Genomic DNA, 55,475 nt, shown 5'->3' on the forward strand with positions numbered 1-55,475 from the left:
GGGTGGTGACACCGATGCCGTGACCGGTGCGGTGGATGAAACGGTCGCCGTACCCGGCCTCGGAGATGACCGCGCGGGCGGCCCGGTCGACGTCCTGGCAGGCGGCGCCCGCCCGTGCCGCGCGGACGCCCGCCTCCTGGGCGGCGCGCACGATGTCGTGCACCTCGCGCTCCTCTGCGGACGGTTCGCCGACGTGCACCGTGCGGGAGGTGTCGGAGCCGTAGCCGTCCTTGAGGCCGCCGAAGTCGAGGACGACCATGTCCCCGGACCGGATGACCCGGTCCCCCGCCTCGTGGTGCGGGTTGGCGCCGTTGGGGCCCGAGGCGACGATGGCGAAGTCGACCTGGGAGTGCCCGAACCGCCGTAGCAGCGCGGCGAGGTCGGCGGAGACCTCGGCCTCCCGGCGGCCGGCGAAGGGGACCTGGCGGATCTTCTCGTACGCCCGGTCCGCGGCCGCGCCCGCCGCCGCCATCCGCTCCAGCTCGGCCGCGTCCTTCACCGCGCGCAGCATCGGGAGTGCCTCGGTGAGCGCCACGTACGTCGTTTCCGGCAGCCGCCGCCGCAGACCGAGCAGGTGCAGTGCCCAGGTGTTGTCGCTGACCCCGAAGCTCCCGCGTGGGCCGAGGACGGAGACGGCCGCGTCGTAGGGGTCCTTGCCGTCGGTCCAGTCGTGGAGGGCGAGCGCGGGGCCGCCGGGTGCCTCGGCGGCGTCCGGGGACTCCAGCGCGGGCACCACCAGCACCGGTTCCTCGCCGTCCCGCAGCACCAGCATCGTCAGCCGCTCCGTCTCCGGCGGCCGGTGACCCGTCAGCCACACCAGGTCCGGGCCGGGCGCGATCAGCAGCCCGTCGAGCCCGGCGTCCGCCGCCGCCCGCGCCGCCCGCCGCATCCGGGCCCGGTAGTCCTCGACGGTGAAGGCCGCGGGCCCGGCGTCCGTCGTGGCGGTCGCGAGCGTGGCACCCGTCGGGACCGTGGCGGTCCCGTCGCTGGGTGTGCCGGTCATCCATGCCTCCGTCTGCTCGGAGTTCCCCCGGTGCGAGAAGCGCCCCGGGGCCACGGGGAGCATCCTGCCCCTCCGCCGCTGCGCACGCGAGCCGATCGCGCCGTGGCGTCGCCCGTCGTCACGGCTCCGACGTCAGCTCTCCAGGGCGAGCCGGGCCCCGAGGAGCAGCAGCACACCCCCGGAGACCTGCTCCAGGCGCCGCCGGACGCCCGCGCGGGAGAGCACGGCCTTCATCCGGCCGACGAACCACACATAGACACCGTAGTAACCGATCTCGTAGACCGCCCACAGCGCGGCCAGGCCCACCATGGTGGGCAGATGAGGCGCGCCCTCGGGCACGAACTGCGGCAGGAACGACATCGCGAAGATCGCCGCCTTGGGGTTGGCGAGGTTGAGCAGCAGTCCGCCCCGATACGAGGCCCAGCCGCTCTTCTCGGTCGACTTCCCCATGGTCTGCGGCCGCCCCTCGGACCGGCGGGCCTGCCACAGCGTCTGCACGCCGAAGGCGACGAGGACCACCGCGCCGACGATCCGCATGATGTCGTACGCCAGCTCCGACGCGGCGAGCAGCGCGGTCAGGCCGAAGGCGGCGACGACACCCCAGACGAAGACGCCTGTCTCGTTGCCGAGCACCGTCAGGAAGCCGGAACGCCTGCTGCGCAGGGACTCCTTGATGATCAGCACCGTGCTGGGGCCGGGCGAGGCGGCGATCAGGGTGCAGGCGCCCAGGAAGGCGAGAAGGGTGCTCGACATGCCGCCATCGTGCCCGGAGGAGGACCTGCCCGGCCAGTGCGTTTCCGGAGGGCCCGGCTAATGCTTGAGGGTTGCTCATCCGTTAGTGCTAATGCTTGTATTCGCTTGTTCCATTAAGTCACCGCCCCGAGGGAGGCGTACGACGATGCTCGTACTCGCACACATCAGTGATCTGCATCTGGACGGCGGCGACCGGGCGACCCGGCGGGCCGAGCGGGTACGGGATCTGCTGTGGGGGCTTCCCGGGCGGGTGGACGCGCTGCTGGTGACCGGGGACATCGCGGACCACGGCACGGAGGCCGAGTACGAGGAGGCGGCGCGCCTCCTGGGTCTTCGGGAGGGCGGGGCACCCTTCCCGGTGCTCACCTGCCCGGGAAACCACGACAGCCGGGCGCCCTACCGCAAGGCGCTGCTCGGGGAGGCGGCCGCCGACGGGCCGGTCAACAGCGCGCACGTCTTCACGGACGCGGCCGTACTGATGTGCGACTCCAGCATTCCGGGGCAGGACGAGGGTGAGCTGGACGCGCAGACGTACGCCTGGATCGAGGAGACACTCGACGGGCTCGACGGAGACCGGCCGGTGCTCCTCGCCTTCCACCACCCGCCGGTCGCCCTGCACCATCCGCTCCCGGACGCGTACCGGCTGGGCCGCCCCGCCGCCCTGGCCCGGCTGATGGCACGTCGGCCGGAGATCGCGGGGCTCGTCACCGGGCACGCCCACACGCCCGCGGCGACCACCTTCGCCGGGCGCCCGCTGGTCGTCGGGCCCGGGGTCACCTGGACGCTGCGGCTGCCCTGGGAGGGCGACCAGGTGGCGGACCGGGAGGCACCGCCCGGGCTCGCGTTCCACGTCCTGGACGACGAGGGCCGGCTGACCAGCCACTTCAGGGTGGCCGCGTGAACGGCTCCGCTTCGGCCCGGCGGACGCGGCTGCGGCCTTGGCTCCGGGGCCGTGTCCCGGTGCCGAGCGCCGGGAACGCGGCTCCGCGGGCCTTGCTCGTACCGATCGGTGGGACCGACGCCCGGGCGGCGGCCGGTCAGCCGGCGTGAACCGGTGACGGGAACGACAGGGCCGGCGGCCGGTCGGGGACGAAGCCGTGGGTTCGGCGGGCCAGGAACTCGGGCTTGTAACGGTCGACCTGGCGATGCCAGTTGAGGATGCCGGACAGCCAGTTCTGCAGGTCCGTCACATAGCCGTCCATGATGGTGCGCGCTTCCTTCGACAGCGCGAAGTCGTCGTACACGACCGGGAGTTCATGGGCGACGACATGCTCGAACTGCTGCATCCGCTGGGTCATCAGGTCGTGGATCACACCGAGCGCGGTCGGGTAGTCGCAGCCGAAGAAGTTCTGCACGACGAGGATCGCGTTGTGGACCTCGCCCTCGTACTCGATCTCCTTCTGGTAGGAGAAGACGTCGTTGATGAGGCACGCGTAGTCGATGGCCGCGTTCTCCAGTGAGCGGACGGGGCCGCTGCGGTAGACCTCGTCCGGGACGTGCGGGCCGTGACCCATCCGGCACATGCTCAGGGTGAGGTCGGAGCCGAAGGTGGCACGCCGCATCTCCAGGTAGTCGACGGGGTCGGGAACCCGGTTCTGGATCTGGTTGAAGACCTCCCACACCCAGCTCTCGGTCATCTTGTCGACCGTGGCCTTCAGGGTGCGCCGCTGGTCCGGGGTCATCGCCGCCGTCGTACACGCCCAGAGGTCGATGAGGCCTCGCTCCATGCCGTTGGCCGGGGCGGGGACCGGTTCCCCCTCGACGGGCATGCAGTCGGAGAGCCGGGCCGTGGTCAGGCGGGCGGCGGCGAGGTCGCGGCGGTGGCCGAAGACCAGCGGGTAGTAGTCGTCGCCGTAGGTGCCCCAGGCCAGCCACCGGGAACTGAGGTCGAGTTGTTCGGGGGTGGCGTCCGGGTCGAGGCCGGCCGAGCAGAGCGGGAGGTCGGCGGCGGCGAGCCGCTCCTCGTCCCAGACGCCCTCGCTCAGCATGCCCATCGCGTGCATCCAGGGGGTGAGGCGCTCACGGGCACCGTCCAGATGCGGGCACAGCTCCACCTGGAACGGCATGTGGAAGTCGGGCAGCCGGGACGGTCCGACCTTCTGGTACGGCACATGCGTGTGGGCACGCGACCGCTGCGCGACGGCGGTGGCGAACAGCGCCCCGGTGTCGGCGGCGGACCTGCCGAACCCGGACCCGGCGAGCAGCGCGGGTCCGGAGAGGACCGCGCCGCCGAGGTCGAGCGGGCCACGCGCGGAGGCGGCCCCCTCGTTCATGTAGCGGCTGGAGCGCATGTGCCACTCGTGACCGCCGGACTGCCAGTCCTGCAGCCCCTTCGTGTACGCCGCGACGGCCGCGACCTCGCCCGGGGGCAGGCCCTTCTCCAGGGCCAGCCCGGGTACTTCGGTGAGCGCGGTGTTCTCGAACTGGTGCAGCCGGGAGGTGAGGATGTCATTGACCGTCTCGGCGGCCTGCTGGGTGCCGCAGCCGAAGAAGGTCTCCAGTACGAGCACGCCGTTGCTGTTCTCGCCCTCCTCCTCGACCTCACGTTGGTAGGAGAACAGGTCGTTGCGCAGGTGGACGGCGTCGGAGAAGGTCTCCATCAGAACCCGCAGGGGCCTCGACTCCGCGACGGAGGCCGGTACTTCGGCGGTCGCGTACTCGACGAGTCCGGCGGACCAGGGGGCACCGCCGACCTTGCGGCGCATCTCGATGTACTCGACCGGGTTGGCGATCCGGCCCTCGTTGATGTTGGACAGCTCCCACATCGACTCGTTGAGCAGATGCTCCGTGGCCACGGCGAAGCGGCGGCGCCAGTCCATTGACATCGACGGCACCGTACGCGCCCAGAGGTCGGCGAGGCCCGCCTCGACCGGGTTCCGCGGCTCCGGCACGGGGGTGGAGAGGTCCAGCGGCATGAAGAGCGGGAGCCGGTCGAGGTGGGCCTTGCCGCCGGAGCGGTCCTGGGTGCGCTTGAAGAGCTCCAGGAAGTGGTCGTCGAAGAAGAACACCCACACGTACCAGTCGGTGATGAGCGAGAGTGCGGCACCGTCGCAGTCGGGATGCGTGTACGCGCACAGCAGACCGTAGTCGTGTGCGTCCAGGTCCTCCCGCTCCCATACGCCGGAGCCCTCCAGCATGCCCATCTGCCGTGCCCACTCGCCGGAGTGGGCACGGGCCTCTTCGAGGTGGGGGTTCAGCCGTGCGGGATACGGCATGTAGAAGTGCGGGAGTTCGAACGGCTGCGTCATGGGCGGGCCCTACCCGTCGCCTTCGGCCGGCATCCGGATGGGGGGACATGATCACACCATCGCGTGAATCCGGCCGGTTCGAGGAACGTTCCGCGTCAGGCCCTCACCTGGATCAGCGCCCTCGTCCCGCTGGTGCGCCAGCGCTGTCCCTCGGCGGCCACGAGGGCGGCCTCCGTCTCGGGCGTCAGGCCCGTGATCACGTCGGACTTGAGGGTGCGCAGGGCGGCGACGGGGCCGGGGAAGTAGGACGTGACCTCCCCGAAGGGGGTGGTCGCAGACCAGCGGCGGTCGCCCACCAGACGGCGGTAGTTGAGATCGCCCTTGAGCAGGGTCAGGTCGGCGGCGGCGAAGTCGGCGCGCAGGTCGGCCGGCATCTCGGCGTACGGGAAGGGGGCGCAGGAGAAGGGGTGGGCGCGGAGGGTCAGGCGGCCGTCCGAGAGGGCGGAGTACAGACGGTGCCCGGCCTCGGTCCCGGCGGTGACCAGGTGACGTACGGCGTCGAGGGTGTCGGCGGTGGTGGCGTCCGAGACGAAGTACGGGTACGGCTTCAGGTGCAGGACGGCGCGGTCGAAGTGGGCGTGGGCGAGGAGGTGGTCGACGAGGAGGAGGTCGGGGATCAGTTCCCGGCCCGCGTTGTCGGCCACCAGGCAGAGGGTCCGGCCGTCGGGAGAGCTTCCCGTGTCCGGGCGACCGTCGCCCCTCAGCAGGGAGAGCAGCGACTCGCTGTCGTCCGCGACCAGTGGGGAGGCGGCCGTGGATTCGCCCTCGGCGGTCTGGATGCGGAAGCCCAGGTCCGCGCGGTTGCCCCAGAGGGAACCGTGGAGGAGGGCCTTGAGCCGGTCGGGGAGGGGATGTGCGGACAGGGCGTCCAGGGCGGTGAGTTCGGCGGCCGCCTCGGGGGTGTCCAGTTCCGCGAGCTTGAAGGGGCGGAAGGGGTCGACGCCCTGCCAGGGCCCGGGCCCGAAGTAGCCGACCGCGCACAGGAGTTGGCGGTAGAAACAGCTCTCTGCGACGAGGAAGGGCAGATCGAACCAGGAGCGGCCGGCGTGGCGGCGTACGTTCCAGGTGTCCCACCAGTCGTCCTCGGCCGGCGGGGTGAGGGCTCCCTCGACCGTGTTCCGCAGCAACTCGCCGAGCGCACGGCGCTGTTGGGGACCGTACGGGGTGGCGTCCCGGACCTTGCGGATGAGGGCCGGGTGACGTTCGGCGAGGACGGCGTGCGCGAAGGAGGTGGCGTCGGCGCCGCGGATCACAGGGGCGTCAGGCATGGCCGGGGGCTCCTTCCGGGCCGGTGGGGGTACGGGGCGGGAGCTCCACCTTCCTCAGCCGCTCCTCGATGTGCTTGTGGTAACCGGCCTCGGTCCACACGTACTTCCTGAACTGGTCCGCGGTCAACGGGCCGGGCCACGGGCTGCCGGTCGGGTAGAACACCGACTCGCAGGACGCGCAGTGGTGGGCGGGGCGCCACAGACGGTCGGCGCGCTCCCTGCCCGCCGCGACGAGGGTGCGGTCGCGGGACTCGCCGCGGACCACGAGGACGGTGCCGACGAACAGCAGGACGGCGAGGACCGTGCCGCCGACCGTGTACAGGGGTTTGTCGTTCTGTACGCCGCTGTGGGCGAGGCCCGCGCCGATGCCGGCCAGGACCATGCCTTCGAGGAAGTGCATGACGCTGTCGGACTTCGACTGCGCGCCGGGGGCCTTGGCCAGCCGGTCGGACAGACCGGAGCGCGAGGACCGGGGATCGGCGCAGGCGTCGGGGACGGTACGCACCGAGGGACCCGAGGCCCCGCAGCCGGGGCAGACCGCCTCGACCGGAGCCGCGCCGGATCCCTCGCTCTTCTCAGTGGACATGGGCCTACGCTAACGGGCCGCCCCGGCGCACGAGAGCCGGCGGCCGACCGATGCCCGCTCGCATCGGTCGGCCGCCGGCAGTGGGGGGTGGCGGTCTGTGCGCCCGGCCTGTCGGCCGGGGTCTCACAAGGTCAGGCCCGGTCGCGCGGGGGCCTGGCCCGGTCGGGCAGGGGTCCGGCCCGGTCTCAGAAGGTCAGCTTCCAGCTGTTGAGGCGGCCGGTGTCCGCCGACGCCACGTCCTGGACGCGGAGCTTCCAGGTGCCGTTCGCGGTCTCGCTGGACGCGTTCACCGAGTAGGTGGTGTTCAGGTTGTCGGCGGAGTCCGAGGAGGAGGACTTCAGACGGTAGGTCGAGCCGTCGGGGGCCACCAGGTCGATGACCAGGTCACCGCGGTAGGTGTGGGTGATGTCCACGCCGACCTGGAGGGCCGAGGGCGCGTTGCCGGTACGGCCGGTCACGGAGATGGAGGACTCGATCGCCGAGCCGTTGTCCGGGATGGCGACGGCCGTGGCGTTGGTGAAGGTGGTGCCCCCCGTGGAGCCCCCGCCGGAGCCGCCGGTCACCGCCTGCACCGTCTTGGCCGCGTCGGCGAGGCCGGCGCCGCAGCCACCGGAGCACGTACCGGGCAGAGCACGCGCGTTGGTCTTGATGGCGGACTCGATCTGGGCCGGGGTCAGCGAGGAACTGGCCGACTTCAGCAGTGCGGCGAGGCCCGCGATGTGCGGGGCGGCCATGCTGGTGCCCTGGTAGTAGTCGTACGACTCGCTGCCGGGGGTCGAGGCGCCCGCGTTCAGCGTCGACAGGATGCCGTTGGACGTGACGGTCCGTGTCTCGCCGCCGGGGGCCGCGATGTCGACGGCCGAACCGAAGTTGGAGTAGTACGAGCGGGAGCCGGCCCGGTTGGTGGCCGCCACCGAGATCACGTTGTTGCAACTGGCCGGCGAGTAGTTGGCCGCGTTGGCGTTGCTGTTGCCCGCCGCGACGACGACCGTGGTGCCGCGGTTCACGGCGGCGTTGATCGCGCTCTGGGTCGCGGAGGTGCAGGCGCCGCCACCGCCGAGGCTCATGTTGATGACCTTGGCGACGTTGGTGTTGGCGGGCACACCCGAGACGGCGCCGCCGGACGCCCAGGTGATGGCGTCGATGATGTCGGAGTCGTAGCCGCCGCACTTGCCGAGGACGCGGACCGGGGAGACCTTGGCGCCGTAGGCGATACCGGCGACACCCTTGTTGTTGTTGGTGGTGGCGGCGATGGTGCCGGCGACGTGCGTGCCGTGCCAGGAGGACGTCTGTCCCTCCACCTGCCCGCACTCCCCGTCCGCGTACCAGTCGCCCGGGTCCGCCGGGTTGCTGTCGCGACCGTTGCCGTCGACGGAGACCTCGGTGTCGGCGATGAAGTCGTAGCCGCCGACGATGTTCGCGGCGAGGTCCGAGTGGGCGACGTAACCGGTGTCGATGACGGCGACCGTCACCCCGGAACCGGTGGTCTTGTCCCAGGCGCCCGGCACGTTCATGCCCGCCGTGGACTCGAAGAGGTCCCACTGCTTGTTGTACTCGGTGTCGTTCGGGGTGGCCAGCGGCTTGTTCAGCCGGTCCGGGACGACGTAGGCGACCTGCGGGTCGGCCTGGTACTCGGCGATGACGTCGGCGACGTCCGTCTTGGTGAGGTCCTCGCCCAGGTCGACCAGGGCCGCACCGCTGCCGAGGCGGCGCTGGAAGTCGAGTCTCTCGCCGGCTTCCTTGCCCTTGGCCGCGGCGTCGGCGTCGGCGGCCTTGTTCGACGTGGCCTCGGCCGCGCCGGACTTGTAGCCGACGATCAGGCGCTCGGCGGTGGTGCCCGGGGCTGCCTCGGTGGCACCGGCGAGGGCGGGGGCTGCGTCGGCCTTCGCGGGGGCGGCGACGGCGACCGAGGAGGTCATGCCCGCCACCAGGGCGACGGAGACAGCGGCGACGGATATGAGCTTCCGTCCGGTGGTACGAGAGGTGGAGGTACGCAAGGGCTTCGCCTTTCGTGGCCTGCTCATGTCAGGGGAGGAGCGGCAAGGAAGCGCTTCATCGTCGAAGCGGCGGGGGTCCAGAAAGGGATGGCGCTGAAGACCGGCCGAGCGCGAGCCGTCCACCAGGGGTTACCTATGGTTCGGCTGTGCGATGACATTAGGCAAAGCCGGATCATGGGGATACGGGGAAAACCCTCGACCCCTCGGGGAACTCCCCTATGCCGTACGGCAGTCGGAGCGCGGATGTGCCGCTTCGCCGCGTTTGCCGACGCTTTGCCAGGGCAGGGCGCCTGGCGCGGTCCGACCGGTCGAACGCGGCTCCGGCGCTGAACGCGACGCCTCCGGCTCCCGTACGACTCCGTGGACCGCCAGACCCGACCTCATGGATCGGACGTATCGGATGAACCGCTTGTCCGCCCGCGCCGGCACGACCGGCCGCGCCGCCGGCCGCCGCACGACCGGCCGCCGCGCCGTCGGCCGCCGGGCTCCGGTCACGACCGCCGTCACGACCGCCACCGTCGTGGTTCCCCTGCTCCTCACCGTGGCGGCCGGCACCCCGGCGTGGGCGCACGGCGCCCCCACGGATCCGGTGAGCCGGGTGTCGGCGTGCTCGCCCGGGGGCGACGGTCAGGGGTCGGCGGCGTGCAGGGCGGCGATCGCCGCCAACGGCGCGCCCTTCACCGCGTGGGACAACCTGCGGATCGCCGGGGTGAACGGAAGGGACCGGGAGGTCGTCCCGGACGGGGAGCTGTGCAGCGGAGGTCTCGCGGCCTACAAGGGGCTCGACTTGGCGCGCGCCGACTGGCCCTCGACCCGCCTCTCCCCCGGCAGCACGCTGAACCTGACCTACCGGTCGACCATCCCGCACACCGGGACCTTCAAGCTGTTCCTGACGAAGCCGGGCTACGACCCCACGGAACCGCTGACGTGGTCCGACCTGCCCGAGAGGCCGTTCGCCTCGGTCACCGACCCCCCGTTGCGCGACGGCTCGTACCGGTTCTCGGCGAAGCTGCCGGCGGACCGGTCCGGGCACCACGTCCTGTACACGATCTGGCAGAACACGAGCACGGTGGACACCTACTACTCGTGCTCGGACGTGGTGTTCCCGAAGGCGAAGCAGACCGACTCACGGGCATCCGCGGGGGGTTCGGACGAGACGCCCGCCGAGGCCGGGAAGCCTGCCGCGAGCAAGCCGACGGCCCAGGAGTCGACGGCCGAGGAGTCGACGCCCGCCGCGTCCGCGTCCACGGGGACGGAGTCACCCGAGGCGCCGCCCGCCGGCTCCGACACCGGCACTGAGGCGGGGGCGCGAGCGGCCGACCCCGGCAGCCCCGTCGCCTCCACGACCGACGAAAGCGGCGCCCTGGTGCCGCTGGTGGCGGGCGGAGCCACGGTGTCGGTGCTCGCCGTGGCCACCGCCCTCCTCCTGCGTGGACGTGGGCGCCGCTCCCGGGTCGGCGACAGGCCGAGCGGGTGACCGGGTCACCGGCCGACCGATCGGCCTGTCGTCGGATCAGTTGGTGAAGACCGACGCGCCGCCCTGGTTGGCGTCCGTGACGGGTGCGTACTTCGCCGTGAAGTAGCCGGTGGCGAAGCACAGGGAGGAGCCCGAGGTCTTCGTGAACGGCTGGCTGGTGAAGTTGATGCTGTTGTCGGTGTTGTCGGAGGTGCCGCTGATGCTGGGCGCCTGGTAGACGCAGTTGATCGTGCCCAGCAGGGTGCTCAGCACCACGGTGGTCTGGATGACGGAGCCGGAGGCCGGGCTGACCGTGACCACGCCGTCCGAGCTCACGGTGGTGGTGTAGGGCAGGTTGTTGACCGTGATGCTCCTGACGCCGGTGACACCGAAGACGTTGCTGGTGCAGTTACCGAACGTGTGGGCGTCGACCTGCTCGGTGGCGACGCCGGGCGCGGCCGGGTTGTCGGTGACCGTCGCGGTGAAGGTCGAGGAAGCGCAGGAGACGCCGCTCGTGCCCGTCGCGCTGGAGTAGAACTTGCCGGTCGTACCCGACGCCAGCGAGGCGTTGAGCACGTCGCCGACCGCGACCGCGTCGCCGGCGGGGCCGCCGGTGGTGAGCACGGTGTCGGCGGCGGAGGCGGGGCTGACGGCCGCGACCATCAGGGCGGCGGTGCCGGCGGCGAGGGCAAGGAGGGATCGCGTACGCATGGGGTGCCTCTTCTCAGGAAGTGGGGGCCGCGGGTGACGGCCCCCGGAAGGTGCGGGTGACAGCCCTCGGAAGAGCGCGGGCTGGGTGAGATGCGCGCGGGCCGGCACCGTTCGCGCGGGGTAACGCGGCGATGCCGCACGGCGGCCGTACGGTCGCCGCCGATCCGTGGCACGCCTTCTCCGTACGCGACGCGGATCGACAGCGACAGCCGGGGACCGGGCACGGCCCAGTGGAGGGGAAGGCGACCGTGCCCGGCACCGCGGCGAGAGGGGTGGTGCTGCGTCGGGCCGCGCGGCGCGTTCGGGTGGTGTCACCCACGCCCTGTCGGCGACGGGACGTTCGGGACGGTGACATGCGCTGCGCGTCGGATCCGGCGCCACGGATCCGTTGGGGGAAACCCGGGAGAGTTGTAGACCTGAGGATGAGTCAACGTCAAGACCTGCAAGGCAAGTTGGTGCCGTGCGATCGACCCCGTGAGGCATGGGACCGAAGGTCACCGGACATAAAACCAAAGGTGAGAGATGTTCATGTTTCACAGGTGTGGCACAACCAACATCCTTTTGTCACAAGCGCCTTGACCCTTGAATGTAACCACCGGTAACTTCGCGAGTGGCTACTGCGGCGTAGCAAGTAAGTCCTTGCACCCCACGGGAGGTGTGCTCAGGCGTGCGTCGCAACCGCTGTCCGCGCCAGGACAACGTGCTGTTGGCGGGGCGCTCAGCCCCATCTGCAATGACTTGGAAGTCCAGGGAGCACACATGGCCTCGTCCTCGGACGCCACGGCGTCCACCACTGAAAGACCCGAGGGTCCCGAAGCGTCCGGCAGACGCGGGCGGGTCCGCCTGAAGCGCGCAGCCGTGATGGCGGTGCCGGCCACGGCGGTCGCCGCCGGTCTGATGATCCTCACCGCACAGGGCGCTCTGGGCGTCCAGTTCGCGATCTCCGGCATGCCGTTCGTCGTCACCGCCGACAAGCTCGAGGGCCAGGGCTTCGCCCAGTTCGGGGCGTTGGACCACATGATCGAGAACAGCCCCAACGAGGGCGACACCGGCGGTCAGGTGCTGGTCGTGACCTCGGTCGTGAAGAGCGGCAAGCTCACCAACCTCTGCCAGAGCGTCGACCTCGGCGGCATCCAGCTCGTTCTCAGCGCCGGCAACAAGGGCACGCCGGTGAGTGTGAAGAACCTGGCGATCGACTCGGACGACATCAAGGGCGACGCCTCGTTCAACAACATCGAGATCGGCCGTGACTCCAGCACGTTCGACAAGGTCGACCAGCAGGGTCCCCGGGGTGTCTACGGCCAGCAGGCCGACTCGGTCACCATCACCGATCTGTACCAGCACAACTACGCCGCCACCGCGGCCGTCTTCAAGCTCCCCGACCTGCACATGAGGTTCCAGAGCGAGGGCTGCGACTAGTGAACGGCTTCCGGGAATGGAGGGGTCACCGGCCGTTCACCGGTGGCCTGCTGCTGGCACTGGGCGGCGCCGAGATCCTGATCACCATGAAGGCGCCGCTGCCGGTCATCCTGAAGATCGGAATGCAGGGGCTGGCCGGCTATCTCCTGCCCTCGCTGATGATCGTGTGCGGGTTGCTGATCGTCTTCAACCCCGCCCAGCGCCTGTTCTACTCCATCCTCGGGATCATGCTCTCGCTGGGCACCTGGCTCACGTCCAACATCGGCGGGTTCGTCGTCGGCCTGCTGTTGGGTGCGGTGGGCAGCACGCTCGCCTTCGGGTGGCTGCCTGATCAGGAGCCTCGACGGAAACGTTCCGCTGAGAAGTTGCAGAAGCCGGAGGAGCCGGAGAAGCAGGCGGCGGAGCTCGGGCAGTCGGGGTAGTCCGGCGCGTACGCGTAGTGCGTGGCAGTTCACGCGGTTCCCCGCGCCCGCCGGACGGCGGCGCGGGGTTCGGCGTTCACGGGGTGGATGCGGGTGCCGCCCGAGTCAGGGCCGAGCGGAGGCGTTCCGTGTTCGTCCAGTAGCGGTCGTGGGAGAGCGGGACGCGCCAGTAGAGGCCGGGGCCCGAGGTGCGGCGCAGGGGCGGGACGGCCACATGGCTGCCCCGGCCGAGGACCTGGACGTCGGTGAGCCGCCACTCGGTGGCGTCGCCCGGTAGGACCAGCCAGTACATGATCCCGCCGTAGCCGTCCTTGATCACGGCTCCCGTGTCGTCGCCGAGGGACTTCAGCGCGAGCGCGCCGAGGGCGACCGGCACGCGTACGGCGTTCCACCAGCGCCCGGCCGGCACGGTACGAACTTCGGGGCTGTAGAAGGACATCCAGCGCGGGGCCCTGCTGACCGTCATGGCACTCACCGGCTCTTCATGGGGGGTGAGGCCGATCCTAGGAGCCGGTCCCGAAGCCGACTTGCGAGTACGCGCAGGGAAGTTGCCGTCGTACGCAGCGCGTGGCACGTGATCTCGCCCGGCGACGCTACCAAGCCGTAGCGTGACCGGGCTTGCACGTTGTGCTGTTGGACCGTACCTCGACCGCAGGAGGACCCCCATGGGCGACGCCAGCCCCCTGGTGATTGACGCGACCGGCCGTGACATCCACGGTGAGGCCGCCCGTATCCGTGAGACGGGTCCGGCGACCCGGGTCGCGCTGCCAGGGCCGCACGATGTCGTGGCCTGGGCGGTCAGCAGCCCCGAGCTGCTCAAGCGACTGCTCACCGATCCCCGGGTGTCGAAGGACGCACGGCGGCACTGGCCGAGGTTCGCCGCCGGTGAGATCACGCCGGAGTGGCCGCTGTTCACCTGGGTGGCCGTGCAGAACATGTTCACCGCGTACGGCGGTGACCACAAACGGTTGCGGATCCTGGTCTCCAAGGCGTTCACGGCCCGTCGGACCGCCGCGCTGCAGCCGCGCATCGAGGAGATCACCAAGCAGTTGCTCGACCGCGTGGAGGAGGGCTTCCGGCGTGGGGAGACGGTCGATCTGCGGAAGGAGTTCTGCTACCCGCTGCCGATCCAGGTGATCAGTGAGCTGTTCGGGCTGCCCGAGGAACGGGGCCTGGTGCTCAAGGAGTTGGTGGACAAGCTGTTTGACACCTCCGCCGGACCGGGTGAGATGACCGCCGCCTACGAGCGGATGTACGGCGTGTTGGGCGAACTCGTCGCCGACAAGCGGGAGTCACCGGGCGACGACCTCACCAGCGGGCTGATCGCGGCCCGCGACGAGGACGACACCCGGCTCAGCGAGCAGGAGCTGCTCGACACCCTGGTGCTGGTGGTCAGCGCCGGGCACGAGACCACGGTCAACCTGCTCGACCAGGCCGTGCACTCCCTGCTGACCCACCCCGAGCAGCTCGCCCACGTCCGCGAGGGCCGGGCAACCTGGGACGACGTGATCGAGGAGACCCTGCGGGTGCAGGCGCCGGTGGCGAGCCTGCCGCTGCGCTACGCGGTGGAGGACCTCGACCTCGCCGAGTTCGGGGGCCCCGAAGGCGTGGTGATCGCCAAGGGCGAGCCGATCCTCGCCGCGTACGCGGCCGCCGGGCGCGACCCCGAGCGCCACGGGAAGGACGCCGACGTCTTCGACGTCACCCGTGCCGACAAGGAGCACCTCGCCTTCGGCCACGGCGTGCACTACTGCCTGGGCGCCCCGCTCGGCCGGATGGAGGCCCGCATCGCGCTCCCGGCGCTCTTCGAGCGCTTCCCGTCGCTGCGCCTGGGCGCCACGACGGAGGAGTTGGGCCATGTGGAGTCCTTCATCTCCAACGGCCACCGCCGCCTCCCCGTACGCGGCGCCTGAGGAACCGCGCCCTGGCGAGGCCCGGCGCCGCGCCTCCGCCAGGGCCCTGCCGGGCCCCCGGTGGACACCGGGGGCGGGACGGTCACTCGCCGCGCCACCAGGCCAGTAGTCGGGCCCAGCCGTTCTTCGGGCGGGTGGGCTGCTGGTGTGGCCGGGGGGCTCGGGTGTAGGGGCCGCCCGGTCGGCTCATGGGTGAGGCGGGTGGCTCGGCGGTGGCTCCGACCACGGGTGCCGGCGGGAACGTCACCGGCAGCGCGGCGAGCGCCCGGTGGAAGGGGCCCGGACGCCACTCCAACCGACCCACCGGTACGCCGAGTTCGACGTCCGGCAGCCGGTCGAGGAGCTTCTCCACCGCCACCGAGGCGATCAGCCGGGCCTCGCTGCGCGCCGGGCAGTGGTGCGGGCCCGCGCTCCAGGCGAGGTGGGCCCGGTTGCCCGCCCGCTGGTCGTTCGCCAGGGCCGGGTCGGTGTTGGCGGCGGCCAGCGAGACGACGACCGGGTCACCGGCCTTCAGCAGCGCGCCCTCGTACATCACATCCCGCTTGGGGTAGTGCACCGCGTAGTTGGCCATCGGCGGGTCGGTCCACAGCACCTCGTCCAGCGCGTCCTCGACGGGCAGGCTGCCGCCGGAGAGGTCGCCGGCGAAGCGGTCGTCGGAGAGCAGCAGCCGCAGCCCGTTGGCGATGAGGTTCTGCTGCGGTTCGGTGCCCGCGCCCATGAGGAGGACGAGGGTGTGGATCATCTCCTCGTCCGTGAGTCGCGCCGGGTGCAGGGTGAGCCAGGACGTCACGTCCGGCCCGGGTTGCTTCCGCTTCAGCGCGACCAGGTGGAAGAGCGTGGTGGTGAGCAGTTCGTTGGCCCGTTCGGCGTCCACCCCGTCGAAGATGCCGGACATGCCCTCGACCAGCTTCAGCCCCAGCTCGGCCGGGCAGCCGAAGAGGTGGTTGAAGACGAGCAGGGGCAGGACCTGGGCGTACTCGCCGAGGAGGTCCGCCCTGCCGGTGGGCGCGAACCGGTCGATCAGGGTGTCGGCGCTGCGCTCGACGTAGCCGCGCAGGGTGTTGGGTTCGACCCGGGCCAGGCTGTCGGTGATGGCGCCGCGCAGCCGCCGGTGCTCCTCGCCGTCGGAGAACAGGGCGTTGGGCCGGTACATCATCATCGGGACGACGGGGCTGTCCGGGGGCACCGTGCCGTCGTTCAGGTCGTTCCAGCGGCGCGGGTCCTTGGCGAAGGTCTCCGTGCTCCGCAGGACGTGCAGGGCGGCCCCGTACGAGGTGACGAGGGTGGCCCGGACCCCGGGGGCCAGCTCGACGGGTGTGGTCGGCCCGGTCGTGCGCGCCCTCCGGTAGAACTCGGCCGGGTCGGCGGCGAACTCCGGCCCGTACATGGGCTGGTGGGCCGGGCAGCCCGGGGGCGGGCCGGACGGCGACGCGGCGCTCACGCGTGCTCCAGTTCGGTCTCGGTCTCGCGGCTCAGCAGGTACTCGACCAGGGAGATCAGGGCTCGGGTGGAGGACTCGGGGTCGCGGGCGTCGCAGCGCACCAGTGGGGTCTCGTCCAGCAGGTCGAGGGCCTCGCGCACCTCGTCCAGGCCGTGCACGGGCGCGCCGTCGAAGTCGTTGACGGCGACGGCGTACGGCAGGTCCAGCTCCTCCAGGACGCCCATGACGTCGAAGGAGTGGGACAGGCGCCGGGTGTCGGCGAGGACCAGGGCGCCGAGGGCGCCGCGGGTCATGTCCTGCCAGAGCTTGGTGAAGCGCTGCTGACCGGGGGCGCCGAACAGGTACAGCACCAGGGAGTCGTTGAGGGTGAGCCGGCCGAAGTCCATGGCGACCGTGGTGGTGGTCTTGTCACCGGCGCCGGCGAGGTCGTCGACGAGGGCGCCGGCCTGGGTCATGACCTCCTCGGTGCGCAGCGGCCGGATCTCGGAGAGCGTGCCGACGAACGTGGTCTTGCCGACCGCGAAGTGACCGACGACGAGCAGCTTGACCGCTGTCTTCACCGTCGGCCGCAGGTAGACGTCGTCAGAGGCGGGCGCGGAGCCCATCGAGGACCTCCTGGAGGATTCTGGCGTCGGACGGCCGAGCGGCCGATGGGGGTCCCCCCGCGTGAGTCCATGCGAATGTGGGGGACGGTGCGCGGGTGACGATGTGGCCGCTGTCCATGAGGTCGGCGACCAGCACCTTGGTCACACTGACGGGCAGCCGCAGATGGCCGGCGACCTCGGCGAGGGAGAGCGAGCCGGGCCGGCACAGCTCCACCACCCGGCGCATCTCCGGGCTCAGGCCGGTCAGCGGCAGGTCGGTGGTGGCGATCAGCAGGGTGACCAGGTCAAGGGTGTTGCGGGTCGGGTGGGCACGGCCGCCGGTGACGACGTACGACCGCACCAGCCGCCCCTCGGGCCGGGGGCGGGGCGTCATGCCCTGCTGCCCGTGTTCAGCCGCGCGGGACTGGTCAGTTCCCTGCCGAGCCGGTCGACGAGCTTGTGCATGCGGTACGTCACCGCCTCCATGTCGACCTCGTCGCCGGTGGACACCGCGAGGTAGGCGCCCTCGCCGGCCGCGACCAGGAAGACGAAGCCGTGGCCGAACTCGATGAGCGTCTGCCGCCACGGGCTGTCCGCCGCACCGCAGAACTCGGCGGTGCTGCGGCTGATGGACTGCAGTCCGGAGAGTCCGGCCGCCAGCCGCTCGGCGTCGTCGCGGTCGATGTCGGCGGAGTGGGCGCGCAGCATTCCGTCGGCGGAGAGCAGGATGGCGTGCCGCGCCTCCGGGACCTTCAGGACGTCGTCGAGCATCCAGCCCAGCTCGTTGGTCGTGGGCTCGATCATGCGTGGGGGGTCCCTTCGTTCTCGTGGGGAGTGGGCCGTGCGGGGTCGGCGGTGCGGTCGGGGACGTACTCGTCCTCGTCGAGGATGCGGCCGGCCGCCCGGCCGAAGCGCGTGCCGCGGGCGAAGGCGCCCATGATGCGGGCGTTCTCCTCGGGCGATCGGCCAGGGACGGCCTCGGCGGGCGTGGGCTCCGGCTCGGGGGCGGCCGTCCGCTTCGGGGTGCGCCTGCGGCGCTTGGGCAGTCCGCCCTCGGTGGTGGCCTCGGGGGCGCTCTCGGCGGGGGCCGGGCGGGGGGCGGAGTCGGTGTCGGGCAGGGGTGTGAGGTCGATCGGTGGCTCCGGGGCGGCGGGCTCCAGGTGGGTGAGCAGCGCGGCGGGCAGGAAGGCGACCGCACGGACACCGCCGTAGGGCGAGCGGGTGTCCACGGAGACGGTGAATCCGTAGCGCCGGGCGAGGACCCCGATGACGGCGAAGCCGAACTGGGGCGGGTCGTCGAGGCGGGTGACGTCCACCTCGCTGCGTCCACTGAGCAGATGGGTGGCGCGGTCCACGGCCTGACCGTCCATCCCGACGCCGGCGTCGTCGATGACGACGCACGCGCCGTTGTGCACGTTCTGGACGTCGACCTCGACCGTGGTGTTGGGCTGGGAGTGCCGGGCGGCGTTGTCCAGCAGCTCGGCGAGGGCGAGGACGACCGGTTCCACGGCCCGGCTCTCCACCGCGATGTCGACCTGGCCGTGGACGCGGACGCGCCGGTAGTCGCGGATGCGCGAGGTGGCGCCCCGGACGACCTCCAGGAGCGGGGAGGTGGCGCGCTGCCGGCCCGGCCAGGAGCCGCACAGGACGGCGATGGCCTGGGCGCGGCGGCCGAACTGGGCGTTGGTGTGGTCGACTTCGAGGAGGTCGCGCAGCACGTCGGGGTCGTCGTGGCGGTCCTGCATCTCGGAGATGGAGACCTGCTGCTCGTTGGCGAGGGCTTGGATCGAACGCATGGACGCCTTGAGTGCGGCCTTGGCGGACTGGTCGGCGCGGGCCTGGGCGTGCTCGACGGCGCCGGAGAAGCGGACCAGCACCTCGTCGAGGCCCTTGCCGAACTCCGTCCGGGCGAGTTCGGCGTCGAGCGGTCCGACGCCCGGGAGATCCTGGCCGGGGTGGTCCGCGAGCGCCGGCAGCCGGACCGTGACCAGATGGCGCAGTTCCTCCTCCCGGGCCCGCACATCGTCGGCGAGGACGGCGTTCCGCCGGCGCTGCCGCCGGGTGATCCCGTGCTGGCGCAACAGGAGTACGGCGGTGACGAGGAGGGCCGCTGCCAGGGCCCAGGTCACCGCCTGCGGTATCGGTTCGGTCATGAAGTCCACAGATCCTTACGTCCTCAAGTCCCCAGGCCCCCGGGTCCCCAGGTCTCCGCGGCTCCAGGACACCGGGCGGGAGTTGACGGAGCGCCCGACGCTAGCTCGGCGACCGCGCAAACACTTTCCGTGACGCGCACGGAAGTTGCCACAGGGCGCATGAGTGGCGCAAGGGGCGCGCGTGAGCGTCCGACACTGACCCCGGCATATTCGGCCATGACGGTCGAGGGGTGCAGCAACCGCTTGCCGCGCTAGGGTGCCCTCCGGGTTCGACCGACCGGTAACTATGTTTGATCAAGCAAGAGTTGAAGTTTTTCCCGCCGGTGACCGTAAAAGACCACAAGGACGTCGTCGGGGCCCGTCACAGGGGAGGAGCAGCGTTGCCCGCGGGAAGCTACAGCGTCGAGGCGCTGACCACCGAGGAGTTGGCGCCGGGCGAGCGTGCCGACTTCTGGACCGAGCGGATCGGTTCGTACCAGTCCCGCATGGGCTTCAGGTACGCCGACTCGGACGACTTCCGCGGCAGGACCGTGCGCCAGCGCACGGACACGTACCAACTGGTGAAGTACCGGTCCGACGAGGTCGAGTACACCCGCACCGCGCGCCAGACGCGTCAGGACCCGGACGAGGACTACCGGCTGCTGCTGCCGGTGCGCGGCGAGATCGTCCTGTGGCAGGACGGCGAGGAGGCCCGCCTGACGCCGGGCACCGGGGCGCTGGTCACGTTCGCCTCCCCCTTCCAGTGCCTCCAGAGCGACGGCATCGACGCGTTCATCCTCACCATCCCGGCCCGCGAGGTGGACGGCCGGCTCAACAACAGGTCACCGGTCGCCAGCGGTCTGAACCTCGCGACCGGCCTCGGCCGTATCGTCGGCTCGATGCTGACCGGTCTGCACGAGGAGCGGGAGCACCTCACCGACCCCGAGTTCAACGCCGTCTCGGACCGGGTGGTGGAGCTGGTCTGCATGCTGGCCGCCGGCGACGACCGCCCCGACGCCCCCGGACAGCTCGGCGAGGTGGAGGCGATGGTCCGCCGTCATGTGCGCGAGCACGCGGCCGACCCCAACCTCACGGGTACGGCGGTGGCGCGGGCCCTCGGCTGGTCGCTGCGCCAGATCCAACTGGCGTTGCAGAAGGCGGGGACGACGCCCCGCGAGCTGATCCGCGAGGAGCGGCTGCGTCTCGTCCGGGACCGCTTACTGTGCCAGGAGTGCGAGCACATGACGATCACGGACCTCGCGTACTCCGCCGGCTTCTCCTCCGCGAGCGCCCTCAGCACGGCCTTCCGGCGCCGCTACGGGGTCAGCCCGCGAGAGATGCGCCAGAGCATACGCTGAGTTAAATCCCCGTGAAATTCGCGGTGTTCGGCAAGGACCGACTGCCACGCGGCACTACCCGGCGAGTAGGTTCCCACAAGGACTCCAGCCCAAAGGTTTATTGAGGCCTCAAGCTTACCCACGGCGTGACCCCTCGTCGACCTTGGGCGCTTTCCCGCCCTCCTGGTGTGAATGTTCCTGGCATTCGTGGTGCGCACCCCGTGCGATCGAACGCCCTCACACCCGATTCACCCCTCGCGCAAGCGGGTTGACACGAGACAGCGGCACGGCGAGTGGCGTGAAACTTTCGCCCCGCGTGACCGGGAACGAGCTCCGGCGCGGCAGAACCCGCAGGTGGCCCGCCGCCCGACCTCCGCTCTTTCACAGGCGGCACGGCGTGATGACCGAGGTGTGAACAACTGTTGGCGCACCGCCTCGTGAATAGGCGGTAGAAAGGCGTCGCAAGACCCTTGCCGCTATGACGGCACCTCAGGTGACAGACCTCCCCTGAGCGTCTAGGACCGCTGGTCAGATAGTTGACGTTCTTCGCTACTCTGTCGCGTACTGGCTGATCGAGAGGACTCCGATGCCTGAACCCCCACCCTTCGCGGCGACCCCGGATCACGGTCGGCCGGACCCGACGACGCCCCCGTCCCGTCACCGGCACGGCAAGTCCGGGACGTCGGATTCCGCGGACTCCTCTGCGCCCCAGTCCCGGCTGACGCGACTCGCCGTCCTTCCGGCCGCGTTCATGGCCGGAATATCCACCGCCGTCACGGGCACGGTCCTGCGTCTGCAGGAGGGCACCGCCGACGCCGCCACCTGGGGTGTGCTGTCGGGCGGCGCGGTCCTCGGCTGCGGTTGTCTGGTCGGCGCCGTGATGGCCGCCAAGTCCCGGGCCAGGGCCGAGGCACGGCACGTCGAGTCGCTGCGGCAGGCCGTCACGACCGGCGACTGGGCGCTGGAGGAGGACCTCTCCCGGCTCAAGCGGGGAGAGCCGCTGGTGTCCCGCGGCTTCACCTACCAGGCGCCGCGCGCCGAAGACCCGTACCAGCGACTGGAGTACGACGTCACGGCGGCCCAGCACCGGGCCAGGGAGGCCCTCGTCTGGGCGGCGAGCTACTTCCAGGCCGCGTCCGACGACAACAGCGACAAGGTCGAGGTCTTCGTCAACCTGGCCCGACGGCTGCAGTCGCTCGTCCACCGCACCATCCGTGAGCTGGACGATCTGGAGAACCAGGTCGAGGACCCGGACCTGCTCCGGCGCATCTTCGGCATCGACCACCTGGCCACCCGTATCCGCCGGCACGCGGAGAACCTCGCGGTGCTCGGTGGCGCCGTCTCCCGTCGCCAGTGGACCAACCCGGTGACGCTGACCGAGGTTCTGCGGTCCTCCATCGCCGAGGTCGAGCAGTACTCCCGCGTCAAACTGGTGCCGCCCATCGAGGGCACGCTGCGCGGCCACGCGGTCGCCGACGTCATCCACCTGCTCGCCGAGCTGGTCGAGAACGCCACCATGTTCTCCCACCCGGACACCCAGATCCTGCTGCGCTCCCGCCGGGTGACCGCCGGCATCGCCATCGAGGTCGAGGACCGCGGCCTGGGTATCCCCCAGGAGGACCAGGACCGGATCAACACGCTGCTCGCCGACCCGGCCCGCATCGACGTCGCCAAGCTCCTCGCCGACGGCCGAATAGGTCTGTTCGTGGTTTCCTCGCTGGCCCGTCGGCATGGCATCGCGGTCCAGCTCCAGGGCAACATCTACGGCGGTGTCCAGGCGATCCTGGTCCTCCCGCAGGGGTTGCTGGGCGACGAGGAGGGACAGGCACCGGCCCAGGCCCGGCCCGCCGCGCCCCAGGCACAGGCACCGGCCCAGGTCCGGCCCGCCGTGCCCCAGGCGCAGATTCCGGCACAGGCACCCGGGCCCGCCTGGGAAGCCCCGTCCCACTCGGCCCCGCCCCTCTCCGTCCCGCCGGCCGCCGTACCGTCCCACGCGCACGCGGCTCCCCCGGTCGCCGTACCGTCCCACACGCACGCGGCTCCCCCGGCCGCCGTCTCCTCCCAGGCCGGTCCCCCCGCCGGCATACCGCAGAGGTCGGCCGCTCCCACCCCTCCCCAGGTGGCGGCCCGGCACGAGCGGGCGCACCCGGTCTCCGACGTCCGGTCCGAGTACCGCCCCTCGGGCTACGAACGTCCGTCGGCCGCCCCACACGGATCCGGCCCCTCCTCCCGGCCGGTCCTGCCGAAGCGTCGTGCCATGGAGCACCTCGCCCCCGAGCTGCGCAACGGCCCGGCTCCGCGTGCCGAGACCACCGAGCAGGACCTGAACTTCAGCCCCGGCCTCCTGGCCGGAATCAATCGAGGCTTCGGTCTCGCCGGCGCGACCTCCGACGCGATCCCCGTCGACGACACGCGCTGGGCCCCGCCCCAACCGCAAGGAGAAGAACCCCACCATGGTGAGCGATAGCCACCCCACCGGACAGAACATCGACTGGCTGCTGGAGAACCTCAAGAAGACCGTCCCCGGTACCCGCCAGGTGCTGTTGCTCTCCTCCGACGGCTTGAGCAAGGCGCATGTGGATCTGGGCGCCGACGACGCCGACCGGTTGGCCGCGATAGCCTCCGGCCTCAACTCCCTGGGCCGCTCCTTCGGTCACGACAGGGTGCTGGGCAACGGCGGCACCGTCCGGCAGGTCATCGTGGAGCTGCACAACGGCATCCTCATCGTGGCCTCGGCGGGCCACGGCGCCGTGCTGGCGGTCACCGCGGACGCGTCGACGCACACCGAGACCCTCGGCTACGAGATGGGCATGCTGATCCGGGCCGTGCAGCCGTTCCTCGCCACGCCGGCTCGCCGCCCCACCGCGCCGTCCAGCGCGGGGATGTGACGCGATGACGGACGAGATGTTCCTGGACGAGGAGGCCGGACGGTTAGTCCGGCCGTTCACCGTCAGCAACGGGCGCACTCGGCCCTCGACGCCGTTCGACCTGCTCACCCTGGTGATGGCCACCGGCATCCAGCCGATCACCGACCTCGGCCCCGATCACGACATGGTGCTCGGTCTGTGCGTCAGGCCGGTGCCGGTGGTCGAGGTGGCCGCCCGGATGAACCTCCCGGTCGCCGTCACCAAAGTCCTGTTGTCCGACCTAGTGCAGCACGAGGCGCTCACCGCACGGGCGCCCCGTGCCGTCGAGGCGGCCTCCGCCGCCAACCGAGAAGTTTTGGAGGCGGTGCTTGATGGCCTACGCGCACGGCTCTGACCCTTTCCCGACCGCGCTGAAGATCCTCGTGGCGGGCGGATTCGGGGTGGGCAAGACGACCTTCGTGGGGGCGGTCAGCGAGATCGCGCCGCTGAGCACGGAGGAGGTCATCACCACGGCCAGCGTCCGCACCGACAGCCTCGACGGGGTGGAGGACAAGTCCACCACCACCGTGGCCATGGACTTCGGCCGGATCACGCTGGACTCGGACCATGTCCTGTACCTGTTCGGCACCCCCGGGCAGGAACGATTCTGGTTCATGTGGGACGAGTTGTCCGACGGGGCGCTGGGCGCGGTGGTGCTGGCCGACACCCGCAGACTCGACGCGTGCTTCCCGGCGGTGGACTTCTTCGAGGTGCGCGGTATCCCGTTCGTCGTGGGGGTCAACGAGTTCGACGGTGCGTACCAGTACTCCACCGAAGAGGTTCGCGACGCCATCGGCCTGAAGTCCAACGCACCGATCGTGTTCTGCGACGCCCGGCACTGCAGCTCCGGTACGGGCGTGCTCGTCGAACTCGTGCAGCATCTGCTCGGCATGACACCCGGCGTGGCGTCGCACCAGTCACCCGTGCTCCGTTGATGTCCACTCAACTCAGCCGACCCCGAACGGAGTTCTGATGAACAGCCCCTATTCCTCCTATGAGCCACCGCTCGACCGTCTGCTCCTCACTCCCGAGGATCCGGCCGGTCCGCAACGCGCCGCAAGGCTCGCCCAGTTGGGGCTGGCCAACGCCCCCCGGGCCGAGTTCGACGCGTTCGCGCGCCGACTGGCCCTGGAGCTGGACGCGCCGTACGCGATGGTCAACTTCGTCGACGACCGGCGTCAGTTCTTCGCCGGGCTCTACACACCGGACGCCGGGCCCGTGAACATCGCGCAGGGGCAGGCGGCCGAGACCTCGATGAGCCGGGAGATGCGGCTGGACCACGGCTTCTGCCCGCACACCGTCAAGCGGACCGCCGCGCTGGTGCTCGACGACGTCTGCGACTACCCGCGGTTCGCGGGCAACCCGGTCGTGGACGAGATCGGCATCCGCTCCTACATGGGCGCGCCGCTGGTCGACACACTGGCGGGCATCAACCTGGGCACGATCTGTGTCGTCGACACCGACTCCCGTACCTGGGGGCGGCAGCGGCTGGAGATCATCAAGCACATGGCGCAGGAGATGTCCGAACAGATCCAGACCATCGCCGGCGGCAACTGAGCCCGACCGGGCGCCGCTCGGTCCGGTGGGTCGAGGGGAAGCGGGCCGCCGGGCGCCCGGCACACGAAAGCCGCGGACACGTCGTCGTGTCCGCGGTTTCCCTGCTTCACAGGCCCCGCCGCGGCGGACAAGGCCGGAGGGGGTCCAGAAGGCTCATGAGTCCGAAACGGGGGCGTCCGACAAGGACGTGGCCGCGCGGCTCGGCTCGACGCCGCATGCGGTGGGCCGCCGGCGGGCTCGATCCGTCGAGCACCGGATCGCCGGCCTGGGCGACATGCCACGTTCATGCGGGCCCGGGACGGTCACCGACGAGCAGGGCGCCGCAGTGGTGACGAGGACGCTGGAGAGCACGCCGAGGAACGCCACGCACTGGTCGACCCGGTCGATGGCCGAGAGAGGGGCCTGTCGCAGTCCCCGGGCCGTTGCGCCCGCCCGGTCAGCAGACCGGTACTCCGGGCACCTGGTTCTCCGGCACGCTGAGATAGATGTTGGTCAGGTAGCCGCCGTACTGGGGCAGTCGGGCCCACCAGTCGTTGACGTAGGGCGGTTGGCTGACCTGCTGGCCGCGCTTCTGGCAGCCGACCAGGACCTCGACTCCGGCGGGCAGCGTGGTGATCGCCCCGGAGTCGGTCGTCGCCTGGGTACGGACGCGGACCCCGCTGCCCCAGGTGCCGATCCACGTACCGGCGGGGCGGGATGCGCCGGGGACGTTCAGCGAACGGGTCAGCCGGCCGATGTCCGTGTAGGCCTTGCCGTAGGACGTTCCGCTGGGGTGCAGGGTGAAGACCGCAACGATGGAACGGTCACCCGCGCCCACCACACCCGTGGTGTGCAGTGCCGGACGGGAGAGGTCCACGGCGTCGGCGCCCGCCGACGTCCGGGCGGCGGCCGTTCCCGCCGGTTCCCCAGCGGCCTCCGCGGCTTCAGCGGCCTTCGCGGCCGTCGTGGTCGGCGCCGTGCAGCCGCCCGAACTGAAGCCCGACCAGCCCTGCTTGACGGCCCAGGGGCGGTTGAAGGAGCCGGCGATGCCGAAGTGCTGGTCGTAGCCGTCGGTGGCGCAGCGGGTGGACTGCCGCAGGTTGCCGAGGAGGTAGTCGCGTGTCGCCGCCGGGGTGGAGTCCAGCAGATAGCGGTAGATCTTCACGGTGTCACGGGCCGAGAGAGCCGTGTAGCCCCAGTAGCCGGGGTGGGTCGACGGCGGGCGGGCGGTGTCCGTCAGGCCGAGCCGGGTGACCATCCGGTCGACGATCGCCCCCGACCCGTTGTTCGACCAGAACGTGCTCGCGGCCGTGTCGTCGCTGCCGCGCAGCATGGTGTCGATCCTGGCCCGGTCGGCGGCCGACAGGGCGTCGGGGCTGCGGTTCCAGAGCACGTCCAGGGCGATCAGCAGCTTCACCACGGACGCGGACCTGAACTGCGCGGCGGTGTTCAGCTGTTCGGTGAAGGTGCCGGTCTGGCGGTCGAAGACGGCGACGCCCGCCGTCACCCCGGCCGGCACGTCGGCTCGCACCGCCGCCGGGTGCGGCGAGGGGGAGTCGGCGGACGCGGCGGAGACGGTGGTCGCGGTGGTGCACAGGAGCGCGGCCAGGGCGGCGGTCAGCACGCCCGCCCGCACCGCGCCCCGTGCGCTGCTCAAGGTGATCATGGTTGTCCTCGGGATCGGTGGAGAGGGAAGTGGAAGTGAAAGTGGCGGTGGAGCCGGAGATGCGTCGCTCGCGCCACACGTAGGACGGGGGCACGTCCCGCGCCGTATGAGAGCCCGGACGGGAACCCGTAGGGGAACCCGTATGGGGGTCCGTGTGAGAGCCCGAACGCCGGATGCCCCCGGGACCTGTGGTGGTCCCGGGGGCATCCGGTCGGTGCGGGCCGCCGCTCAGCAGTTCGGCAGGCCCGAGTCCCGCTCGTCGTTGCCGCCTCCGACGAGGAAGATCTCGCTCATGTAGGCGGACCGGGCCATGCCCACCGCCGGGGTCTTGACCCACCAGGTGTGCCAGTAGTCGCCGTAGGTCGCACGGCCTCCCTTGACCTGGCACTCCACTCTGAGGAGGCCGCCGTCGGGCGATGTGGCGATGACCGGTGCCTGCGGATCGGGTTCGGAACGCAGATTGACGTTCGAGCCCCAGATCGGGCACAGGAACGTGCCCGGGTAGTTCCGGTCAGGCGTGCAGGGCGCCGAGTCGGCGGCCCGCGCGGACGAGGTGAGGCCGGGGGAGAGGAGCAGCCCGGCGGCCAGAGCGACCGCCGCGACACCCCTCGTGCCGAGGCGGAAACGGCTCAGGGTGTCGGTCAGCATTCGCCCACCCCCGGCAGCCAGGCGGCGGGGTGGTCGATGTAGATGTTGGTGATGAAGCCGCCGAGCGCCGGGATGTATGACCAGGCGTCGTTGGTGTAGCCCTCGGCGGTGACCGAGTCGCCGCGCTTCTGGCACTGCACGTGGACCGGCGTCGGCCCGGTCAGCGTGCGCACGACCGCCGCGTTCAGCCGGGCGTCGGCGCGCACCCGGACCGATGTGCCCCAGGTGGTGAAGTTGGTGCCGGGCGTTCCGTTGCCCGGGGTGCACGGCAGGCTCACACCGCGCTCGGCCAGGTAGGCGACGGGGTTCATGCCCCGGGTGCTGGACGTGGAGGCGTGCGCCTCGAAGTGCAGGTGCGGCCCGGTGGACTGGCCCTCGGAGCCCATGCGCGCGATCAGCTGACCGCTGCTCACCCGCTGGTTGACGGAGACGAGACGCTCGTACATGTGGCCGTACTCGGTGACGGTGCCGTCGTCGTGCTTGATGCGGATCCACTGGCCGTAGCCGTCGGCGGTGCCGGAGACGATGACGGTGCCGGGCCCGGCGGAGTAGATCGGCGTACCACGGTTGTTGGCGATGTCGACGCCGTCGTGGCCGGAGTGCCACCCCTGGGTCACCGTGCCGGCCGCCGGGCAGGAACCGGCGTAGGCGGCGGCCTTGGCGGGCGGGGCGGCGGCGGCCTGGCCGGCCGCGAGCGGGACCAGCCCGGCCGCGGCGACCGTGGCGACGAGCAGGCCGATGGACTTGGTGCGCTTGAGTGCGCGCATGGCGGAGTCTCCTCTGTGAGTGTGATGACGGGTCTGAGAGATACGAGGGAAGCGGTGCGTCAGCAGGTGGGAACCCCGGGCAGCCAGGCCGCCGGGTCGTTGATGTAGATGTTCGAGATCCACGCCTTGTACTTCGGCAGGTAGGACCAGGCGTCGTTGGTGTAGCCCTCGGCGGTGATCATTTCCCCGTGTGCCTGGCAGAGCACGTCCACGGCCGTGGGGCCGGGCAGTCGGCCCGCGGGGGGCTGCCGGGTGCTGGGATCATGACGGAGGCTCACATTGGTGCCCCAGGTCATGAACCGCTTGGTGCCCGCGGGCGGCTGCTGGGCGCCGGTGATGCGCACGGCCCCGGCGTACTGGGAGTTGAGACGTACGTCACTGACCATCACGAGCGTCCCGGACTCCCGGGCCTCGACCATCTTGCCGTTGCCGAGGTAGACGGCGATGTGGTGGACGCTGCCGAGGTTGGCCGGGTCCGTCCCCCACAGCAGCAGGTCGCCAGGCTGCAGCGGAGCGATCCCCTGGGCCCGGGTGAACCGGGCGGTGGCCTCGCTCCACTTGGCCTGGTTCCACGACCCCTCAGGCAGGGCGATGCCCGCGCCCTTCCACGCCGCGTACTGCACCAGGTGCGAGCAGTCGAAGCCCTTGACCTTGCTGTCGTGGGCACCGGGGCCGCCGCCGGGGTAGTCCTGACCGTACGTCGGCCCGTGGACGGAGCCGCCGCCCCACGAGTACGGCACCCCGATCTGTGAGCACGCGGCGTTGACGATCGCCTGTGCCTGGGCGGGCGCGTCCGCCAGGGGACGGCAGTCGTCGGCGGCCACGGTCGCCGAGGAGACCGGCGACGAGGCTGCCATCGCCGTACCGGTACATGTCAGCGCGGTGGCGAGCAGCAGCCCTCCCGCCGTCGCGAGGGCGCGGTTGGTGCGGCGCATGGGGTTCCCCCTGGTGTGGTCGGCGCGGTGTGCGCGGGTGCTGTACGGGTGGGCGACGTCCGGCAGTTGGTCGGGCTGCCTCGTGCTGTCGTCGGGCGTGCCGTGTGTGCCGCCGGTTGGGCGTCGGGTGGGCGTCGGTTGTCATCGTGGAGAAGGCGGGCCGGTGCGGCGGCCGGTTCCTACGTGTCGAGCGCGGCGCGGATCTTGGCGAGGCCGCGCATACGGTTGCGCTGCACCGTGCCGCGGTGTGCGCCGAGCCGTTCCCCCGCCATGTCGTGGGTCAGGCCCTCGATGTCGACCAGGATCACGGCCGCCGCCTCCTTGGGGGACAGCCCGCGCAGCAGCGCGGCCGTCACCGCCTCGGCCTCCCTGCTCGCGAAGCCGCCATCCCAACCGTGTTCCGGCAGCCGGTCGGTGCAGCGCTCCTGGCGCGAGGGGTGCCGCCACAGGTCGCGCAGCAGGTTCAGCGCCGCCGCGCAGGTGTAGGCGTACGGCTGCTGCTGGCGCGCCAGGGTGTGGGCACGCGCCCGGCGGGAGAGTCTCACATACGTCTCCTGCAGCAGGTCGTCGGCGTCGTGCGGATTGCCTGTCAGGGCCAGCAGCCTGCGCCGCAGCCTCGGCATCACGGCGGTGAACGCCTCGTCGAACTCGGCGGCGGTCATGCGGTCGCTGAAGGCCGCCGTGGTCGTGGTCGTGCTCGTGCTCGTGCTCGGCGTCGTGGTGTGGGAGGTCTTGGACGACGTGGTCATCGTCGTCGCGATGCAGGTGTTCTCCACGGTGTTCCCCCGGGGTCCGGCTTCTCAGACTGTGGTTGGGCTCAGGGAGGCGGGACCGTACTTGGCCGCCGGCACCTTGCTCAGAAGCGCCCAGTACCGGTCCCCGTACGACCAGTGCCACCACTCGGTCGGGTAGTTGACGAACCCCGCGGCCGTCATGGCCCGGCCCATCGCCGCCCGGTTGGCACGGGCGTCGGCGTCGATGTTGAGCGCGGCGGTGCGGCAGCCGCCCTCGCTCTCCTCGGGGGTGGCGTTGACCTCCGTACCGAGGGACAGTTCGGCACCGTCGTCGGTGCACAGCGTCAGATCCACCGCACCGCCGCTGACGTGCGGTGCGACCTCCGGGGGCGAGATGTACGCGCTGGCCAGCGCGCGAATCCGGTCCGGTCCGGCGTCCGGGTGCGCCGTGCGCAGCGTCGCCGCGTACTCGTCGAAGTAGCGGCGCTGCAGGGCGGGCGGCCGGAAGCCCTCCACCATCAGCAGGCGGATGCCCGGGGGCAGCGCGTCCTGTGCGAGCAGCAGCCGGCGCAGCACGTCGGCCCTGAGATGTGCGTACGAGCCGTCGTGGTCGCTCTGACGCGTGTCGACCCGTAGTGCGGTGACCTCCCGGGCGTCGACCAGGGGTTCACCGTTGTCGGTGACACGCGTGGCGGCGACCCGGGGGTCCGAGAGCAGGATGATGTCCGTCACGCTCACAGCGTGGAGGCGGGCGATGCAGGATCGATGCAGATCCTCTGCAGGACGCATGCAGCGCCGGGAACGGGCCACCCGCACCGGCAGACCCGATGGGTTCCAGCCACCCCGTACGCCACATCGGTCTGCCGTGAAACCGGAGGCTGGGTGTCGGGCGTAAACGTCAGTGGGGGCCGATACGTTGCCCCCGATGCGGAACGTGGAAGCGGGGGACGCGGTGGACGTTTGCCTTCTGGGTCCGGTCGAGGTGTTGAGCGGGGGACACCGGATCGCGCTGAACGGCGCGAAACCGACCGCGATCCTCGCGGCTCTCGTCGTGCATCTCGGTGAGGTGCTGTCCGTCGAGCGGCTGGTCGACCTGGTCTGGGAGGAGGAGCCACCCGCCACTGCGCGGGCGCTAGTCGCCTCGCACGTCTCGGGACTTCGCCGCTCCCTGGCCGGTACGGAGGGCGCGGAAGCCATCCGTACCCGCTCCCCGGGTTACGTCGCCGAGTTCCCGCCCTCCGCCGTGGACGCCCGGTGTTTCGAGGAGGCGTTCGCGGCCGGCCGGAAGGCGGCCGCCGACGGCCGGGCCGAGGAGGCTGTCGAGATCCTGCAGGCGGCGTCACGCCTGTGGCGTGGCCGGGACGCCCTGGAAGGGCTCGGCCAGTCCTTCGCCCGTGTCCAGGCCATGCGCCTGACGGAACTCCGGCTGGAGGCGACGGAGTTCCGCTTCTCCGCCGAACTGGACCTGGACCGGCGTACGGATCTCGTCTCCGAGCTCGTCGCCCACGTCGCCGCCCACCCCCTCCGGGAGCGCCCGCGCGGCCAGCTGATGACCGCCCTGTTCCGTGCCGGCCGGATGCCCGACGCGCTGCGCTGCTACGACGAGGGCCGCCGTCTGCTCCGTACCGAACTGGGTGTGGACCCCGGCCCGGAGCTTCGCGCGCTGCACCAGGCCCTGCTCCGGGCGGACACGACGGTGCTGGGAGCGCCGGCCGCCGGTAGAGCCGCGCCCGCCGGGAAGAGACCCGTGCCCGCACCGGCGGTGGCTCCCCCGCCATCGGACGAGGACACACCGGCCACGCGCCGTTCCGAACGGTCCCACGACGACACCGGTCATCCGGCGCCCACCCAACTCCCGCCCGACGTGGCCGACTTCATAGGCCGTACCGAACAGACGGCCTGGGCGACCGCCCTTCTGGAACAGGTGCGCGACCCTCTGCGCACCGCGCCGCCCATCGGGGTGATCTCCGGCCGGTCGGGCACCGGCAAGACCGCCCTGGCCGTCCACGTGGGCCATCGCACCGCCGCGCTCTTCCCCGACGGACAGCTCTTCGTGGACCTGCGTGCCTCGGACTCCGAGCCGGTACGGACCGCGGACGCCCTGGCCCGACTGCTGCGCGCCCTCGGGGTGGACCCGGAGAGCCCGGCGCGCGACGAGGGGGACCTGCTCGGGCTGTACCGCACGCACATCGCGCGCCGCCGGGTCCTGCTCATCCTCGACAACGCGGTCAGCGAGGCCCTGCTGCGCCCGCTGCTCCCGCCCGGCGGCGGCTCGGCCGTGCTGATCACCGCCCGCCGCCGGCTGATCGCGCTGGAAGGCGCCGCCCACCTCGATCTGGGGGTGCCGTCCGAGACGGAGGCACTGGACCTGCTGGCCCGCGTGGCCGGTCCGACCCGGCCCGCCCTGGAGCCCGACCGGGCCACCGAGATCGTCGCGCTGTGCGGTCGGCTCCCGCTCGCCGTCCGTATCGCCGGTGCCCGTCTCGCCGCCCGCCCCCACTGGACACCGGCGCGGCTCGCGTCGCGCCTGAGGGACGAGCGCCGCCGTCTGGACGAACTGCAGGCGGGCGACCTGGAAGTGCGCGCGAGCCTCGGACTGGGCTACGCGGACCTGGACAAGCAGGAGCAGCGCGCCCTGCGCCGCCTGGCCCTGATGGATCTGCCCGACTTCGCCGCGTGGGTCGCCGGGCCGCTCCTGGACGTGAGCGAGGACGACGCGGAGGACGCGGTCGAACGACTCGTGGACTGCCACTTCGTGGAGGTCGTGGCCACCGACGAGACGGGCAGAACGCGCTACCGCATCCACGATCTGGCGCGCGAGTACGCCCGGGAGCGCTGTGTGGCCGACGAATCCGGGGAGGAACGGGAGACGGCGGTTCGCCGACTGGTCGCCCGCTGGCTGGACATGGCCCGCGTCGCGGCGGCACACGGACCGGGCGGCGCGTCCCGGCTCCTCCCGGTCACCACGACGGCCGGGCCGGCGCGGGTCGTGAACGGGACCGCTCGGGTCTCGGACGGGGCCGCGCGGGTCTCGGACGGCTCGGCCCCACCGTCGGAGGCGTTGGCGCACCTGACGGACGAGCCGGCCGCGTGGTTCGCCGCCGAGCAGCCGTGTCTGCTGGCCGCCGTCATCCACTGCGCGGACCACGGAATGTTCGACGCCGCCCGCGAACTGGCCGCCACCCTCATGGCTGCCTCCGTGGCCCTCTACAACCGGTTCGACGCCTGGTCCCGTTCCCACGACGTGGCCCTGGCGGCGGTACGCCGTGGCGGGGACGTCGAGGGCGAGGCCTGGCTGCTGAACGGTTTCGGGCAACTCCGCCTGGAGCAGGACCGCTTCGACGAGGCGCACGCTTTCTTCGCCCTCGCGCTGCGGCTGTTCGAGGAGCGATCCGTACGCATCGGCTGCGCGGACGCGCGGGCCGGCATGGGCGCGGCCCGCCGCGAACAGGCCCGCTTCGACGAGGCGCTGCCCCTGTTGACCTCGGCGCTCGAACAGTACCGGGAGCCGGAGGACATCTCGTCCATGGCCCATGTGCTGTACGGCATCGGATACGTCCACCGGGAACAGGGCCGCGACGACGAGGCATGGGAGGCTCTCTCACGCGCCCACCGCCTGTACGTCACCGCGCGGGACCGGCACGGCGAGGCGCTCGCGCTGCGCTCACTGGGCCTGTGTCACCGGGCGCGGGGTGACCTGGCGGGTGCGGAGACCCTCCTGCGGCAGTCCCTCGCCATCTTCGAGGAGACGGACGACGCGTACGGGGTCATGTACGCGAGCCAGTCCCTGGCCAAGGTCGAGTTCCGGCAGGGCCGGGTGACCGAGGCCCGGGAGCGGCTCGACCGGTGTCTGGAGATCACCCGCGAGCGTCAGGACGTGTTCGGCGAGGCGCTCGTCCTGCGCACCATCGGCGAGTGGCACCTCGTCGCGTCCGACTGGCAGACGGCGACCGAGACCCTGCGACAGGCCCTCGGCCTGTGGGACGAGCTGCAACTGCCGTTGTGGCGTGCCCGCACCCTGCGGGACCTGGCCCGTGCCGAACTGGCCCAGGGCCGGACCGTGACGGGACGCGAGTTCGAGCAGGAGGCGCAGGAGATCTTCCGCCGCCTCGGCACCCGCGAGGCGCTTGAGCCCTTGGAGGCCAAGGAGTCGACCCAGGGGCACTGAGGCAGCCACCGGCACTCATACGAGAGGCGACCACCCCCCGTCGCCGGTGTGAACGGCGCGGCACCCGCCGCCCGCGACCGCCGCCGGAAGAGGAAGAGGCCCCTCCACCATGCCGAACGCATCACCCCGCACCTCATCCCGCACGCTCCGGGCGCTGACCACGGCCTTCCTCGTCGCCGCCGCGGCGCTGGCCGGCCCCGCGACCGCGACGGCCCAGCCGAAGGTGACCGCGCCACCCGCCGCGGCCGGGGCGGTGGCGGCGGGCTTCACGCAGGTCCATGTGTGGGCGACCGACGTCAACGTCCGCAACGGCGCCTCCGGAGCCCCCGCCGAGACGTGCAGGGCCTACCCCTCCCGGCAGAACTGCGGGGTCGTGGCGACGCTGTCCCAGATCACCGTGACCGCCTACTGCCAGAAGCAGGGGGAGCTCATCAGCGACGCGGGCTACAGCAGCCGGTGGTGGACGTACGTGGAGGCACCGAACCGGTACTGGGGCTGGGTGAACAACGTGTACATCACGGGGGACGAGCACCTCGCGCACGTCGACGACTGCCCCTTCTGAGCGCAGGAGATCCGCGAAGACGGTCCGCGGCACGGTCATACGGACGCACCGCGCCGCCCGTCATAAGACCGACCAGGAAGCATCCACCGCAAGGGGAAAACAATGGCGAAGCGATCCACCAGGCTGGCGGCGACGGGGCTGGCGCTCGGTGCGGCACTCTCCCTGCTCGGCACGGCCGGCAGCGCGCAGGCCGCCGCGCAGAGCGTGAGCACCACGATCCAGGGGGGCAGCAACCTCCGGGCGGATGCCACCACGAACAGCAGGCTCGTCGGCACCACCACGTCCACGAGCAAAGCGGTCATCAGGTGCTACGTGCACGGCCAGTACGTGAAGGTCGGCAACTACGGCACCGACGTCTGGTATGTCGGCTACGTCGACGACTACGCCGCGACACCGCCGCACTCCTACTACAACGTCTGGGTGTGGGGCGGCAACGTCAACGTCGGCGCCGACCCGTCCCCCGAACTCTCCCCCTGCTGACGCGCGGAACCACACCGAGGAGCACCCCATGACCAAGCGAAGCAGGACCACCGTGGCCACCGGGCTGGCGCTCGGCGCAACCCTCTCCCTGCTCGGCGCCGCAGGGTCCGCCGGGGCCGCGCCGTCCGGCACCGACGACGTCCGTGCGGCGACCGTGCAGGCGAACAGCAATCTGCGCGACGCCCCCAGGACCAGCGGCCGGCTCTTGCACACGACGACCGAGGAGAGCGAGGCCGGCATCCTGTGCTACACCCGCGGTGAGCGGGTCACCGTGGGCGGCTACACCACGAATGTCTGGTATCACGGCCAGGTCGTCGACTACGGCGCGGGCCAGATCTTCAACAGCGTGTTCGTGTGGGGCGGCAACGTGAACGTGGGTGCCGACCCGGCCCCCGGCATCGAACCCTGCTGATCCCGAACCCGACCGAGGAGCACACCATGACCAGGCGAACTGTGTCGACCACGGCTGCCGGCCTGGCGCTCGGCGCGGCCCTCTCCCTGCTCGGCACCGCGGGGACCGCCGAGGCCGCGCCCACCGGCACCGACGGCTACGCGACGACCGTGCAGGCGAACAGCAACCTGCGCGGCGGCCCCTCCACCCGAGCCACTCTCGCCGGCACCACGACGAAGGTGACCCGGGCCAGCATCGACTGCTGGCAGGGTGGCGACGAAGTCACCGCGGGCGGGTACACCACCAACGTCTGGTACCGCGGCGTCGTCGGCGGCTACGAGCTCATGAACGTGTGGATATGGGGCGGCAACGTGAACGTGGGCGCCGACCCGGCCCCCGGCATCCCCGGCTGCTGACCGACCCACCCCGCCCGGTTCCCCGCGCTCCACGCTCCCGAGGCCTCCGTCCTGTACGGATGCCCGGGAGCGCGGTCGTGTCCGGGACGAGGAGCGGACTGCGCCGGCGTTCAGGAGACTGGCTTGACCCTGTCGGGGATCTTGAGGATCCCCGACGCAGTCAAACTAGACCAGCTCGCCCACGGGGCTGAGTTCCGGCTCCGGTGACTCGAACTGCGGGGTGCGGACCAGTTCCGAGAGACGCTCGGACCACTGGCCCTTGTTCTCTCCGAGCGCGAACTCGCCCAGCCGCAGGCCCTGGATCTCGGAGGTGCCGGCGGGCGCGTAGATGTGGAAGGCGTCGCGCAGATAGCGCTCCACCGGTCGGTCGGTGAACAGGCCACAGGCGGCGTGCATCTTCACGGACGCCTGGGCCGACTCGATGGACGACTCGACGTTGAAGAGTTTGGCCGACATGAGCTCGACGTCGCAGGGCCGCCCCTGGTCCAGCAGATGGGCGGCGAGATAGGCGCTCTGCCGCGCGAGGGTGAGGCGTTGCAGCATCCGCCCCAGCTCGATCTTGATGTTGGGCAGATGCCCCAACGGCTTCCCGTAGCGCTGCGTCTCACCGCAGTACCGGGCGGTCTCCTCGAACACCGCCTGATGGATGCCGAGGGACACCGCCGTCAGGTTGAGGCGGCCGTAGAGCACCGACGAGGAGTAGGCGACGGCGAGCCCGTCCCCCTCCTCGCCGAGCCGGTTGGCGGCCGGGATCCGGCAGTTGTCGAAGATGAGTTCCCCGAAGCTGAACCCGTGCAGGCCCATGGAGGGCACCTGCTCGGCCAGGGAGAAGCCGGGTCGGTCGGACTCGACGAGGAAGGCCGTCATGCCCTTGGAGCCGGGTCCGGTGCGCACGACGACACCGTGCACGTCCCCCACGTGGCTGTTGCCGACGAAGACCTTGCGGCCGTTGAGTATGTAGTCGTCCCCGTCCCGTACGGCGCTGCTCTCCATGCCTGCCACGTGTCCCCCCGACCCCGGCTCGGTGACAGCGATGGTCGGCAGCACCTCTCCTGCCGCGATCCTCGGCAGCCAGGTGCGCTTCTGGATCTCGTCGCCGAAGTGCACGATCTTGGCGACGCCCAGCTGCGAGGCCTGGACCATGGCCCCCATCGCACCGCTGACCCGGGACAGTTCCTCGATGATGATGGTCTTGGCAAGATGGCCCGCGCCCATGCCCCCGTAGAGCGGGTCGATAGTGGCGCCGATCCAGCCCTGTTGGGCGATCAGTCGGGAGAGCCCCACCAGAGCGGTACGGGAGGCCTCCATCTCGGGTATCAGGGGCCGCACCACACGCTCGGCGAACTCCCGTACACGCTGCCGTAGATCCTCGTGGTCCTGAGTTGTGAAGACGTGTTCCACGCCAAGCCCTTCTCCGCGTTTCCCCGCGCCCGGTGAGGCGCGGAGTCTGTACGTCAGGCTGTGGTTCCAAGGGGGGACCTGGCCGACGTGCAACATGGTCTACAAATCAACCTCTTACGCCAAGATCGTTAATGGGGTTTGGCCGAAACATGGACTGTTGAAATATGAGCATGGATGTGAGACGCGAGTAGGATCTCGTCCACATTTTGATACTTTCCGAGTCGAACTTGCACGCTTCGCCTGACTTGAGGTCAGGCGACGGCCGGGCGGACCACCAGGCATACCGGACCCGAAGGCTCTGCCTTCGCCACGGTGCGGCGCCAAATACCAAACTGTCGCGCGGCGTGTGCATGTTTGAGCAGGTCGACACAGATTTCAAGCCACCCCTCCGCGAGCCTGATGTGGCCGGACAGTGCCGATCCTGAGGCCTTGCCGTGTCGACAAGTACACTTTCGGCAAACTCCCGGAAGCGCTCGCTCCGTCGAGGCTCCCCTGCCGCCCCGGATCTCGCACACCCACTCTCCACGGCCTCTCCAATCACCGCTCTCGGGCGGCAAGTTGCCGCCCGGCGGGTGCTGACGACGGGCCTCGGCTCCTGATACCGTTCCGTCGCCCGCTGATATCCCCTGACGGTGTGTCGAGCCGGAGCACAGGGATGCCGGGCGACTCGCGGTACCCCACCCCCATCGCCATCGGACGTTCGCTGTCGTACGAGGAATCAGATGCCAGGCACCAACGGCGGCCGCACGCGCAGGACGACACGGTGGCCAGGATGAGCGGCGACACCCCCCGCACCGAGGCCGGCGCCCAGCCCCTCCCCCAAGGCCTGCCGAGACGGCCTCGGAGCGCGCCGTCCGTGCCACGGCCCCCCGAAGAGACGGCCGACGCTCCCGAGCAGGACGACACGGAGGACACGCTCCGCCCGGAGGCCCTGGCCCGCGCCATGGTGGCGATCCAGCGGGGCTCCACGCGGGCCCGGCTCGCCGCGGCGGACGCCACCGCACCGGACGCCACCGCACCGGACGTCACCACACCGGACGCCACCGACGACCGAGGGACACCACGCCCCGGCCCCGGCACCGCCTGACGGGCGCTGCCCCTGGCGCCCCGACGACCCGGCGCCGCCCCTGACGCCGACCGACCGTGAGGAACACGCAGGACATGACAGAGCAGGTAGGACCCGGTCCCCAACTGGACTGGCTGCTGGACGGGCTCGTGGAGCGGATACCCGAGATCCGCTGCGCCATCGTGCTGTCGGGGGACGGCCTTCTCATCGGGAAGTCGAAGGACATCCGGTTCGACGACGCGGAACACCTGTCGGCGGTCGGCTCGGGGATGCACAGCCTGGCCCGGGGCGTGGCCCGTCACTTCCACGGCGGCGAGGTACAGCAGACCGTCATCCAGATGGAACGGGCGTTCCTCTTCGTCACATCGGCCGGCCGGGGCGCGCGGCTGGCCGCGATCGCCTCGGAGGAGGTGGACGTCGGCATGATGGCGTTCGAGATGGGGACGCTGGTCAAGCAGGTCGGCAAGTACCTGAGCGCGGCGCCCCGTTCGGAAACCCCCTCCGACTACGTGCAGGACGCGTGAACCGCGGCGGCGGCCGGGCCCGGCACACGTCGAAAGGGTGATGGATGGTGTCCGTCAGCTCCGAGCCGGTCGTCCCCACCGCCCTGAAGATCCTCATCGCGGGGGGTTTCGGCGTCGGCAAGACGACCATGGTGGGCTCGGTGAGTGAGGTGACCCCGCTGGCGACCGAGGAGCACATCACCGCGGCCGGGCGGGGCGTGGACGATCTGCGGGGCGTGGAGAAGAAGGTCTCGACCACCGTCGCCCTGGACTTCGGCCGCATCACCATCTCCCCCGAGCTGGTGCTCTATCTCTTCGGCACGCCCGGCCAGGACCGCTTCTGGTTCATGTGGGACGACCTGTCCTCGGGTGCCCTCGGGGCCGTGGTCCTCGCCGACACCCGGCGGCTCGACGCCTCCTTCCCCGCGGTCGACTTCTTCGAGTCCCGTGGCATTCCCTTCGCGGTGGGGGTCAACTGCTTCGACGGCCGCCGTGAGGTCGAGGCCGAACAGGTCCGTCAGGCCCTCGACCTGGCCCCCACCGTCCCGGTCCTGCTCTGCGACGTACGCCAACGGCAGTCCAGCAAGGAACTCCTGCTGGCGGTGCTCGGCGCGGCCCGCCGGAAGATGGAGGCCCGCCTGGTGGCAGCGGGCCTGCGCCCACGCTGAGACCGGATCACGCGCCCCGAGCGGCACCTGGGCCCGCGGACCCGCTGAGCCGAGCCCCACGTCCCCGCCGGACTCATACCCGCGCGCCGAGCGGGGCCCGCACCCGCATCCCGGTCGCAGGTGACAATCCCTGCGCGTCCGTGCGGCCCCGGCTGCCGTCGTAGAGCGAGCGGCGGCGTACGTCCGGGCAGGCCGGTGGGGTGACCGGCGCGGGACTCCGGTCACCCCACCGGCGAACGCGGTGGACGGCAGGGACGCCGTGCGGGGGCCCGGCGGGCCTATGTCCAGGAGGGGTCGGTCATGGGGGTGTCCTCGGTCTCGAACGGGGCCGTCGGAGGGGCGGGCTCGGCGGTCTCCCGGCCCTCCGATGGCAGTTCTGCCCAGACGACGCGACCGGACCGTTGTGGGGTGTCTCTGACCCCCCAGTCGCTGCTGAGCATGCCGACCAGCATGAGCCCACGCCCATTCTGGTCGTCGGGGCCCGGACGACGCCGGGCAGGCTGTGCGTGACCTCGGTTCTGGTCCTCGATCTCGATCCGGAGCCGATGGCCGGTGAGGTGCAGCCGGCACACGATCCACTCGCTGTCAGTGTGGGTGAGCGCGTTGGTGACCAACTCGGACGTGATCAGGAGCGCGTCCTCACGGGTCTCCGGACGCACCCCCCACTCGCCCAGCAGTTCGCGCACCGTTCTGCGCGCCTCGCCCGCCGACGTGGGGACCGCCGGCAGGCCGAAGACGCCCGCTCTGTGGGGTTGGTAGGCCTCTGCTCCAAGGGGTGGGTACATGGCTGGGGCTAACCGGTCCGGGGACTGGGGGAGGGTGGGCGGAGCCATCGCCGTACGCCTTTCGTCGGCTCTTCGCACCGGGGGGTGCCGATGCCACGGCCGTCTCGCCGCTCGCCACGAGTCGCGGGCAACTCACCTCGGGCAGCGCTGAGTTGCGGCCACATCTCCCCCAACCTGGCCGCTCGACCCCAGCGTTGACCAAAGCCGTGACGGTACGTCCACTGTGGCATCCGCGAACAACACCTCGCAACCAGCAAGTTGAAATTTGCAATTTGTGGGTCGCATGCTGCCTCCGCTCGAGCCAAGATCGTGTCAGACTGCGGTCCCGACACGGCTCGCGCAACAATGCGCAACCCTTGAAGGAAAGCGCGCAAGCTCGCAGGACGGTTCGGCATGACCTCTGCGCTCGGTGTGCGGGGAGGAGGTGGGCGTGACCGCGGAGACAGACTGGGGCGGTGCGCCCTCCGTGCTGCGCATGATCCTCGGCAGGCAACTGGAGGAGCTCCGCACCCGGGCCGGGCTGACGTTCGAGCAGGCGGGCGAGGCGATCGGGGTGAGCCACTCCACGATCCGCCGGATGGAGTCCGCCAAGGTCGCCCGGCTCCGCCTCCCGGACGTCGAGAAACTGCTCCAGGTCTACGGCGTACGGGACCAGCAGGAGATCGACACCTTCCTGCAGTCGGTCCGGGAGGCCAACAAGCGCGGCTGGTGGCACACCTACCGCGACGTCCTTCCCGACTGGTTCGCCGCCTATCTCAGCCTGGAACAGGCGGCACTCCAGATCCGCGCCTACGAGGCGCAGTTCGTGCACGGCCTGCTGCAGACGGAGGAGTACGCGCGCGCTCTGCTCGGCGCCGGCAATCCGCACGCGGCGACCGAGGACACCGAGCGGCGGGTGGCGCTGCGGATGCGGCGCCAGGAACTCCTCACCCGTGAGCAACCGCCGCGGCTGTGGGTGGTCATGGACGAGACGGTGCTCAGGTGGCCGGTCGGCGGCCCCGACGTGATGCGCGCCCAGATCGACCATCTCATCGAGCTCAACCGTCTGCCGCATGTGACGGTCCAGCTCATGCCCTTCCACAACGGTCCGCATCCGGCGATGCGGGCCGGTGCGTTCCACCTCTTCCGGTTCAGAGCCCCCGAGTTGCCGGACATCGTCTACCTCAGCGGTCTGGTGGGCGCGGTCTATCTCGACAAGAGGGACGACGTCGTCGTCTACCGCGAGGCGCTGGACCGGTTGGGCGCGCAGTCGGCGCCCGCCCGCAAGACCGAGGCCCTACTCGGTGCGATACGCAAGGAGCTCTGACGTGCACCACCGCATATCCGACGGAGTACACCACGACATCCGCAACGGCATGCCCGCCCGTGACCTCGGCGCCCAGGACTGGCACCGACCGTGGAGCGACGACGCGGGCGGTGCCTGCGTGGAGGTGAAGAAGCTCGCCGACGGCCGGGTCGCCGTACGCCAGTCGACCGATCCGGACAGTCCCGCGCTGCTCTTCACCCCCCGTGAGATGACCAGCTTCCTGGCCGGCGTGAAGGCGGGCGAGGCCGACTTCCTGCTCTGATCCCCTTGTTTCCATGCCTCGTTGACGCACCACCTGCTTGGAACCCGGGTTCCCGATCGCTGAACCCGTGGCTTTGCCCGACCGTGCACCTGAACGACACGACTTGATGGGAGGGGCGGCGTTGCCCGACAACGGATGGCCTGCCGACCGGATCGACACCGAGCACGCGCATTCCGCGCGGATCTACGACTACATTCTCGGCGGCAAGGACTACTACCCGGCCGACAAGGAGGCCGGTGACGCGATGGCGCACGAGTGGCCGGCCCTGCCGGTCCATATGCGCGCCAACCGCGACTGGATGAACCGCGCGGTGCGCTGGCTCGCCGAGAAGGCGGGCATGCGCCAGTTCCTCGACATCGGAACCGGCATCCCCACCTCCCCCAACCTCCACGAGATAGCCCAGTCGGTGGCCCCCGAGTCCCGGGTCGTCTACGTGGACAACGACCCGATCGTCCTCACCCTGTCCCAGGGGTTGCTGGCCAGCACCCCCGAGGGCAGGACCGCCTACATCGAGGCCGACTTCCAGGACCCGGAGACCGTGCTCGGCTCGGCCGAGTTCGCGGAGACCCTCGACCTGAGCAAGCCGGTCGCGCTCACCGTGATCGCGATCGTCCACTTCGTGCTGGACGAGGACGACGCGGTCGGCATCGTCCGCCGCCTCCTCGAACCCCTCCCCTCGGGCAGCTACCTGGCGATGACCATCGGCACCGCCGAGTTCGCCCCCGAGGAGGTGGGCCGCGTCGCCCGCGAGTACGCGGCCCGCGACATGCCGATGCGGCTGCGCACCATCGAGGAGGCCCACGAGTTCTTCGAGGGTCTCGAACTCGTCGAACCCGGCATCGTCCAGGTTCACAAGTGGCACCCGGACGGCACGGGCGAGCAGAACATCCGCGACGAGGACATCGCGATGTACGGGGCGATCGCGCGGAAGCCGTGAGGTAGGCCCGCCTCAGCCCACCGGCCCGGCGCCGCTCAGCTTCATGGTGCCGGGCCAGTGGTGCTTGTGGGGGCGCGGGGAACTGCGCGGGCGACCACGGCGGCGCCGAAGCCGCCCGAGACGCCATCGCGGCACCCCGGAGGCGCGGCGGAACTACCTCGCCGGCCTCGTACTGTCACGAACGATGAGCTCGACAGGGATCACGGGGTCCTTCTCCCCCACGTCAACCGATTCAGCCGAGTCGTCTAACTGCGTCAACAGCAGGCGCAGCGCCCTCGTGCCGATCGAGGAGTAGTCCGTACGGACGGTCGTCAGCGGCGGCAGCAGATGCGCGGCCTCCGGGATGTCGTCGTAGCCGACCACGCTCACGTCGTCCGGCACCCGACGGCCGGCCTCGTGCAGGGCCCGCAGCAGACCGAGCGCCATCTGGTCGTTGGAGACGAACACGGCGGTGACGTCCGCGTCGCCCGCCAGCCGCCGGCCCAGTTCATAGCCGGAGTCGGCGCTCCAGTCCCCGACGAGGGGTTCGTGCACACGTGCGCCGGCCTCCGTCAGGGTCTCGCGCCAGCTCGCGGCGCGCCGGTCGGCGGAGGTCCAGCCCGTGGGTCCGGCGATGTGCCGGACCGTGGCGTGACCGAGGGCCAGCAGGTGCTCGGTGGCCAGGCGGGCGCCGGTGCGGAAGTCCGAGGTGACCACGGGGGTGCCGTCGCCCAGGCCGTTGTCCAGCATGACCAGGGGGGTGTCGGGGCGGGCCCGCGCGAGCGCGGTGGCCACCGGACGCTGCGGGGCGATCGCGATGACGCCGTCCGCCCCCTCGGCCGACAGCCGGTCCACCGCCTGGACGACCGTGTCCCGGTCCGCCGTGTCCAGGGCGATGGAGCTGACCAGATAGCCCGCCGCCTGGGCCGCCGTGTTGATCGCGGTCAGGGTGGAGGCGGGGCCGTAGCGCGCCGCGTCGAACGAGATCACCCCGAGCATCCGGGTGCGGCCGCTGGCCAGCGAACGCGCGCTCCGGCTGGGGCGGTACCCGAGCGTCCGCATCGCCTCCAGTACGGCCTGCCGGGTCTCCGGCCGGACCGCCGGGTTGTCGTTGAGCACGCGGGAAACGGTCTGCTTGGAGACACCGGCCAGCCGGGCGACGTCGTCCATCACGGGACGCGACCCCGCGAAGTTCCTACGACTGCGGCCGCCGGGCCCTCGTGCGCCGCCGGGGCCTGTGGCCGCGGTGGGGTCTGCGGCCGCGGTGGGGTCTGTGGCCGAGCCGGGGTCCGCGGTTTCGGAGCTGCCGCCGGCCCCTGCGGCCGCGGTGCCGTCCGTGACGCTTCGGGGCATGCGGGGGATTCCTTCTTCGACGGGGTAGGGCGGTTCTGTTCCGGTCGGGCTGGGCCACAGGATAGGTCGGGTTCGGGGTGGGTCGCGGATGGGCGGGGGCCGTGCGGGGTGGTCGCGGGGCGGTTCTCGCCCCCGCCGCCCCTACCCGTCCCATCCCCAAGGGCTCCGCCCCTTCGACCCCGAACGGCTTGTTGGTGGGGTACGGGTGAGTGGGGGTTTGCCGCGCAGTTCCCCGCGCCCCTCAAAGGCCGGCGCGGGCGCGCGTCCTGGCGCCGCCCCGCGCTTCTCGAAGGCGCGGGGCGGTTCCTGGGGCGGCCTCGGTGGGGTCAGGGCTTCACCGGGCCCAGGTCGGGCGTGGCCGTGAACTCCGCGTGGGCGCTGGTGGTGGCGTTGAGTTCCAGGAGGACTAGGTCGTTGGCGCCGGGGCGCAGAACGGGGGCCGGGACATAGAGGGTGCGCTGGGGGCCTCGGTTCCAGTAGCGGCCCAGGTGGAAGCCGTTGATCCAGGCCTGGCCCTTGGTCCAGCCGGGCAGGGCGAGGAAGGTGTCGGCGGGGGTGTCGACGTCGAAGGTCCCGTGGTGGAAGGCGGGGACGGTGAGTGGGGTCGCCTCGGCCGGGGCGAAGGGGACCGTGGTCAGGTCGGCCAGCGGCAGTCGGTGGGTGTCCCAGCCGAGCAGGGCGGTGCCGTTGAAGGTGACCGGGCCGAGGAGGCCCTTGGCGGCACCGATGCGCGGGCCGTAGTTGACGCCACCCATGTTCTCGACCAGCACATCGAGCGTGGCACCGGGGCGTGGGACACGCAGGGGCAGGGTCTCGTCGTGGCGTTCGCGTTCCAGTACGCCGACGGGGGCGCCGTCCACGAAGACCTGGGCCCGGTCGCCGACACCGCCGTCGAAGTGGAGCAGGCCGTCGCCCGACTCGGGGAGGGTGGTGCGGTACAGGGCGTAGCCGGAGCGCTGGCCGAACTCCTCCATCGTGAGCGGGTGTTCGCTGCGCGCCACGGCCGCGCCGGGGAGGCTGGTCGCGTACGGCAGCAGGGGTGCTCGGCGGTCCAACTCCACGGTGATGCCCGAGAGTTTGGGGGCGGGGGCCGGGGCCGCCTGGTCCGGGACGGGCGCGTGGCGGGCGATCACCTCACGGAAGGCGTGGTACTTGGGGCCGGGGTCGCCGGACTCCGTGAGGGCGGCGTCGTAGTCGTAGGAGGTGACGATCGGGGCGTAGCACTGGTCGTGGTTGGCGCCGTTGGTGAAGCCGAAGTTGGTGCCGCCGTGGAACATGTAGATGTTGACGGAGGCCCCGGCCGCCAGCAGCTTGTCGAGGTCGGCGGCGGCGCTCTCCGCGTCCCGGACATGATGCTCCTCGCCCCAGTGGTCGAACCAGCCGATCCAGAACTCCGAGCACATCAGGGGACCTTCGGGCTGGTGCGCCCGCAGCGCCTGAAGGGACTCCTCGATCCTGCCGCCGAAGGTGGCGGTGGACAGGACCCCGGGCAGGCTCCCGGCGGCCAGGTGGTGGCCCGACCCCGCCTGGTCGCAGGTGAACAGCAACTCCTCCACGCCACGCGAACGCAGCGCCTGGTGCACGTGCTTGAGGTACGCGGTGTCGTCGCCGTACGCCCCGTACTCGTTCTCCACCTGGACGGCGATGACCGGCCCGCCGTTCGCGGCCATGTACGGCAGCAACGGGGGCAGCAGGATGTCGAGGTAGCGGTCGAGGGCGTCCGTGAAACGGGGGTCGCTGGAGCGCAGTCGGATGTCGGGGTCGGAGGTGAGCCAGGAGGGCAGTCCGCCGCCGTCCCACTCGGCGCAGATGTACGGGCCGGGGCGCAGCAGGACGTGCAGCCCCTCGGCGCGGGCGAGGCTCAGGTAGCGCGGCAGGTCCAGGAGGCCGTCGAGGACGAGTTCGCTGTCCGGGTCGGGCTGGTGGAGGTTCCAGGGGACGTAGGTCTCCACGGTGTTCAGGCCCATCAGCCGGGCCTTGCGCAGCCGGTCGGCCCACAGGTCGGGGTGGATGCGGAAGTAGTGCATCGCACCGGAGATGATCCGGAACGGCTCACCGTGGAGGAGGAAACCGTCGGACGACGTGGTGAGAGCGGGCGGGCGCAAGGCTGTTTCCCTTCGGCTGGGGCGGGCGGGAGGACAAGGGGACGGACGGTGTGTCGAGCGGTCCAGGGCCCTTCTGATCAATCTTCGCGGAAGCCGCGGAGACCCACCGGAAGAGCCCTGGGGGGTGCGGGGTGGAGCGGGTGGCGCGGATCAGCCACAGGGTGGTCGGCAGGCAGACGGCCGAGACCGCGCAGAGCAGCAGCGGCACCGCGCGCACGCCGCACTACTCCATGGCCTTGCCGAGCGCCGGCCCGGCTGTGTGCTCGGTGTGTCGGGCACGCGGAACTCCGCCTCCTCGTGGCTGGGACCCCAGAAGTGTTACCGGTAACATGAACGCCGTCAAGATTCCCCGCAAGCCTTGTACGACGAGGTGGGGAAGGCGCCCGCCGGACGGCACGCTCTCGGCAGCAGAGGCAGGCCTCGGCCGCTCAGCCGCTGTTCGACGCGGTGCGAGGTCTCGCTCACCGGACGTCGCGGGGTCCCCCCCGGTGGTCCAGGGTTCCATCCAGGCGACGCCGGGCGAGCGCGGCAGGGACGACACGAAGGCCGCGCTGAAGCGGCTCGTGGGGCGTGGCCGGCGTGGGACATGGCCCGCAGGACAATGGCGAGTCACGCCGCGGGAGGTGGTCCGCGTGGCTCGGCACGCTGGAGGTCGGCGAGCAGACCGCTGTCCGGCCGCCTGCCCATCCGACCCGTGATCTCCGCGCCGAGCGCGTCACAGGCGCGGGCGCTGCCCGGCGAACTCCCGAGGGCGGGCGGCCTCCGGGGCGAGGCCGGAGTCCATGCGGCGATGCGGAAGGGCGGGCGCGCCCGGAGTGAGTTCCGGGCGCGCCCGCCAGCAAGGGTCAGCAGATGTTCTGGGCGCTGTTGACCAGGCGGTTGTTACGGAAGGTGGTGTTATCGCCGCAGGGGCTCTCGCGCAGGGACGAGTTGGTGACCGTCAGGTTCTGGACGGTGATGTCACGGTTGTTGGGGAACTCCGACCGGGCCGCGAGCCGGATCTCTCCACCGCCGGAGACGGTGCCGCTCTGGGCAGCGAGGTTCACGTTGTAGCAGTTCTCGATCAGGATCGCGTTGTTGCCGGTGTTGGTGAGGTTGATCCGGTCGATCACCGCGCCGCCGCTCTCGGAGACACAGAAGACACCGCGTCCGCCGCCGCGCGCGATCACCTCGCCGACCCGGATGTTGGTCGGGTACGAACTGCCCACCCGGCCGTTGCGGTTGGCCATGCGGAAGGCCGCGTAACCGGTGCCGGCGCCCGCGCCGTCCGCGTCGACCTTGGTGACCGTGGCGTTGATCGTCTGATTGAGGAGCAGCCCGGACTCACCGACGTTGCGGGCGGTCACCGTGCCGACGGTGAGCCCGTCGACGCCGTACGTCTCGACCGCGTGACTGCTCGCGCCCGACACGTAGACGTTGTCGATCCTGACGTTGCGCGTCCACTGGCTGGTGTCGCCCCGGTTGTCGATCCGGACGCCGAGGCCGCGCGAGAGGCGCATGTCGAGCTGGCCGAGGACGACGTTCTGGACATTGCGCAGGAAGATCCCGTAGAGCGGAGTGCCGGTGAGGTTGAGGTGCTGGACCTCGATGTCCCGGGTGCCGCGCGAGTAGACGGGCGCCTGGTCACCGCTGCCCGTACCGGTGACGTTGATCGTGCCGCACACGTCGAGCACGGTGTAGCTGGGCAGCGAGACCCGGGAGCCGGCACCGATGGAGCCCGAGCCGCGCACGACGACGCGTTCCTTCGAAGTCCGCCCGGAGGTGAGGCTGTTGACGGCGGCCTGCATCGCCGCGCGCATGTCGGTACCGGTGTACGTCACGCTGCTTCCCCGCCGGGCGGTCCAGGTACTGCCGTTGAGCACGGCCTCCGCCTGGTACGAGCCCTCGCCACATGCCGCCGCGACCTGTGCCGGGGCGGCGGCCGACTCCGGTGCCGGGCTCGCGGGAGCGGTCGGTGCGGCGGCGGTGAGCAGCGCGGTGGTGCAGGCTGCGGTGACGAGGGCCCGGGTACGGCGGGCGGTGCGGGTGGTCGCGGCAACGGCGGGCGTTTTAGCGGCTGTTGCGGTCACGTCGGCGGCCCGGGTCGTCGGGCCCGTGGGCTGGGCTGCGGCTCTGCGTCCCATTTCGGCTTCTCCTGTGGGGGGTCGGTCGCCTGCCACTCGACCACTGACTGCCCCGTCGCCGACGCGCCTCGGCGACGCTCGTCGTCAACTCGCGGCATCAACACACCAGTCGTCGGCGACGGCCATCATCGACGCTCGTCATCAGTCTTCGTCGTCGACGCTCGCCGTCGATGCTCGTCGACGCGCGGTCGATGCTCGTCGTCGATGCTCGTCGTCGAACGCGATTCGACCGGAACATGCCCGGCCGAGGGGCTCACGGGGGCTGGTGACCTGGGGTGGCGCGGATAGCGCTACACCGGGCCGTAGGGCGGTGATGCGGCAGGCGATTCCTGGGGCGGGCCAGCGAGTGTGGCAAGCGCTTTCCACGAGAGTCAAGAGTCAGGAAGCGCCGTGCTCCGTTCCTTCACGGCCCTCACCGCCCTCATGGCCCTCACGCGTCATCGGCGGCTCGACGGGCGTCTCCTTGACGGGCCCGAAGAGGACGGCCCGTGCCACGGCCGGGGCGAACAGCGCGCCGAGCGGCTCCTTCAGCGTGAGGACGGAGCGGAAGGCACGGCCCACGACGGGGTCGCCCGGGGACCGCTCCTGGACCCGTCGCAGATACCAGTCGGCCAGACGGTCCGCGGGCCCCGCGGCGCCCGCGTTGCCGACGACCCCCGGCATCTTCTTGTCCGACCCTGCCGAGATGTCCCACGCCTGCCGCGACGCCGCGAGCAGCGCCCGCTGCACCCGACGGGTGGTGGGCGTACGGCGCGGGTCGGCCAGCACGTCGCGCAGGGCCAGGGCGCTCATCGCGGCGACGGTCATGCCCTGCCCGTAGATCGGGTTGAACGTGCACAGGGCGTCGCCGGTGGCCAGGAACCCGGCGGGGCGGCGACCGGGGAGGTCGTAGCGGCGGCGTACGTTCGCCGTCCCTCGGAACCCGGAGACCGCGGACAGCGGCTCGGCCCCGCGCACCCAGCGGTGCACCACCGGATGTGGCAGCCGTTTGGCATACGACTCGAACTCCTCCTCGTCCGTCGGCGGTTCGTCTCCGCGCAGGCCGGAGAAGGTGGCCAGATGGGTGCCGTCCTCCAGGGGCACGACGACGGCGCCGAACGGCTGCGCCGGGTTGGGGACGACATAGAGGCCGAGGGTGTCGGCGGACGGTTCGCCGCCCAGGGTTCCGGTCGTGTCGCGGTAGACGCGGGAGGCGTAAGCGAGCCCCGTGTCGATGAGCTCCTCGTGCGGGGGTTCGGCGCCGAGGGCCGTCAGCCACCGGGATGCCTTCGTACCTCGGCCGGAGGCATCGACGACGAGATCGGCCGTCAACTCCCGCCCCGCTCCCCGCTGTCCGTCACCCCGCTCCCGCAGCAGTACGCCCCGCACCCGGGTGGCGTCCCCGAGCAGGCCGACCGTGTCGGTGCCATCGAGCAGGGTGATCGAAGGGTCGGCGAGTACCCGACGCCGTATCAACCGCTCGACCTGCGCCCGTGATCCGGTGTGGAGGTACGTCGAGGCGGGCACCCGGCGGAGCCATCGGCCGGCCTGCCAGTGCGCCATGTCCGACGGCATCCCGACCCTCGGGGCACCGGCGGCCCTCAGCTCCGCCATGAAGCCGGGCAGCAGCGCGTCCAGGGCGAGCTGACCACCCTCCACCAGGACATGCGGATGCCGGCCCTGCGGCACGCCCGGCCGGCCAGCCGTCGTCACCCCGCCTTCCCCGCCTTTCTCGCTCTCCTCGCCCTCCTCGGCGAAGCGGTCGCGCTCCACGACGGTGACGCGCTCGGCATACCCGGCGAGTACCCGCGCCGCGAGCAAGCCCGCGATACTGCCTCCGACGACCACCGCGTGCCGCCCGGCCCGGACTGCCGGTCGAGCCGAGCCGTCCGTGCTCCAAGTGGCCGTTTCCCAGGCGGAGTTCACCGTTGCGCTCCTCACGTCAGGTGTACGTTCACGGGACACCAGTATTCATGTTCTGTTGCCGGCCACCGCCGGAAGGACACGTGCAACAACCGGACGACCGCCGCGCCTCGGCCCTGGGGGCGTGAAGATACGAGATACGAAGGGGCCGAATGGGCACTGGAGCCGGTGCGGTTCGCCGTTCTGGTCGGTGCGGGTGGGGCCGGTCGGGGCCGGGCTTCCCGCCGAGGTGCGGGAGCGCGCCGGGTTCGGTGCGGTCGACCGTGAACGGGTGGCGGCCGTACGCGAGGCGGCCGACGCGGCGCTGCGCGCCGACACAGCCGGCGCCGTCCTGTCCGTGCTCCAGGAGACCGCCGCCGACAACCCGCTGGACGAGCCCCTGCCGGCCCGGCTCATCCGCGCACTGGCCGCGACCGGACGCGAAGCTGAGGAGCTGACCACGTACCGGGCGGTTCGCGCGAGGCTCTCCGACGAACTGGGGCATCGACCCGGGGGCGGAACTCCGCGAGGCGCACCGGGTGGGCCTGGTCTACGTGGCCGCGTACGTCCCCGAGGCGGGCGAGAGCCTGGGCGAGTTGCAGAGCCGCTTCCCGCTCGCCCCGCTCGTCGCCAACCACGACGAGTGGACGTACCCCGTCGAGGGCGCCGACCCGGCCGTGGAGGTCACCATCAAGCCGGAGGCCTTCCCCGGCATCTTCGCCGCCGACGTTCCCGCCGAGGTCACCAGGCTTCTCGCCGTCTCCCAACGGCCGCTGTCCGCCTCGGTGTTCACCGAGAAGACCGCGACCGCCGCCTGGCGGACCAAGCCCTCCTCGGCCGGGGTCGCCGACACCGACACCGACGCCGACGCCGACACCGACGAGGCCATCAACCCCGACGTCCAGCGCTTCGGCGCCCGGCGCGCCGGGCGCCACCGTCACCGAGATCGAGGGCGCCTCGCACGCCGTGGCGGTCTCCCGCCCCAAGGAGGTCGCGGCGGTGATCACGGACGCGGTGAGGGCGACGAACTGACACAACCGGTGGTCGCCCCCTGATCGAGGACTCACCGCTGGCCCCATCGGACACTAATGCGAGATGGCGTATTGACATGCAATACATGACGTCCTAGCGTCGGGGCATCCCTCAGCAAAGGCACGACATGATGAGATCCCCTCTGTCCCCGTCGGTCTCCGGGCCGACCTCCCCGCACCGAACCCCCGAGCCGACGGCCGACGACGCGCCGGAGTGCGCCGGCACCACGGCGGTGGTCTGACATGCCCAACCCTCAGGCTTACCGCGACGGACTGTCCTCGATGGTCACGTCCGTCTGTGTGGTCACCACCGAAGTGGACGGGCAGCGGTACGGCTTCACCGCCAACTCGGTGACAAGCGTGTCGATGGACCCGCCGCTGATGTCGGTCTGTCTGGCCGAGACCGCCGATGTCCACCCTGCCTTCAGCCGGGCCGAGACAGTGGCCGTCAACGTCCTGGCGGCCGACCAGCACCCGCTGACGCAGGCCTTCGCGACGCTCGACGTCGACGGGTTCGACACAGCGCCCTGCACCCTGGGAAAGCTCGGTGCTCCCCTGCTCGACGGCGCCACCGCGTCGTTCGAGGGCCTCGTGCACCAGCGCGTCACCGCCGGCGACCACACGATCATCCTGATCGAGGTGGTCGACGTGGTGGTCGGCGGACGGGAGCCGCTCGTTTATCAGGGACGACGGTTCCACACGCTGAGCCCGATGGAGCCGTCCGCGCCATAGCCGGCCGGAAGGAGCACGACCTCACGACATCGGCCCGGTCGCTCCGCGCACCGCGTTCGTCCGACTGCTCACCACACCTGTCGGCTCCTGGCGCGTTCCGCGCGGACCGCGCCCTCGACGACGCCCGCCCGTACGGCCCGGGACAACCGGATCAGGGCGGGCTGACCGGTGTCGAGGGTCTGTTCGCCGGGCTCGGGGCCGGCGTACCCGTCGGCGAACGCGGCCATGGCGTCGAGGGCGAAACTGTCGAGTACGGCCGGGTCGAGACCCCCCGCGCGGTCGGGGGAGCCTGACAGCGACGCGGCGACCGCCACCATGGCCGCGTCCCCGATGGCTTCGGCCTCGCCGGCGCTGGAGCCGAGCGAGAGCGCCCGGCGGTAGGCCCGTTCACGGACGGCTTCGTCGAAGTGGACGGACACGTCCCGCAGACCGTCACGGATGGCCGTCGTCCGGTGTGTCAGACGCAGTTCGACATCGCCGAGCGAGCGCCAGGACAGCAAGGTGTCACGCCTGTTCAGGCCCCTGTTCCTGGAGCCGACGAGCCGGAAGAGCGGGCCGAGCCGCAGGAACGCGACGAGGCTGTCGACGCGCGGCCCGAGCAGCGGCAGGACATAGCCGACCGCGGTGAGGGTGGCGCCGACGGTGACCAGCATCGGCGCCAGCCGGGTGCTCAGCGGGTCCCAGTGCTGCCCGCTCCAGCGGCCGGCGACGGCGATCATCTTGAGGACGCCGTACGCGCTGGTGCACAGCCATCCGACGGCGAGCACGGCCAGGGCCCGGCGCGTCCAGCCGGTGATCTGGAAGGTCCAGCGCCAGCACAGGACGGTGGTGGTGACAGCCGCCGCCAGGTGGGCCGCGAGATACAGGACGATCATCTCGCGGATGAACGGCGTCCCGGCGTAGTAGGTGTCGAAGTCGGTGCGGCGCTCGACCGGTGCGTCTCCGGCCACGAAGAGCGCGGTCTGCGCCGCGATGACCACCGCGTACGCCAGCAGCCAGGTGCGGGAGGCCCGCCGTAGCTGGGCCGGGTCGTCGGCACCGCGCCAGTGGGCGATCAGGACGAGGGAAGCGGCGGAGAAGGCGTTCACGGCCCCGTATGTGACGCAGGCCGCCGCGTTGGGCACACCGATGGCGCGGTTGATGAAGCCGACGGTGGGCGGGGCGCCGAGCGTGAAGCAGAAGCCGGCGAGGAAGATCACAGCGCAGAGGACGCGTTTGAGCGGATCGCGCCAGTTGTGCCACAGACCGGGCAGTTGCGCGGCGAAGCCGGCCCACAGGATCGCGGCCGCCAGGAAGTAGACCAGTCCGTTCAATTTCGCTCGATCCGCCCCGTCGACACCCTTCACACAGTAGTCACGTCGTCAACCCGGCGGCGGGTGTACGAGCGACACGGGTGAAAGGGCGTCACCAGCCGGCCGGCCCGAGGACCGGCGTCGCCGACCGGCCCCGTCGGCCCCCCTCACGGCTGTGCTGCGGGCCCCGGCCGTCAGCCCTCGTCCGCGGTGAGCGTCAGCGAGATGCTGTTGATGCAGTACCGCTGGTCGGTGGGGGTCGGATACCCCTCGCCCCGGAAGACGTGCCCCAGGTGGGAGCCGCACCGCGCGCACCGCACCTCGGTGCGCACCATGCCGTGCGACCGGTCGTCGAGCAGCTCCACCGCCGTGCTGTCCTTCGGGTCGAAGAAGGACGGCCAGCCGCAGTGTGACTCGAACTTCGTCTCGGAGGTGAAGAGTTCGGCACCGCAGGCGCGACAGGAGTAGACGCCCTTGGTCTTGGTGTCGGTGTACTCACCGGTGAAGGCGGGCTCCGTACCGGCCTGCCGCAGCACGGCGTACTCGGCCGGTGTCAGCTCCGCCCGCCACTGCTCGTCCGGCTTCTCGACGTCGTACGACATGCGCCTCAGCCCCTCAGCTCGAAAGACGGTCCAGGATCTTCGGGCCCAGGTCCGTCACGTCACCCGCGCCCATGGTGAGAACGAGATCACCCGGCTTCGCCATTCCCGCGACCACGGCGGGCGCCTCCGCCTTGTCGTGCAGGGCGGTGACGTCCGCGCCCGCGCTCCGGGCGGCGTCGATGATCAGCTCGCTGGTCACCCCCGGGATCGGGTCCTCACGGGCCGGGTAGATGTCGAGGACGACCGACGCGTCCGCCAGCGCCAGGGACTGTCCCATCTCGGTGCCGAGTTCCTGAGTGCGGGAGAACAGGTGCGGCTGGAAGACCACCAGGATCCGCGCGTCACCGGCCGCGGCCCGCATCGCCTCCAGGTCCGCCGTCATCTCGGTCGGGTGATGCGCGTACGAGTCGATGACCTGCACCCCGGCCGCCTCGCCCTTGAGCTGCAGCCGCCGCTTCACCCCGGTGTACGCCGCCAGCGCCGGCGCCAGCTCGGCCGCCGGCACCCCGAGCGCGACACCGGCCGCGAGCGCGGCCACCGCGTTGTGCGCGTAGTGCCGGCCGGGCACGGACACCGCGAAGACGAACTCCTGCCCGTCCAGCAGTACCGTGACCTCGCTCTTCAGCCCCTGCGCCAGGACCGACAGCACCCGTACGTCGGCGTCCTCGCGCTCCCCGTACGTCACCACACGTACCCCGGAGAGCCGGGAGGTCAGCTCCCGAGCGCCCTCGTGGTCGGCGGAGATCACCAGCGTGCCACCCGGCACGATCCGGCCCGCGAACGTCTCGAAGGACTCGTAGATCTCGTCCATCGACGCGTAGTTGGCGTGGTGGTCCAGCTCCACGTTGAGCACGATCGCCACCTCGGGCGCGTACTTGTGGAAGCTCCGGTCGCTCTCGTCCGCCTCGGCGACGAAGATCTCCCCGTCCCCGTGCAGCGCGTTCGATCCGGGAACGTCGAGGTCGCCGCCGATCGCGTACGACGGCTGCAGCCCCAGCTCCCCGAGCGACACCGCCAGCATGGACGTGGTCGTCGTCTTCCCGTGCGTGCCGGCCACCGCGATCGGCCGCAGCCCGTCCATCAGCCGCGCCAGCGCGTCCGACCGGTGCACCACGGGGATCCCCAGCTCGGCGGCGCGCGCCAGCTCGGGGTTGTCGGCACGGATCGCCGACGACACGACGACACACGTGGCGTCGTCCGCGAGGTGCTCCCGCGCGTGCCCGATGTGCACGGTCGCCCCGAGCGCCCGCAACGCCTCGGCCGTCTCCGACTCCTTGGCGTCACTGCCGGCGACCTTCGCCCCACGCTGGGCGAGGATCTTCGCGATCCCCGACATCCCGGCCCCACCGATACCGATGAAGTGCGGCCGATCCATGGCGGTAGGCAGTCCGGGTGCCATGCGTGTTCTCCAAGCGACGGTACGAAGACGATCCACGCCCCACAGCAGGCGCGTCCCTACCCTATTGCCTGGGCCCAGGGGCGAGGGGCCGCGCCCGGACGGCGGCGCAGCCGCCTCTCGGGGCGCGGGGAACCGCGCGACCAGCCACGACGAACCCGCAGCCGACGAACCACGGCAACCCCACGGCGCCCCCGGCCCTACGCCCGCGCGTGCGAGAACAGTTTCAGCACCGGCACCCCCACCTTGTGCCGAGCCCGAGAAGCCCAGTCCCGATGGAAGAACTCCTCCACATAGTGCGGATCGGTCAGCACCAACACCTCGTCGGCCCCTACCTCCTCCACCAAGGACTTCAACGCGTCCAGCGGATGGTCCTCGATCAACCGCCCCTCAGCCGTGCTCCCCGCCCCCCTGAGCGCCTGCAACGACACCTCCAGCGCACGCTCCCCGGCGTCCAACGCCTGCTCCCCCTCCGGCGTCTCCCCCTCCCGCGCCGCCTCGTCCAGCTCACCGAGGGCGAGGTCGTCGATGGCCCGCAGCAACCGGTCGGCCTGATTCCCCCGCGGCTGGAGCA

52 protein-coding genes and 2 pseudogenes (2 of these 54 running past the window's edge) are annotated in these 55,475 nt (G+C 71.2%); 25 read left to right on the forward strand and 29 right to left on the reverse strand.

Annotation, left to right across the window (positions count from 1 at the left end):
• Both ACFY9I_RS28030 and ACFY9I_RS28035 read right to left on the reverse strand, forming a co-directional pair.
• On the reverse strand, positions 1 to 889 hold the 5' portion of the coding sequence (locus ACFY9I_RS28030; protein ID WP_391006660.1) for a M24 family metallopeptidase. Its footprint begins 185 nt before the window's first position; only the first 889 of its 1,074 coding nucleotides appear in the window; its start codon is at positions 887 to 889; the stop codon falls past the left edge of the window.
• 246 nt (positions 890 to 1,135) lie between these two features.
• On the reverse strand, positions 1,136 to 1,756 hold the full coding sequence (locus ACFY9I_RS28035) for a LysE family transporter (RefSeq protein WP_391006473.1): 621 nt from the start codon (positions 1,754 to 1,756) through the stop codon (positions 1,136 to 1,138).
• A 145-nt stretch (positions 1,757 to 1,901) separates the two neighbouring features.
• Between ACFY9I_RS28035 and ACFY9I_RS28040 the strand changes: the two genes are divergently transcribed.
• Positions 1,902 to 2,657 carry a metallophosphoesterase gene (locus ACFY9I_RS28040; RefSeq protein WP_391006476.1) on the forward strand — a complete coding sequence of 252 codons (756 nt, stop codon included), beginning with the start codon at positions 1,902 to 1,904 and terminating at the stop codon, positions 2,655 to 2,657.
• 136 nt (positions 2,658 to 2,793) lie between these two features.
• Here ACFY9I_RS28040 and cyc2 read toward each other — a convergent pair whose 3' ends face one another.
• From cyc2 to ACFY9I_RS28060, 4 genes are all read right to left on the reverse strand, one after another.
• On the reverse strand, positions 2,794 to 5,004 hold the full coding sequence (gene cyc2, locus ACFY9I_RS28045) for a germacradienol/geosmin synthase Cyc2 (RefSeq protein ID WP_391006478.1): 2,211 nt from the start codon (positions 5,002 to 5,004) through the stop codon (positions 2,794 to 2,796).
• A 95-nt stretch (positions 5,005 to 5,099) separates the two neighbouring features.
• Complete coding sequence (locus tag ACFY9I_RS28050) at positions 5,100 to 6,272, reverse strand: ARMT1-like domain-containing protein (RefSeq protein WP_391006480.1); 1,173 nt, start codon at positions 6,270 to 6,272, stop codon at positions 5,100 to 5,102.
• A complete protein-coding gene (locus ACFY9I_RS28055) occupies positions 6,265 to 6,858 on the reverse strand; it encodes a hypothetical protein (RefSeq protein WP_391006483.1) in 594 nt (197 codons plus the stop codon). The genes ACFY9I_RS28050 and ACFY9I_RS28055 overlap by 8 nt, the downstream gene beginning before the upstream one ends.
• A gap of 185 nt (positions 6,859 to 7,043) precedes the next feature.
• Positions 7,044 to 8,855, reverse strand: a complete 1,812-nt coding sequence (locus ACFY9I_RS28060) for a S8 family serine peptidase (protein WP_391006486.1) — start codon at positions 8,853 to 8,855, stop codon at positions 7,044 to 7,046.
• Between the two features lie 400 nt (positions 8,856 to 9,255).
• Here ACFY9I_RS28060 and ACFY9I_RS28065 point away from each other — a divergent pair, with 400 nt between their 5' ends.
• Complete coding sequence (locus ACFY9I_RS28065) at positions 9,256 to 10,332, forward strand: lytic polysaccharide monooxygenase (RefSeq protein WP_391006489.1); 1,077 nt, start codon at positions 9,256 to 9,258, stop codon at positions 10,330 to 10,332.
• A 36-nt stretch (positions 10,333 to 10,368) separates the two neighbouring features.
• Here the strand turns inward: ACFY9I_RS28065 and ACFY9I_RS28070 are convergent, their stop codons facing one another.
• Positions 10,369 to 11,022, reverse strand: coding sequence for a Tat pathway signal sequence domain protein (locus ACFY9I_RS28070; RefSeq protein ID WP_391006492.1), 654 nt, complete (start codon positions 11,020 to 11,022; stop codon positions 10,369 to 10,371).
• Between the two features lie 759 nt (positions 11,023 to 11,781).
• On the opposite strand from ACFY9I_RS28070, the gene ACFY9I_RS28075 reads away from it, so the two are divergent.
• Both ACFY9I_RS28075 and ACFY9I_RS28080 read left to right on the forward strand, forming a co-directional pair.
• Entirely contained in the window at positions 11,782 to 12,441 is a 660-nt protein-coding gene (locus ACFY9I_RS28075; protein WP_391006495.1) for a DUF6230 family protein, read from the forward strand.
• On the forward strand, positions 12,441 to 12,863 hold the full coding sequence (locus tag ACFY9I_RS28080; protein WP_391006498.1) for a DUF6114 domain-containing protein: 423 nt from the start codon (positions 12,441 to 12,443) through the stop codon (positions 12,861 to 12,863). Before ACFY9I_RS28075 ends, ACFY9I_RS28080 begins: the two co-directional genes overlap by 1 nt.
• A 76-nt stretch (positions 12,864 to 12,939) precedes the next feature.
• On the opposite strand, the gene ACFY9I_RS28085 is transcribed toward ACFY9I_RS28080, so the two are convergent.
• Positions 12,940 to 13,329, reverse strand: coding sequence for a hypothetical protein (locus ACFY9I_RS28085; RefSeq protein ID WP_391006501.1), 390 nt, complete (start codon positions 13,327 to 13,329; stop codon positions 12,940 to 12,942).
• Between the two features lie 199 nt (positions 13,330 to 13,528).
• Here ACFY9I_RS28085 and ACFY9I_RS28090 point away from each other — a divergent pair, with 199 nt between their 5' ends.
• Positions 13,529 to 14,776 (forward strand): cytochrome P450, encoded by a 1,248-nt coding sequence (locus ACFY9I_RS28090; protein ID WP_391006504.1) that lies wholly within the window; start codon positions 13,529 to 13,531, stop codon positions 14,774 to 14,776.
• An 82-nt stretch (positions 14,777 to 14,858) separates the two neighbouring features.
• Here ACFY9I_RS28090 and ACFY9I_RS28095 read toward each other — a convergent pair whose 3' ends face one another.
• Genes ACFY9I_RS28095 through ACFY9I_RS28115 form a run of 5 tightly spaced genes read right to left on the reverse strand, consistent with a single transcriptional unit; the run spans position 14,859 to position 18,954 of the window.
• The gene (locus ACFY9I_RS28095; protein ID WP_391006662.1) at positions 14,859 to 16,163 is read right to left on the reverse strand and encodes a cytochrome P450; all 1,305 of its coding nucleotides are present in this window, start codon (positions 16,161 to 16,163) and stop codon (positions 14,859 to 14,861) included.
• Between the two features lie 50 nt (positions 16,164 to 16,213).
• Positions 16,214 to 16,822, reverse strand: a complete 609-nt coding sequence (locus ACFY9I_RS28100; RefSeq protein ID WP_391006507.1) for an ATP/GTP-binding protein — start codon at positions 16,820 to 16,822, stop codon at positions 16,214 to 16,216.
• Positions 16,800 to 17,195, reverse strand: a complete 396-nt coding sequence (locus tag ACFY9I_RS28105) for a DUF742 domain-containing protein (protein ID WP_391006510.1) — start codon at positions 17,193 to 17,195, stop codon at positions 16,800 to 16,802. Before ACFY9I_RS28105 ends, ACFY9I_RS28100 begins: the two co-directional genes overlap by 23 nt.
• Positions 17,192 to 17,605: a roadblock/LC7 domain-containing protein gene (locus ACFY9I_RS28110; RefSeq protein WP_391006512.1), complete on the reverse strand. Its 414-nt coding sequence runs from the start codon at positions 17,603 to 17,605 to the stop codon at positions 17,192 to 17,194. Before ACFY9I_RS28110 ends, ACFY9I_RS28105 begins: the two co-directional genes overlap by 4 nt.
• On the reverse strand, positions 17,602 to 18,954 hold the full coding sequence (locus tag ACFY9I_RS28115) for an ATP-binding protein (RefSeq protein WP_391006514.1): 1,353 nt from the start codon (positions 18,952 to 18,954) through the stop codon (positions 17,602 to 17,604). The genes ACFY9I_RS28110 and ACFY9I_RS28115 overlap by 4 nt, the downstream gene beginning before the upstream one ends.
• Positions 18,955 to 19,334: 380 nt before the next feature.
• Here ACFY9I_RS28115 and ACFY9I_RS28120 point away from each other — a divergent pair, with 380 nt between their 5' ends.
• The 6 genes from ACFY9I_RS28120 to ACFY9I_RS28145 all read left to right on the forward strand — a co-directional run bounded on the left by ACFY9I_RS28120 (position 19,335) and on the right by ACFY9I_RS28145 (position 24,733).
• A complete protein-coding gene (locus tag ACFY9I_RS28120; RefSeq protein WP_391006517.1) occupies positions 19,335 to 20,291 on the forward strand; it encodes a helix-turn-helix domain-containing protein in 957 nt (318 codons plus the stop codon).
• Between the two features lie 565 nt (positions 20,292 to 20,856).
• Positions 20,857 to 22,737, forward strand: a complete 1,881-nt coding sequence (locus tag ACFY9I_RS28125) for an ATP-binding protein (protein WP_391006520.1) — start codon at positions 20,857 to 20,859, stop codon at positions 22,735 to 22,737.
• Positions 22,724 to 23,158 (forward strand): roadblock/LC7 domain-containing protein, encoded by a 435-nt coding sequence (locus ACFY9I_RS28130; protein WP_391006523.1) that lies wholly within the window; start codon positions 22,724 to 22,726, stop codon positions 23,156 to 23,158. Before ACFY9I_RS28125 ends, ACFY9I_RS28130 begins: the two co-directional genes overlap by 14 nt.
• Positions 23,159 to 23,162: 4 nt before the next feature.
• A complete protein-coding gene (locus tag ACFY9I_RS28135; RefSeq protein ID WP_391006526.1) occupies positions 23,163 to 23,531 on the forward strand; it encodes a DUF742 domain-containing protein in 369 nt (122 codons plus the stop codon).
• Positions 23,509 to 24,111, forward strand: a complete 603-nt coding sequence (locus tag ACFY9I_RS28140; protein ID WP_391006529.1) for an ATP/GTP-binding protein — start codon at positions 23,509 to 23,511, stop codon at positions 24,109 to 24,111. Before ACFY9I_RS28135 ends, ACFY9I_RS28140 begins: the two co-directional genes overlap by 23 nt.
• A gap of 37 nt (positions 24,112 to 24,148) precedes the next feature.
• Entirely contained in the window at positions 24,149 to 24,733 is a 585-nt protein-coding gene (locus ACFY9I_RS28145; RefSeq protein WP_391006532.1) for a GAF domain-containing protein, read from the forward strand.
• 436 nt (positions 24,734 to 25,169) lie between these two features.
• Here the strand turns inward: ACFY9I_RS28145 and ACFY9I_RS28150 are convergent, their stop codons facing one another.
• From ACFY9I_RS28150 to ACFY9I_RS28175, 6 genes are all read right to left on the reverse strand, one after another.
• A complete protein-coding gene (locus ACFY9I_RS28150) occupies positions 25,170 to 26,378 on the reverse strand; it encodes a hypothetical protein (protein ID WP_391006534.1) in 1,209 nt (402 codons plus the stop codon).
• Positions 26,379 to 26,606: 228 nt separating this feature from the next.
• A complete protein-coding gene (locus ACFY9I_RS28155) occupies positions 26,607 to 27,026 on the reverse strand; it encodes a hypothetical protein (protein WP_391006537.1) in 420 nt (139 codons plus the stop codon).
• Complete coding sequence (locus ACFY9I_RS28160; protein WP_391006540.1) at positions 27,020 to 27,793, reverse strand: peptidoglycan DD-metalloendopeptidase family protein; 774 nt, start codon at positions 27,791 to 27,793, stop codon at positions 27,020 to 27,022. The genes ACFY9I_RS28155 and ACFY9I_RS28160 overlap by 7 nt, the downstream gene beginning before the upstream one ends.
• Positions 27,794 to 27,852: 59 nt before the next feature.
• A complete protein-coding gene (locus ACFY9I_RS28165; RefSeq protein WP_391006543.1) occupies positions 27,853 to 28,728 on the reverse strand; it encodes an NlpC/P60 family protein in 876 nt (291 codons plus the stop codon).
• Positions 28,729 to 28,907: 179 nt separating this feature from the next.
• Positions 28,908 to 29,504: a sigma factor-like helix-turn-helix DNA-binding protein gene (locus tag ACFY9I_RS28170; protein ID WP_391006545.1), complete on the reverse strand. Its 597-nt coding sequence runs from the start codon at positions 29,502 to 29,504 to the stop codon at positions 28,908 to 28,910.
• A 24-nt stretch (positions 29,505 to 29,528) separates the two neighbouring features.
• The gene (locus ACFY9I_RS28175; protein ID WP_391006548.1) at positions 29,529 to 30,194 is read right to left on the reverse strand and encodes a M15 family metallopeptidase; all 666 of its coding nucleotides are present in this window, start codon (positions 30,192 to 30,194) and stop codon (positions 29,529 to 29,531) included.
• 193 nt (positions 30,195 to 30,387) lie between these two features.
• Between ACFY9I_RS28175 and ACFY9I_RS28180 the strand changes: the two genes are divergently transcribed.
• From ACFY9I_RS28180 to ACFY9I_RS28200, 5 genes are all read left to right on the forward strand, one after another.
• Complete coding sequence (locus ACFY9I_RS28180; RefSeq protein WP_391006551.1) at positions 30,388 to 33,630, forward strand: BTAD domain-containing putative transcriptional regulator; 3,243 nt, start codon at positions 30,388 to 30,390, stop codon at positions 33,628 to 33,630.
• Between the two features lie 109 nt (positions 33,631 to 33,739).
• A complete protein-coding gene (locus tag ACFY9I_RS28185) occupies positions 33,740 to 34,192 on the forward strand; it encodes a peptidase M23 (RefSeq protein ID WP_391006552.1) in 453 nt (150 codons plus the stop codon).
• 102 nt (positions 34,193 to 34,294) lie between these two features.
• Positions 34,295 to 34,672: a hypothetical protein gene (locus tag ACFY9I_RS28190; RefSeq protein ID WP_391006555.1), complete on the forward strand. Its 378-nt coding sequence runs from the start codon at positions 34,295 to 34,297 to the stop codon at positions 34,670 to 34,672.
• A gap of 28 nt (positions 34,673 to 34,700) precedes the next feature.
• Positions 34,701 to 35,084 carry a hypothetical protein gene (locus ACFY9I_RS28195; RefSeq protein ID WP_391006557.1) on the forward strand — a complete coding sequence of 128 codons (384 nt, stop codon included), beginning with the start codon at positions 34,701 to 34,703 and terminating at the stop codon, positions 35,082 to 35,084.
• A 26-nt stretch (positions 35,085 to 35,110) separates the two neighbouring features.
• Positions 35,111 to 35,479: a hypothetical protein gene (locus ACFY9I_RS28200; RefSeq protein WP_391006559.1), complete on the forward strand. Its 369-nt coding sequence runs from the start codon at positions 35,111 to 35,113 to the stop codon at positions 35,477 to 35,479.
• A gap of 165 nt (positions 35,480 to 35,644) precedes the next feature.
• Here ACFY9I_RS28200 and ACFY9I_RS28205 read toward each other — a convergent pair whose 3' ends face one another.
• Positions 35,645 to 36,880: an acyl-CoA dehydrogenase family protein gene (locus ACFY9I_RS28205; RefSeq protein ID WP_391006562.1), complete on the reverse strand. Its 1,236-nt coding sequence runs from the start codon at positions 36,878 to 36,880 to the stop codon at positions 35,645 to 35,647.
• Positions 36,881 to 37,652: 772 nt separating this feature from the next.
• Here ACFY9I_RS28205 and ACFY9I_RS28210 point away from each other — a divergent pair.
• From ACFY9I_RS28210 to ACFY9I_RS28220, 3 genes are all read left to right on the forward strand, one after another.
• Positions 37,653 to 37,967 (forward strand): hypothetical protein, encoded by a 315-nt coding sequence (locus tag ACFY9I_RS28210; protein ID WP_391006564.1) that lies wholly within the window; start codon positions 37,653 to 37,655, stop codon positions 37,965 to 37,967.
• A gap of 74 nt (positions 37,968 to 38,041) precedes the next feature.
• Entirely contained in the window at positions 38,042 to 38,470 is a 429-nt protein-coding gene (locus tag ACFY9I_RS28215) for a roadblock/LC7 domain-containing protein (RefSeq protein ID WP_391006567.1), read from the forward strand.
• Positions 38,471 to 38,514: 44 nt separating this feature from the next.
• Positions 38,515 to 39,117, forward strand: coding sequence for an ATP/GTP-binding protein (locus tag ACFY9I_RS28220; protein WP_391006570.1), 603 nt, complete (start codon positions 38,515 to 38,517; stop codon positions 39,115 to 39,117).
• Positions 39,118 to 39,395: 278 nt separating this feature from the next.
• On the opposite strand, the gene ACFY9I_RS28225 is transcribed toward ACFY9I_RS28220, so the two are convergent.
• The gene (locus tag ACFY9I_RS28225) at positions 39,396 to 39,902 is read right to left on the reverse strand and encodes an ATP-binding protein (RefSeq protein WP_391006573.1); all 507 of its coding nucleotides are present in this window, start codon (positions 39,900 to 39,902) and stop codon (positions 39,396 to 39,398) included.
• Positions 39,903 to 40,332: 430 nt separating this feature from the next.
• On the opposite strand from ACFY9I_RS28225, the gene ACFY9I_RS28230 reads away from it, so the two are divergent.
• From ACFY9I_RS28230 to ACFY9I_RS28240, 3 genes are all read left to right on the forward strand, one after another.
• Positions 40,333 to 41,208, forward strand: a complete 876-nt coding sequence (locus ACFY9I_RS28230; protein WP_391006575.1) for a Scr1 family TA system antitoxin-like transcriptional regulator — start codon at positions 40,333 to 40,335, stop codon at positions 41,206 to 41,208.
• A 1-nt stretch (position 41,209) separates the two neighbouring features.
• Positions 41,210 to 41,470, forward strand: a complete 261-nt coding sequence (locus ACFY9I_RS28235) for a DUF397 domain-containing protein (protein WP_391006578.1) — start codon at positions 41,210 to 41,212, stop codon at positions 41,468 to 41,470.
• Positions 41,471 to 41,591: 121 nt separating this feature from the next.
• Positions 41,592 to 42,407 carry an SAM-dependent methyltransferase gene (locus ACFY9I_RS28240; protein WP_391006581.1) on the forward strand — a complete coding sequence of 272 codons (816 nt, stop codon included), beginning with the start codon at positions 41,592 to 41,594 and terminating at the stop codon, positions 42,405 to 42,407.
• 153 nt (positions 42,408 to 42,560) lie between these two features.
• Here ACFY9I_RS28240 and ACFY9I_RS28245 read toward each other — a convergent pair whose 3' ends face one another.
• The 4 genes from ACFY9I_RS28245 to ACFY9I_RS28260 all read right to left on the reverse strand — a co-directional run bounded on the left by ACFY9I_RS28245 (position 42,561) and on the right by ACFY9I_RS28260 (position 49,794).
• Positions 42,561 to 43,556 (reverse strand): substrate-binding domain-containing protein, encoded by a 996-nt coding sequence (locus tag ACFY9I_RS28245; RefSeq protein ID WP_391006664.1) that lies wholly within the window; start codon positions 43,554 to 43,556, stop codon positions 42,561 to 42,563.
• A gap of 509 nt (positions 43,557 to 44,065) precedes the next feature.
• Entirely contained in the window at positions 44,066 to 45,844 is a 1,779-nt protein-coding gene (locus ACFY9I_RS28250; RefSeq protein WP_391006584.1) for a beta-galactosidase, read from the reverse strand.
• 845 nt (positions 45,845 to 46,689) lie between these two features.
• Positions 46,690 to 47,967, reverse strand: a complete 1,278-nt coding sequence (locus ACFY9I_RS28255; RefSeq protein WP_391006587.1) for a hypothetical protein — start codon at positions 47,965 to 47,967, stop codon at positions 46,690 to 46,692.
• A gap of 378 nt (positions 47,968 to 48,345) precedes the next feature.
• Positions 48,346 to 49,794, reverse strand: a complete 1,449-nt coding sequence (locus ACFY9I_RS28260) for an FAD-dependent oxidoreductase (RefSeq protein WP_391006666.1) — start codon at positions 49,792 to 49,794, stop codon at positions 48,346 to 48,348.
• Positions 49,795 to 50,098: 304 nt separating this feature from the next.
• Here ACFY9I_RS28260 and ACFY9I_RS28265 point away from each other — a divergent pair.
• The 3 genes and pseudogenes from ACFY9I_RS28265 to ACFY9I_RS28275 form a co-directional block, all read left to right on the forward strand.
• A pseudogene (locus ACFY9I_RS28265) lies at positions 50,099 to 50,311 on the forward strand (BTAD domain-containing putative transcriptional regulator); the annotation flags it as partial.
• Between the two features lie 76 nt (positions 50,312 to 50,387).
• A pseudogene (locus tag ACFY9I_RS28270) lies at positions 50,388 to 50,880 on the forward strand (alpha/beta fold hydrolase); the annotation flags it as partial.
• Positions 50,881 to 51,122: 242 nt separating this feature from the next.
• The gene (locus ACFY9I_RS28275; protein ID WP_391006589.1) at positions 51,123 to 51,611 is read left to right on the forward strand and encodes a flavin reductase; all 489 of its coding nucleotides are present in this window, start codon (positions 51,123 to 51,125) and stop codon (positions 51,609 to 51,611) included.
• Positions 51,612 to 51,679: 68 nt separating this feature from the next.
• Here ACFY9I_RS28275 and ACFY9I_RS28280 read toward each other — a convergent pair whose 3' ends face one another.
• The 4 genes from ACFY9I_RS28280 to ACFY9I_RS28295 all read right to left on the reverse strand — a co-directional run.
• On the reverse strand, positions 51,680 to 52,924 hold the full coding sequence (locus ACFY9I_RS28280; protein ID WP_391006592.1) for an MAB_1171c family putative transporter: 1,245 nt from the start codon (positions 52,922 to 52,924) through the stop codon (positions 51,680 to 51,682).
• Between the two features lie 173 nt (positions 52,925 to 53,097).
• Complete coding sequence (msrB, locus tag ACFY9I_RS28285; protein WP_391006595.1) at positions 53,098 to 53,505, reverse strand: peptide-methionine (R)-S-oxide reductase MsrB; 408 nt, start codon at positions 53,503 to 53,505, stop codon at positions 53,098 to 53,100.
• A gap of 13 nt (positions 53,506 to 53,518) precedes the next feature.
• Positions 53,519 to 54,904: a UDP-N-acetylmuramate--L-alanine ligase gene (gene murC, locus ACFY9I_RS28290; protein WP_391006598.1), complete on the reverse strand. Its 1,386-nt coding sequence runs from the start codon at positions 54,902 to 54,904 to the stop codon at positions 53,519 to 53,521.
• Positions 54,905 to 55,101: 197 nt separating this feature from the next.
• Positions 55,102 to 55,475, reverse strand: partial view of an indole-3-glycerol phosphate synthase gene (locus tag ACFY9I_RS28295; RefSeq protein ID WP_391006600.1) — the 3' portion only. It continues 82 nt past the right edge of the window; 374 of the gene's 456 nt are visible here — the last part of the coding sequence; the start codon falls outside the window, past its right edge; its stop codon occupies positions 55,102 to 55,104.

Origin of the sequence: Streptomyces sp. NPDC012510 (assembly GCF_042955065.1) — a bacterium.
Taxonomy (GTDB): Bacteria; Actinomycetota; Actinomycetes; order Streptomycetales; family Streptomycetaceae; genus Streptomyces.

What these genes read in the sequence shown, in the direction of transcription:
- ACFY9I_RS28195 (WP_391006557.1), top strand. Translation starts at nt 34,701, where the DNA reads ATGACCAAGCGAAGCAGGACCACCGTGGCCACCGGGCTGGCGCTCGGC.
- ACFY9I_RS28055 (WP_391006483.1), bottom strand. Translation starts at nt 6,858, where the DNA reads ATGTCCACTGAGAAGAGCGAGGGATCCGGCGCGGCTCCGGTCGAGGCG.
- ACFY9I_RS28110 (WP_391006512.1), bottom strand. Translation starts at nt 17,605, where the DNA reads ATGATCGAGCCCACGACCAACGAGCTGGGCTGGATGCTCGACGACGTC.
- ACFY9I_RS28100 (WP_391006507.1), bottom strand. Translation starts at nt 16,822, where the DNA reads ATGGGCTCCGCGCCCGCCTCTGACGACGTCTACCTGCGGCCGACGGTG.
- msrB (WP_391006595.1), bottom strand. Translation starts at nt 53,505, where the DNA reads ATGTCGTACGACGTCGAGAAGCCGGACGAGCAGTGGCGGGCGGAGCTG.
- ACFY9I_RS28165 (WP_391006543.1), bottom strand. Translation starts at nt 28,728, where the DNA reads ATGCGCCGCACCAACCGCGCCCTCGCGACGGCGGGAGGGCTGCTGCTC.
- ACFY9I_RS28215 (WP_391006567.1), top strand. Translation starts at nt 38,042, where the DNA reads ATGACAGAGCAGGTAGGACCCGGTCCCCAACTGGACTGGCTGCTGGAC.
- ACFY9I_RS28075 (WP_391006495.1), top strand. Translation starts at nt 11,782, where the DNA reads ATGGCCTCGTCCTCGGACGCCACGGCGTCCACCACTGAAAGACCCGAG.
- ACFY9I_RS28035 (WP_391006473.1), bottom strand. Translation starts at nt 1,756, where the DNA reads ATGTCGAGCACCCTTCTCGCCTTCCTGGGCGCCTGCACCCTGATCGCC.
- ACFY9I_RS28145 (WP_391006532.1), top strand. Translation starts at nt 24,149, where the DNA reads ATGAACAGCCCCTATTCCTCCTATGAGCCACCGCTCGACCGTCTGCTC.
- ACFY9I_RS28155 (WP_391006537.1), bottom strand. Translation starts at nt 27,026, where the DNA reads ATGCTGACCGACACCCTGAGCCGTTTCCGCCTCGGCACGAGGGGTGTC.
- ACFY9I_RS28275 (WP_391006589.1), top strand. Translation starts at nt 51,123, where the DNA reads ATGCCCAACCCTCAGGCTTACCGCGACGGACTGTCCTCGATGGTCACG.
- ACFY9I_RS28180 (WP_391006551.1), top strand. Translation starts at nt 30,388, where the DNA reads ATGCGGAACGTGGAAGCGGGGGACGCGGTGGACGTTTGCCTTCTGGGT.
- ACFY9I_RS28105 (WP_391006510.1), bottom strand. Translation starts at nt 17,195, where the DNA reads ATGACGCCCCGCCCCCGGCCCGAGGGGCGGCTGGTGCGGTCGTACGTC.
- murC (WP_391006598.1), bottom strand. Translation starts at nt 54,904, where the DNA reads ATGGCACCCGGACTGCCTACCGCCATGGATCGGCCGCACTTCATCGGT.
- ACFY9I_RS28130 (WP_391006523.1), top strand. Translation starts at nt 22,724, where the DNA reads ATGGTGAGCGATAGCCACCCCACCGGACAGAACATCGACTGGCTGCTG.
- cyc2 (WP_391006478.1), bottom strand. Translation starts at nt 5,004, where the DNA reads ATGACGCAGCCGTTCGAACTCCCGCACTTCTACATGCCGTATCCCGCA.
- ACFY9I_RS28085 (WP_391006501.1), bottom strand. Translation starts at nt 13,329, where the DNA reads ATGACGGTCAGCAGGGCCCCGCGCTGGATGTCCTTCTACAGCCCCGAA.
- ACFY9I_RS28245 (WP_391006664.1), bottom strand. Translation starts at nt 43,556, where the DNA reads ATGGACGACGTCGCCCGGCTGGCCGGTGTCTCCAAGCAGACCGTTTCC.
- ACFY9I_RS28125 (WP_391006520.1), top strand. Translation starts at nt 20,857, where the DNA reads ATGCCTGAACCCCCACCCTTCGCGGCGACCCCGGATCACGGTCGGCCG.
- ACFY9I_RS28065 (WP_391006489.1), top strand. Translation starts at nt 9,256, where the DNA reads ATGAACCGCTTGTCCGCCCGCGCCGGCACGACCGGCCGCGCCGCCGGC.
- ACFY9I_RS28190 (WP_391006555.1), top strand. Translation starts at nt 34,295, where the DNA reads ATGGCGAAGCGATCCACCAGGCTGGCGGCGACGGGGCTGGCGCTCGGT.
- ACFY9I_RS28140 (WP_391006529.1), top strand. Translation starts at nt 23,509, where the DNA reads ATGGCCTACGCGCACGGCTCTGACCCTTTCCCGACCGCGCTGAAGATC.
- ACFY9I_RS28200 (WP_391006559.1), top strand. Translation starts at nt 35,111, where the DNA reads ATGACCAGGCGAACTGTGTCGACCACGGCTGCCGGCCTGGCGCTCGGC.
- ACFY9I_RS28255 (WP_391006587.1), bottom strand. Translation starts at nt 47,967, where the DNA reads ATGGGACGCAGAGCCGCAGCCCAGCCCACGGGCCCGACGACCCGGGCC.
- ACFY9I_RS28095 (WP_391006662.1), bottom strand. Translation starts at nt 16,163, where the DNA reads ATGTACGGGCCGGAGTTCGCCGCCGACCCGGCCGAGTTCTACCGGAGG.
- ACFY9I_RS28210 (WP_391006564.1), top strand. Translation starts at nt 37,653, where the DNA reads ATGAGCGGCGACACCCCCCGCACCGAGGCCGGCGCCCAGCCCCTCCCC.
- ACFY9I_RS28115 (WP_391006514.1), bottom strand. Translation starts at nt 18,954, where the DNA reads ATGACCGAACCGATACCGCAGGCGGTGACCTGGGCCCTGGCAGCGGCC.
- ACFY9I_RS28070 (WP_391006492.1), bottom strand. Translation starts at nt 11,022, where the DNA reads ATGCGTACGCGATCCCTCCTTGCCCTCGCCGCCGGCACCGCCGCCCTG.
- ACFY9I_RS28040 (WP_391006476.1), top strand. Translation starts at nt 1,902, where the DNA reads ATGCTCGTACTCGCACACATCAGTGATCTGCATCTGGACGGCGGCGAC.
- ACFY9I_RS28090 (WP_391006504.1), top strand. Translation starts at nt 13,529, where the DNA reads ATGGGCGACGCCAGCCCCCTGGTGATTGACGCGACCGGCCGTGACATC.
- ACFY9I_RS28050 (WP_391006480.1), bottom strand. Translation starts at nt 6,272, where the DNA reads ATGCCTGACGCCCCTGTGATCCGCGGCGCCGACGCCACCTCCTTCGCG.
- ACFY9I_RS28150 (WP_391006534.1), bottom strand. Translation starts at nt 26,378, where the DNA reads ATGATCACCTTGAGCAGCGCACGGGGCGCGGTGCGGGCGGGCGTGCTG.
- ACFY9I_RS28220 (WP_391006570.1), top strand. Translation starts at nt 38,515, where the DNA reads ATGGTGTCCGTCAGCTCCGAGCCGGTCGTCCCCACCGCCCTGAAGATC.
- ACFY9I_RS28225 (WP_391006573.1), bottom strand. Translation starts at nt 39,902, where the DNA reads ATGTACCCACCCCTTGGAGCAGAGGCCTACCAACCCCACAGAGCGGGC.
- ACFY9I_RS28185 (WP_391006552.1), top strand. Translation starts at nt 33,740, where the DNA reads ATGCCGAACGCATCACCCCGCACCTCATCCCGCACGCTCCGGGCGCTG.
- ACFY9I_RS28135 (WP_391006526.1), top strand. Translation starts at nt 23,163, where the DNA reads ATGACGGACGAGATGTTCCTGGACGAGGAGGCCGGACGGTTAGTCCGG.
- ACFY9I_RS28160 (WP_391006540.1), bottom strand. Translation starts at nt 27,793, where the DNA reads ATGCGCGCACTCAAGCGCACCAAGTCCATCGGCCTGCTCGTCGCCACG.